55 protein-coding genes and 1 tRNA gene (2 of these 56 cut by a window edge) are annotated in these 55,676 nt (G+C 70.2%); 28 read left to right on the top strand and 28 right to left on the bottom strand.

Annotated elements, in window-relative coordinates; translation table 11 throughout:
• Positions 1-1,007, bottom strand: partial view of a GAF domain-containing protein gene (locus ABZV40_RS08980; protein ID WP_355437738.1) — the 5' portion only. 115 nt of this gene lie to the left of the window's left edge; 1,007 of the gene's 1,122 nt are visible here — the first part of the coding sequence; it begins with the start codon at positions 1,005-1,007; its stop codon lies beyond the left edge, outside the window.
• 115 nt (positions 1,008-1,122) lie between these two features.
• Here ABZV40_RS08980 and ABZV40_RS08975 point away from each other — a divergent pair, with 115 nt between their 5' ends.
• The 3 genes from ABZV40_RS08975 to ABZV40_RS08965 are packed head-to-tail and all read left to right on the top strand — an operon-like array spanning position 1,123 to position 3,869.
• Positions 1,123-2,646 (top strand): aldehyde dehydrogenase family protein, encoded by a 1,524-nt coding sequence (locus ABZV40_RS08975; protein WP_355437736.1) that lies wholly within the window; start codon positions 1,123-1,125, stop codon positions 2,644-2,646.
• Positions 2,646-2,996 (top strand): DUF779 domain-containing protein, encoded by a 351-nt coding sequence (locus tag ABZV40_RS08970; RefSeq protein ID WP_355437734.1) that lies wholly within the window; start codon positions 2,646-2,648, stop codon positions 2,994-2,996. The genes ABZV40_RS08975 and ABZV40_RS08970 overlap by 1 nt, the downstream gene beginning before the upstream one ends.
• A 9-nt stretch (positions 2,997-3,005) precedes the next feature.
• Positions 3,006-3,869, top strand: a complete 864-nt coding sequence (locus tag ABZV40_RS08965) for a hypothetical protein (RefSeq protein ID WP_355437732.1) — start codon at positions 3,006-3,008, stop codon at positions 3,867-3,869.
• Here ABZV40_RS08965 and ABZV40_RS08960 read toward each other — a convergent pair.
• Entirely contained in the window at positions 3,857-4,438 is a 582-nt protein-coding gene (locus ABZV40_RS08960; RefSeq protein WP_355437730.1) for an acetoacetate decarboxylase family protein, read from the bottom strand. The two genes, ABZV40_RS08965 and ABZV40_RS08960, sit on opposite strands and share 13 nt — an antisense overlap.
• A 117-nt stretch (positions 4,439-4,555) precedes the next feature.
• Between ABZV40_RS08960 and ABZV40_RS08955 the strand changes: the two genes are divergently transcribed.
• The gene (locus ABZV40_RS08955) at positions 4,556-5,827 is read left to right on the top strand and encodes a hypothetical protein (RefSeq protein WP_355437729.1); all 1,272 of its coding nucleotides are present in this window, start codon (positions 4,556-4,558) and stop codon (positions 5,825-5,827) included.
• Between the two features lie 48 nt (positions 5,828-5,875).
• Here the strand turns inward: ABZV40_RS08955 and ABZV40_RS08950 are convergent, their stop codons facing one another.
• The 3 genes from ABZV40_RS08950 to ABZV40_RS08940 all read right to left on the bottom strand — a co-directional run bounded on the left by ABZV40_RS08950 (position 5,876) and on the right by ABZV40_RS08940 (position 9,710).
• Entirely contained in the window at positions 5,876-6,919 is a 1,044-nt protein-coding gene (locus ABZV40_RS08950; protein WP_355437727.1) for a chitinase, read from the bottom strand.
• A 72-nt stretch (positions 6,920-6,991) separates the two neighbouring features.
• Positions 6,992-7,933 (bottom strand): SDR family NAD(P)-dependent oxidoreductase, encoded by a 942-nt coding sequence (locus ABZV40_RS08945; RefSeq protein WP_355437725.1) that lies wholly within the window; start codon positions 7,931-7,933, stop codon positions 6,992-6,994.
• An 832-nt stretch (positions 7,934-8,765) separates the two neighbouring features.
• Positions 8,766-9,710: an SDR family NAD(P)-dependent oxidoreductase gene (locus ABZV40_RS08940; protein WP_355437723.1), complete on the bottom strand. Its 945-nt coding sequence runs from the start codon at positions 9,708-9,710 to the stop codon at positions 8,766-8,768.
• 108 nt (positions 9,711-9,818) lie between these two features.
• Here ABZV40_RS08940 and ABZV40_RS08935 point away from each other — a divergent pair, with 108 nt between their 5' ends.
• A complete protein-coding gene (locus ABZV40_RS08935; RefSeq protein ID WP_355437721.1) occupies positions 9,819-10,385 on the top strand; it encodes a helix-turn-helix domain-containing protein in 567 nt (188 codons plus the stop codon).
• Here ABZV40_RS08935 and ABZV40_RS08930 read toward each other — a convergent pair.
• Positions 10,333-10,791: a MarR family transcriptional regulator gene (locus ABZV40_RS08930; protein ID WP_355437719.1), complete on the bottom strand. Its 459-nt coding sequence runs from the start codon at positions 10,789-10,791 to the stop codon at positions 10,333-10,335. The two genes, ABZV40_RS08935 and ABZV40_RS08930, sit on opposite strands and share 53 nt — an antisense overlap.
• A 66-nt stretch (positions 10,792-10,857) precedes the next feature.
• Here ABZV40_RS08930 and ABZV40_RS08925 point away from each other — a divergent pair, with 66 nt between their 5' ends.
• From ABZV40_RS08925 to ABZV40_RS08915, 3 genes are read left to right on the top strand one after another with little or no spacing between them, the layout of a single operon-like run.
• Positions 10,858-11,376 carry an NAD(P)-binding protein gene (locus ABZV40_RS08925; protein WP_355437717.1) on the top strand — a complete coding sequence of 173 codons (519 nt, stop codon included), beginning with the start codon at positions 10,858-10,860 and terminating at the stop codon, positions 11,374-11,376.
• Between the two features lie 11 nt (positions 11,377-11,387).
• Positions 11,388-12,902: an alkaline phosphatase D family protein gene (locus tag ABZV40_RS08920; protein ID WP_355437715.1), complete on the top strand. Its 1,515-nt coding sequence runs from the start codon at positions 11,388-11,390 to the stop codon at positions 12,900-12,902.
• Positions 12,899-14,020, top strand: coding sequence for a hypothetical protein (locus tag ABZV40_RS08915; protein WP_355437713.1), 1,122 nt, complete (start codon positions 12,899-12,901; stop codon positions 14,018-14,020). Before ABZV40_RS08920 ends, ABZV40_RS08915 begins: the two co-directional genes overlap by 4 nt.
• A gap of 251 nt (positions 14,021-14,271) precedes the next feature.
• Here the strand turns inward: ABZV40_RS08915 and ABZV40_RS08910 are convergent, their stop codons facing one another.
• Positions 14,272-15,306, bottom strand: coding sequence for an aldo/keto reductase (locus ABZV40_RS08910; RefSeq protein ID WP_355437941.1), 1,035 nt, complete (start codon positions 15,304-15,306; stop codon positions 14,272-14,274).
• 61 nt (positions 15,307-15,367) lie between these two features.
• Between ABZV40_RS08910 and ABZV40_RS08905 the strand changes: the two genes are divergently transcribed.
• Both ABZV40_RS08905 and ABZV40_RS08900 read left to right on the top strand, forming a co-directional pair.
• Positions 15,368-15,757 (top strand): MerR family transcriptional regulator, encoded by a 390-nt coding sequence (locus tag ABZV40_RS08905; RefSeq protein ID WP_355437711.1) that lies wholly within the window; start codon positions 15,368-15,370, stop codon positions 15,755-15,757.
• Between the two features lie 10 nt (positions 15,758-15,767).
• Positions 15,768-16,436 (top strand): MOSC domain-containing protein, encoded by a 669-nt coding sequence (locus tag ABZV40_RS08900; RefSeq protein ID WP_355437709.1) that lies wholly within the window; start codon positions 15,768-15,770, stop codon positions 16,434-16,436.
• A gap of 12 nt (positions 16,437-16,448) precedes the next feature.
• On the opposite strand, the gene ABZV40_RS08895 is transcribed toward ABZV40_RS08900, so the two are convergent.
• A complete protein-coding gene (locus ABZV40_RS08895) occupies positions 16,449-16,880 on the bottom strand; it encodes a protein-tyrosine phosphatase family protein (RefSeq protein ID WP_355437707.1) in 432 nt (143 codons plus the stop codon).
• Positions 16,881-16,980: 100 nt separating this feature from the next.
• On the opposite strand from ABZV40_RS08895, the gene ABZV40_RS08890 reads away from it, so the two are divergent.
• The 5 genes from ABZV40_RS08890 to ABZV40_RS08870 all read left to right on the top strand — a co-directional run bounded on the left by ABZV40_RS08890 (position 16,981) and on the right by ABZV40_RS08870 (position 22,099).
• The gene (locus ABZV40_RS08890; RefSeq protein WP_355437705.1) at positions 16,981-17,190 is read left to right on the top strand and encodes a hypothetical protein; all 210 of its coding nucleotides are present in this window, start codon (positions 16,981-16,983) and stop codon (positions 17,188-17,190) included.
• 6 nt (positions 17,191-17,196) lie between these two features.
• On the top strand, positions 17,197-19,737 hold the full coding sequence (locus ABZV40_RS08885) for an ATP-binding protein (RefSeq protein ID WP_355437703.1): 2,541 nt from the start codon (positions 17,197-17,199) through the stop codon (positions 19,735-19,737).
• Positions 19,734-20,387 (top strand): response regulator transcription factor, encoded by a 654-nt coding sequence (locus tag ABZV40_RS08880; protein WP_355437701.1) that lies wholly within the window; start codon positions 19,734-19,736, stop codon positions 20,385-20,387. Before ABZV40_RS08885 ends, ABZV40_RS08880 begins: the two co-directional genes overlap by 4 nt.
• Before the next feature lie 183 nt (positions 20,388-20,570).
• The gene (locus ABZV40_RS08875; RefSeq protein ID WP_355437699.1) at positions 20,571-20,714 is read left to right on the top strand and encodes a hypothetical protein; all 144 of its coding nucleotides are present in this window, start codon (positions 20,571-20,573) and stop codon (positions 20,712-20,714) included.
• Positions 20,715-20,872: 158 nt separating this feature from the next.
• Complete coding sequence (locus tag ABZV40_RS08870; protein ID WP_355437697.1) at positions 20,873-22,099, top strand: MFS transporter; 1,227 nt, start codon at positions 20,873-20,875, stop codon at positions 22,097-22,099.
• A 101-nt stretch (positions 22,100-22,200) separates the two neighbouring features.
• On the opposite strand, the gene ABZV40_RS08865 is transcribed toward ABZV40_RS08870, so the two are convergent.
• Complete coding sequence (locus ABZV40_RS08865; RefSeq protein ID WP_355437695.1) at positions 22,201-22,590, bottom strand: DUF1304 family protein; 390 nt, start codon at positions 22,588-22,590, stop codon at positions 22,201-22,203.
• The gene (locus tag ABZV40_RS08860; protein WP_355437693.1) at positions 22,587-22,976 is read right to left on the bottom strand and encodes a cupin domain-containing protein; all 390 of its coding nucleotides are present in this window, start codon (positions 22,974-22,976) and stop codon (positions 22,587-22,589) included. The genes ABZV40_RS08865 and ABZV40_RS08860 overlap by 4 nt, the downstream gene beginning before the upstream one ends.
• Positions 22,977-23,064: 88 nt before the next feature.
• On the opposite strand from ABZV40_RS08860, the gene ABZV40_RS08855 reads away from it, so the two are divergent.
• Both ABZV40_RS08855 and ABZV40_RS08850 read left to right on the top strand, forming a co-directional pair.
• Positions 23,065-24,156 (top strand): helix-turn-helix transcriptional regulator, encoded by a 1,092-nt coding sequence (locus tag ABZV40_RS08855; RefSeq protein ID WP_355437691.1) that lies wholly within the window; start codon positions 23,065-23,067, stop codon positions 24,154-24,156.
• Positions 24,157-24,268: 112 nt separating this feature from the next.
• Complete coding sequence (locus ABZV40_RS08850) at positions 24,269-25,627, top strand: FAD-dependent oxidoreductase (RefSeq protein WP_355437689.1); 1,359 nt, start codon at positions 24,269-24,271, stop codon at positions 25,625-25,627.
• Here ABZV40_RS08850 and ABZV40_RS08845 read toward each other — a convergent pair.
• The 4 genes from ABZV40_RS08845 to ABZV40_RS08830 form a co-directional block, all read right to left on the bottom strand.
• Complete coding sequence (locus ABZV40_RS08845; RefSeq protein WP_355437687.1) at positions 25,593-26,063, bottom strand: hypothetical protein; 471 nt, start codon at positions 26,061-26,063, stop codon at positions 25,593-25,595. The genes ABZV40_RS08850 and ABZV40_RS08845 overlap by 35 nt on opposite strands.
• 1 nt (position 26,064) lies before the next feature.
• A complete protein-coding gene (locus ABZV40_RS08840; protein WP_355437685.1) occupies positions 26,065-26,679 on the bottom strand; it encodes a sigma-70 family RNA polymerase sigma factor in 615 nt (204 codons plus the stop codon).
• Between the two features lie 157 nt (positions 26,680-26,836).
• Entirely contained in the window at positions 26,837-27,247 is a 411-nt protein-coding gene (locus tag ABZV40_RS08835; RefSeq protein ID WP_355437683.1) for a response regulator transcription factor, read from the bottom strand.
• 85 nt (positions 27,248-27,332) lie between these two features.
• A complete protein-coding gene (locus tag ABZV40_RS08830; protein WP_355437681.1) occupies positions 27,333-27,758 on the bottom strand; it encodes a VOC family protein in 426 nt (141 codons plus the stop codon).
• Positions 27,759-27,851: 93 nt separating this feature from the next.
• On the opposite strand from ABZV40_RS08830, the gene ABZV40_RS08825 reads away from it, so the two are divergent.
• A complete protein-coding gene (locus ABZV40_RS08825; protein ID WP_355437679.1) occupies positions 27,852-28,820 on the top strand; it encodes a WYL domain-containing protein in 969 nt (322 codons plus the stop codon).
• On the opposite strand, the gene ABZV40_RS08820 is transcribed toward ABZV40_RS08825, so the two are convergent.
• Positions 28,774-29,421, bottom strand: coding sequence for a Clp protease N-terminal domain-containing protein (locus ABZV40_RS08820; protein ID WP_355437677.1), 648 nt, complete (start codon positions 29,419-29,421; stop codon positions 28,774-28,776). The two genes, ABZV40_RS08825 and ABZV40_RS08820, sit on opposite strands and share 47 nt — an antisense overlap.
• Positions 29,422-29,514: 93 nt before the next feature.
• Between ABZV40_RS08820 and ABZV40_RS08815 the strand changes: the two genes are divergently transcribed.
• From ABZV40_RS08815 to ABZV40_RS08800, 4 genes are all read left to right on the top strand, one after another.
• On the top strand, positions 29,515-31,176 hold the full coding sequence (locus tag ABZV40_RS08815; protein ID WP_355437675.1) for a serine/threonine-protein kinase: 1,662 nt from the start codon (positions 29,515-29,517) through the stop codon (positions 31,174-31,176).
• Positions 31,176-31,907, top strand: coding sequence for an SDR family oxidoreductase (locus ABZV40_RS08810; protein ID WP_355437674.1), 732 nt, complete (start codon positions 31,176-31,178; stop codon positions 31,905-31,907). The genes ABZV40_RS08815 and ABZV40_RS08810 overlap by 1 nt, the downstream gene beginning before the upstream one ends.
• A 115-nt stretch (positions 31,908-32,022) precedes the next feature.
• Entirely contained in the window at positions 32,023-33,348 is a 1,326-nt protein-coding gene (locus ABZV40_RS08805; RefSeq protein WP_355437672.1) for a glycosyl hydrolase family 18 protein, read from the top strand.
• Positions 33,349-33,509: 161 nt separating this feature from the next.
• Complete coding sequence (locus ABZV40_RS08800) at positions 33,510-34,400, top strand: 5'-nucleotidase (protein ID WP_355437670.1); 891 nt, start codon at positions 33,510-33,512, stop codon at positions 34,398-34,400.
• Here ABZV40_RS08800 and ABZV40_RS08795 read toward each other — a convergent pair.
• The 4 genes from ABZV40_RS08795 to ABZV40_RS08780 form a co-directional block, all read right to left on the bottom strand.
• Complete coding sequence (locus tag ABZV40_RS08795; RefSeq protein WP_355437668.1) at positions 34,369-34,839, bottom strand: hypothetical protein; 471 nt, start codon at positions 34,837-34,839, stop codon at positions 34,369-34,371. The genes ABZV40_RS08800 and ABZV40_RS08795 overlap by 32 nt on opposite strands.
• Positions 34,840-34,899: 60 nt before the next feature.
• Positions 34,900-40,368, bottom strand: coding sequence for a carboxyl transferase domain-containing protein (locus ABZV40_RS08790; RefSeq protein WP_355437666.1), 5,469 nt, complete (start codon positions 40,366-40,368; stop codon positions 34,900-34,902).
• A 267-nt stretch (positions 40,369-40,635) separates the two neighbouring features.
• Positions 40,636-41,127 carry a Gmad2 immunoglobulin-like domain-containing protein gene (locus ABZV40_RS08785; protein ID WP_355437664.1) on the bottom strand — a complete coding sequence of 164 codons (492 nt, stop codon included), beginning with the start codon at positions 41,125-41,127 and terminating at the stop codon, positions 40,636-40,638.
• Between the two features lie 80 nt (positions 41,128-41,207).
• Positions 41,208-41,288 (bottom strand) — tRNA-Tyr (locus ABZV40_RS08780).
• Between the two features lie 123 nt (positions 41,289-41,411).
• Between ABZV40_RS08780 and ABZV40_RS08775 the strand changes: the two genes are divergently transcribed.
• The 3 genes from ABZV40_RS08775 to ABZV40_RS08765 are packed head-to-tail and all read left to right on the top strand — an operon-like array spanning position 41,412 to position 44,756.
• Complete coding sequence (locus ABZV40_RS08775; RefSeq protein WP_355437662.1) at positions 41,412-44,000, top strand: AAA family ATPase; 2,589 nt, start codon at positions 41,412-41,414, stop codon at positions 43,998-44,000.
• 33 nt (positions 44,001-44,033) lie between these two features.
• Positions 44,034-44,318 carry a hypothetical protein gene (locus tag ABZV40_RS08770; protein WP_355437660.1) on the top strand — a complete coding sequence of 95 codons (285 nt, stop codon included), beginning with the start codon at positions 44,034-44,036 and terminating at the stop codon, positions 44,316-44,318.
• A 9-nt stretch (positions 44,319-44,327) separates the two neighbouring features.
• Positions 44,328-44,756: a DUF4383 domain-containing protein gene (locus ABZV40_RS08765; RefSeq protein ID WP_355437658.1), complete on the top strand. Its 429-nt coding sequence runs from the start codon at positions 44,328-44,330 to the stop codon at positions 44,754-44,756.
• On the opposite strand, the gene ABZV40_RS08760 is transcribed toward ABZV40_RS08765, so the two are convergent.
• The 6 genes from ABZV40_RS08760 to lnt all read right to left on the bottom strand — a co-directional run bounded on the left by ABZV40_RS08760 (position 44,749) and on the right by lnt (position 49,861).
• Positions 44,749-45,225: a TspO/MBR family protein gene (locus ABZV40_RS08760; protein WP_355437656.1), complete on the bottom strand. Its 477-nt coding sequence runs from the start codon at positions 45,223-45,225 to the stop codon at positions 44,749-44,751. The two genes, ABZV40_RS08765 and ABZV40_RS08760, sit on opposite strands and share 8 nt — an antisense overlap.
• Positions 45,222-45,518 (bottom strand): hypothetical protein, encoded by a 297-nt coding sequence (locus ABZV40_RS08755; protein WP_355437654.1) that lies wholly within the window; start codon positions 45,516-45,518, stop codon positions 45,222-45,224. The genes ABZV40_RS08760 and ABZV40_RS08755 overlap by 4 nt, the downstream gene beginning before the upstream one ends.
• A 10-nt stretch (positions 45,519-45,528) precedes the next feature.
• Positions 45,529-46,317 (bottom strand): MerR family transcriptional regulator, encoded by a 789-nt coding sequence (locus tag ABZV40_RS08750; protein ID WP_355437652.1) that lies wholly within the window; start codon positions 46,315-46,317, stop codon positions 45,529-45,531.
• A gap of 218 nt (positions 46,318-46,535) precedes the next feature.
• Positions 46,536-47,501 carry an aldo/keto reductase gene (locus ABZV40_RS08745; RefSeq protein WP_355437650.1) on the bottom strand — a complete coding sequence of 322 codons (966 nt, stop codon included), beginning with the start codon at positions 47,499-47,501 and terminating at the stop codon, positions 46,536-46,538.
• A 61-nt stretch (positions 47,502-47,562) separates the two neighbouring features.
• A complete protein-coding gene (locus tag ABZV40_RS08740; protein ID WP_355437648.1) occupies positions 47,563-48,330 on the bottom strand; it encodes a polyprenol monophosphomannose synthase in 768 nt (255 codons plus the stop codon).
• A complete protein-coding gene (lnt, locus tag ABZV40_RS08735) occupies positions 48,314-49,861 on the bottom strand; it encodes an apolipoprotein N-acyltransferase (RefSeq protein WP_355437646.1) in 1,548 nt (515 codons plus the stop codon). Before lnt ends, ABZV40_RS08740 begins: the two co-directional genes overlap by 17 nt.
• Positions 49,862-49,897: 36 nt before the next feature.
• On the opposite strand from lnt, the gene ABZV40_RS08730 reads away from it, so the two are divergent.
• Positions 49,898-51,277, top strand: a complete 1,380-nt coding sequence (locus ABZV40_RS08730) for an AMP-binding protein (protein WP_355437644.1) — start codon at positions 49,898-49,900, stop codon at positions 51,275-51,277.
• Positions 51,278-51,304: 27 nt separating this feature from the next.
• Positions 51,305-51,910, top strand: coding sequence for a TetR/AcrR family transcriptional regulator (locus ABZV40_RS08725; RefSeq protein ID WP_355437643.1), 606 nt, complete (start codon positions 51,305-51,307; stop codon positions 51,908-51,910).
• Here ABZV40_RS08725 and ABZV40_RS08720 read toward each other — a convergent pair.
• A complete protein-coding gene (locus tag ABZV40_RS08720; RefSeq protein WP_355437641.1) occupies positions 51,814-53,076 on the bottom strand; it encodes a hypothetical protein in 1,263 nt (420 codons plus the stop codon). The two genes, ABZV40_RS08725 and ABZV40_RS08720, sit on opposite strands and share 97 nt — an antisense overlap.
• 134 nt (positions 53,077-53,210) lie before the next feature.
• Between ABZV40_RS08720 and ABZV40_RS08715 the strand changes: the two genes are divergently transcribed.
• Positions 53,211-53,405, top strand: coding sequence for a PspC domain-containing protein (locus ABZV40_RS08715; RefSeq protein WP_355437639.1), 195 nt, complete (start codon positions 53,211-53,213; stop codon positions 53,403-53,405).
• Here the strand turns inward: ABZV40_RS08715 and ABZV40_RS08710 are convergent.
• Both ABZV40_RS08710 and ABZV40_RS08705 read right to left on the bottom strand, forming a co-directional pair.
• A complete protein-coding gene (locus ABZV40_RS08710) occupies positions 53,399-54,604 on the bottom strand; it encodes a VWA-like domain-containing protein (protein ID WP_355437939.1) in 1,206 nt (401 codons plus the stop codon). The genes ABZV40_RS08715 and ABZV40_RS08710 overlap by 7 nt on opposite strands.
• Before the next feature lie 2 nt (positions 54,605-54,606).
• Positions 54,607-55,676: the 3' portion of a MoxR family ATPase gene (locus tag ABZV40_RS08705; RefSeq protein ID WP_355437637.1), read on the bottom strand. The gene runs 121 nt beyond the window's last position; only the last 1,070 of its 1,191 coding nucleotides appear in the window; the start codon falls outside the window, past its right edge; the stop codon is at positions 54,607-54,609.

The following is a 55,676-nucleotide window of genomic DNA, read 5'->3' as shown; positions in this document are numbered from 1 at the left end:
GCCAGCAGCGAGCCGACGTCTCCGGCGCTGAGCACGCCCTTGCGCACCGCCGCGGCGAGATCCGCGCGTTCCTCCCGCACGACCGGTGCGTCCGAACGGGGCAGCAGCTCGCCGCCGTAGTGCCGGGTGGCCTGGCCCGCGTCACCCGATCTCAGCGCCGTGCGGACGTCCAGGAAGTCACTGCGCAGCACGGCATCCAGCCGATACGGCCTCGTCAACAGGACATCACCGAGCTGCGCGCGCAGCCTGTGCAGCTCCGCGCGGACCGTGGTCGGGTTCCCGCGTTCACCATAGAGCAACAACGCGAGCTGCTCGGCCGTGAGTCCCTTGGGGTGCAACGCGAGCGCCGTCAGCACCTCCGCGTTGCGCAGCGTGAGCGGTAACGGCCGTCCGTCGAGCTCGGCGTGCAGCCCGCCGAGGAAGTTCAGCGTGAGCACGTGCCGGCGTGGCGCGAACTGCCGCAGGTGGTGCTCGGCCAGCCGGGCGGCGGCCGACACGAGCTGCGCCACGGCCGGGTGCATCGTCTTGAGCGGTCCGCTCACGTCGACCACACCCAGCAGCAGCCCGCTGTGGGGGTCGTGGATCGGGCTCGCCGCGCAGGTCCAGCCGTGGTAGGTCCGCACCAGGTGCTCGCGCGAGTGCACGGTGACGGGTTTGCCGGTGGCGAGCGCCGTGCCCATCGCGTTCGTGCCGATGACGTCCTCGCTCCAGCGCGAGCCCTCGGTGAGGTGGACGCGTTCGGCCTTGTGCCGCACCCCGTTGTCGCCCTCGCACCACAGGATGTCCCCGCGCGTGTCGGTGACGATCATGATCGTCTCGTCCATCGACAGCGTGTGCTTGAGCAGCGGCACGGTCGCCGCCAGCGGGTGCGCGCCGCGCAGGTCCTCGACCTCGTCCGGCGCGTGGACCACCGGCGCCTCGTCCCGGTCGGGGTCGACGCGCGCGGCGAGAGACCGCCGCCACGACTCGGCGATCACCGGCCGCGTTGCTTCGCCGAGGTCCGTCACCCCTCCAGGATGACGGGCCTTCTGCCACAGGCTGTTACTCCTTTCGGATGCAACGTGAGTGAAACGTTGCACCACCTAGCGTCGCGACTCAGTTCGCAACGATGCGGGAGGCGAGATGTCGAAGTACGCAGCTCCTGGGCAGCCCGGCAGCGTGGTGACGTACCGCGACCGGTACGACCACTTCATCGGAGGCGAGTACGTCCCGCCCGCCAAGGGTGAGTACTTCGCCAACCCCACCCCGGTCACCGGCGAGGAGTTCACCGAGATCGCCCGCGGCACCGCCGAGGACGTCGAACGCGCCCTGGACGCGGCCCACGGCGCCGCCCCCGCGTGGGGCAGGACGTCGGTCGCCGACCGGGCCCAGGTGCTCAACAAGATCGCGGACCGCATCGAGGCCAACCTGGAGGCGCTCGCGGTCGCCGAGACGTGGGAGAACGGCAAGCCGATCCGCGAGACCCTGGCCGCCGACCTGCCGCTCGCGGTCGACCACTTCCGCTACTTCGCCGGCGTGATCCGCGCCCAGGAGGGCGGCATCTCGCAGATCGACGAGGACCTGGTCGCCTACCACTTCCAGGAGCCGCTCGGCGTCGTCGGCCAGATCATCCCGTGGAACTTCCCGTTGCTCATGGCGACGTGGAAGCTCGCGCCCGCCCTGGCCGCGGGCAACGCGGTGGTGCTCAAGCCCGCCGAGCAGACCCCGGCGTCGATCCACGTGCTGATGGAGCTGATCGCGGACCTGCTGCCGCCCGGCGTCGTGAACGTGGTCAACGGTTTCGGCGTCGAGGCGGGCAAGCCGCTGGCGTCGTCGCGGCGCGTGGCGAAGGTGGCGTTCACCGGCGAGACGACCACCGGCCGGTTGATCATGCAGTACGCCAGCGAGAACATCATCCCGGTCACGCTGGAGCTCGGCGGGAAGTCGCCGAACGTGTTCTTCGCCGACGTGGCGGCGCAGCGGGACGCCTTCTACGACAAGGCACTCGAAGGCTTCACGATGTTCGCGCTGAACCAGGGCGAGGTCTGCACGTGCCCGTCGCGCGCGCTGATCCAGTCGTCGGTCTACGACCAGTTCCTCGCCGACGCCGTGGAACGGACGAAGGCCGTCAAGCAGGGCCACCCGCTCGACACCGAGACGATGATCGGCGCGCAGGCGTCCAACGACCAGCTCGAGAAGATCCTGTCGTACATCGACATCGGCAAGCAGGAAGGCGCCCGCGTGCTCACCGGCGGCGAGCGCGCGGACCTCGGCGGCGAGCTGTCCGGCGGCTACTACGTGACACCGACGGTCTTCGAGGGCGACAACAAGATGCGGATCTTCCAGGAGGAGATCTTCGGCCCGGTCGTCGCCGTGACGTCGTTCGACTCCTACGACGACGCCATGAAGACCGCCAACGACACCCTCTACGGCCTGGGCGCGGGCGTGTGGTCCCGCGACGGCTCCGTCGCCTACCGCGCGGGCCGCGACATCCAGGCGGGCCGCGTGTGGGTGAACAACTACCACGCCTACCCGGCGCACGCGGCGTTCGGCGGCTACAAGCAGTCCGGCATCGGCCGCGAGAACCACCGCGTGATGCTGGACCACTACCAGCAGACCAAGAACCTGCTCGTCAGCTACTCGCAGAACGCCCAGGGCTTCTTCTGATGCCCCGCGTGGCACTGACCCAGGAGGCGGCGGACGTGCTCCGCCGCCTCCTGGCTTCGCACGGCGACCTGATGTTCCACCAGTCCGGCGGCTGCTGCGACGGCTCCGCCCCGATGTGCTACCCCGCCGGCGAGTTCCGCACCGGCTCGTCCGACGTGCACCTCGGAGACTTGACCGTTGACACGTCCGTCATTCCTGTGTGGATGTCCGCGGCGCAGTTCGAGTACTGGAGCCACACGCACCTGACGATCGACGTGGTGCCCGGCCGTGGGAGCGGGTTCTCCTTGGAAGCACCACTGGGAGTGCGTTTCCTGGTGCGTTCACGTTTGCTGAACGAGGGTGAGTTCTAGCATCTGCGCATGACCGTCCAATGCGGATGCTGCGGAGCCGAGATCGCGTCGACGGGCCGCATCGACTACCGGTTGAACCGCCCGGAGGCCCTGATCGGCCTGCCCAGCGAGCAACTCGGCGCGCCGACCGGAGGACTGCTCGTCGGACCGGACGGCGCCTCCTACATCCGTTGTCTGCTACCGGTTCGGCTGACCGGCGGAACCGAGCTCGTGTTCGGCGCGTGGATGCAGATCAGCAAAGTCGACGCCATGTACGCCCATGCGGTGTGGAACAACGACAGCGAGTACAAGAACCTGCGCGTCTCCGGCAGGTTCGCGAACTTCATCGCGCCGTGGGATCTGCTCGGCACCCATGCCGAGGCCGCCGTCCTCAACGCCGACGAGCTGCCGTACTACACCTCGCACCCGTTGCTGGAGCGCGAATGGGACCGCGACGAGGTGCTGAGCCACATCCCGCACCCGCTGCCGATCCCCGTGCGCGAGACGCTCGCCGACGTCTGGAGCGTCGAGCGCAGCGCTGGCATGCGCTGCACCATCGAGAACCGCACGATGTGCTTCACGAGCCCCGACCGCTGGGTGGGCCTCGACGTCTACGCCGACCGCACCGGCGGCAGCGCGAGCGACTTCCTCGGCGCCGTGCTGGAGGGCTACCCCGCCAGCGCCGAGCACTCCGTCACCCACGACGGCGAGGAGCTGCGGCACGCGTTCTGGCTCAGCGAGGTCATCGACGGCCACGAGGAGCAGGTGTTCCACGGACACGTCGTCCGCCCCGGCACCATGCTGTCCGTGCGCATCGTTCACCGCTTCCCTGCCGACCGCACGTGGGCGCAGCACGTGCTGAACAGCGTGCGGTACATCGGTCAGCGCGCCTGACCGAACGTCAGGCGCATGTCGTTCGCGGCGAGGCTCACCAGCGGGGTGCGACCGGTCAGGTAGCCGAGCGGGCCGCCGGCCGGGAACAGCCACGCGGTCCGGACCAACCGGAACCTTCCGGACATGACGGCGTGAGCGCGCACATCCCCGCCGTCCAGGCGTTGTGCGGTCGGCCCGGCGATCGTCCACCGGCCGGGCAGCGGCACACCGCCGGTCGCCGCGACGCCCGCGATCGACGAGCCCCGACCGAACCGGGCGACCTGCTTCGGGATCGCCCACAGCTCGCGGCCACCCTGCCGCGACGCCTCGCTGTCGACCCAGATCTGCGGCACGGACACGGCGATCCCGGCCCGGTCCCACACGGGCGTGGCGACGAGCAGCTCGTCGTAGGCGAGTACGCCGCCCGGTTCGTACGTCACGAACGCCACCGCCACGAAAGCGCTGCCCGCCACCGTGATCATTCGCGCGCCGGCCGGGAGGTGGTCCGCGGGCACCAGCTCTCGCGGCACCCGGAACACGGAGAGCACGAGGGAACCCCGCAGGTGCCACGGCTCGGCTGGATACTCCACCTTCATGACCGTACCCGCGGCACGGATTCCCGGTACGAAGACCGGAACGTCAGGACAGTCCCAAGTTTGCCGGCGTGATCTGGACCACTCGCCGAGCCGGGCTGACGATTCCCAGCCATGAACGTCCTGCTGGCCTTCGCACTGGCCGCGAGCGTCACGACGCCCGCGCACCTGCCGCCCGCGGCGCCGTGCCCGGAGAACGTCCCCGCCGGCACCACCTGTTACGAGGGCCGGGACGCCAACGGCGCCTACTACACGATCGCCGTGCCGAAGAAGTGGAACAAGACGCTGGTCGTCCACTCGCACGGCGGCCCCGACCTGGGTGACCCCACACCGGAGCGCACGCGTGACGACCTGAACCGCTGGGCCGTCATGGTCAAGGAGGGCTACGCGTGGGCGGGCACCTCGTACCGGCGCGGCGGCTACGGCACGCGGATGGCCGCGGAGGACACCGACAACCTGCGCCGGATGGCCGGCGCGATGCTCAAGCCGCACAAGGTCTACCTCCACGGCCAGTCGTGGGGCGGCAACGTCGCGGCCAAGACCATCGAGCTGTACCGGGGCTACGACGCGGCACTGCTCACCAGCGGCGTCCTGGCCGGCGGCTCGCGCGGCTACGACTACCGCGTCGACCTGCGCGTGGTCTACCAGTACTACTGCGGCAACCACCCGCGGCCGTCCGAGGCGCAGTACCCGTTGTGGCAGGGCCTGCGTCCCGGCTCGACGATGACCACCGCCGGGTTGCGCGGCCGCATCGAGGAATGCCTTGGCACCGCAGGCAGTCGCACGCCCGCACAACAGCAGAAGCTGGACGACGTCCTCGCGGTCACCAAAATCCCCGAGGAAACCCTGAACTCGCACCTGAACTTCGCGACGTTCACGTTCCGCGACATCGTCCACAACCGCCTCGGCGATCGGAACCCGTGGAGCAACACAGGTGTTGTCTACAAGGGCTCGCACGACGACGCGGCGCTGAACGCCGGTGTGGAACGGTTCGCCGCGGACCCGGCGGCACGGGCCGAGCTGGCCTACGACAGCGACCTCACCGGCAAGATCGACATACCGGTGCTGTCGGTGCACGCGATCGGCGACCCGACGGCGTTCGTGGAGCACGAGTCCGCCTACCGCGACACCGTGCGGAAGGCCGGGCGCTCGTACAACCTCGTGCAGACGTTCACGACCGAGGCCACGCACTCGGCGTTCAGCGACTCCGAGTACGCCGCGGCGATGCAGTCGTTGGCGGCGTGGGAGAAGTGGGGGCTGCGGCCCAGCCCCTACCTGATCGCGCGCAGCTGTCCCAGCCACGACAGGAAGTACGGCACGGGCTGCTTCTTCGATCCGCGCTACCGGCCGGACTCCTACGAGTCACGGGTCGCACCCCGAATGTGACCCGCCGCCGGCGATGCCCGGCCGCACCCGCCGGGCATCGCCGGAAACTCAGCGACCCTGCAACGACTTCACCTTGTCGCCGAAGGTCCAGTTCTTCGAGCCGTCCCAGTTGATCGACCAGGTCATGAGCCCCTTGAGCTGACCGCTGAAGCTGTTCCACGCCTGCCCGACCAGGCTCGGGCTCAGGTAACCGCCACCGGCACCGGGCTGCGCGGGCAGACCCGGCACCTGCTTGTCGTACGGCACCTTGACCGTGGTGCCCTGCACGACCAAACCCTTGTTGAGGCACTGGGTCTGGGCGACGAAGCCCTGCACGGTGCCGGCCTGGTAGCTGTCGCCGGAGCAGCCGTACATGGAACCGTTGTAGTACTGCATGTTCAGCCACCAGAGGCGGCCGTTGTCCGCGTACTTCTTGATGATCGGCAGGTACGCGCCCCAGATCGAGCCGTAGACGACGCTGCCACCCGTCACGTACGCGGTCTCCGGCGCCATCGTCAGGCCGAAACCGGACGGCATGGCGGCGAGGACACCGTCGATGATGCGGATCAGGTTGGCCTGGGAGGTGGACAGCTGGCCGATGTTGCCGCTGCCGACCAGACCGGTCTCGATGTCGATGTCGATGCCGTCGAAGTTGAACTTCTTGAGGATCGGCACGACGGTGGCGACGAACCGGTTGGCCACGGCGGTCGAGCTCAGGTCGATGCCCGCCGCCGCGCCACCGATCGACAGCAGGATCGTGGCCCCGGCCGCCTTCGCCGCGCACATCTCGGCGGGCGTGGCGACCTTGACGCCCGCGTCCATGCCGTCCTCCCACAGCACGGTGCCGTCGGAGCGGATGACGGGGAACGCAGCGTTGATCACGTTGTAGCCGTGCTGCTTGACGCGGCTGTCGGTGATCGGCGTCCAGCCGAACGGCGGGTGCACGCCGTTCGACGAGCCGTCCCAGTTCTCCCAGTAGCCCTGCAGGACCTTGCCTGCCGGCCGGGACTTGAGCGCGCACGTGTCGGCCGCCTGCGCGGTGGACGGGACGAGCACGGTGCTCATGAGCAGAAGCAGGGCTGTCAACGCCCTCGACACCAAGCGGGCAGACATTCGCTCACCTCTCACGTTCAGGCGGCGACCCGTCTGTCATTGAAGCACGAAATGGTCCAGACCTCTACCCGATCAGGCGACCTTCAGGGACCACAGGGTCTCCTCCGACACCTTCCACAACCGAGCGGCCGCCTCCGGGTCCTGCGCGTAGGCAGCCACACCGGACAGCAGACCGCCGGTGTTCGGCAACGCCTCGTTGCAGTCCTCGAAGTACTTGCCGGACAAGCCTTCCAGCAGCGGCGACGTGGCCACGACCAACGTCGTCGCGGCACCCTGCGCGGGCGTCTTCACCCGGCGCGTGCCCGCGGCACCGCTGCGCCTGATCCGTTCCTGCAGCTCCTCGGCGGTGAGATGACGCTGCAGGTTCGTGGCGATGCTGCCGGGCATCAGCGCGTTCATGGTGATGCCCTCACCGGCCCAGCGCTTGCCCGCCTCCACCCCGAACAGGATGTTCGCCGTCTTCGACTGCCCGTACGCCTGCCACCGGTCGTACTCGCGGCGCTCGTAGTGGATGTCGTCGAACACGACCTCACTGGCGAGGTGGGCGGACGAGCTGACGTTCACCACCCGCGCACCCTCCGCGCGCAACGAGTTGAACAGCCCGACCGTCAACGCGAAGTGCCCGAGGTGGTTGGTCGCGAACTGCAGCTCCCACCCTTCCGGCGTGCGCGTGAGCGGCGTGGCCATGACACCGGCGTTGTTGACCAGCAGGTGCAACGGCCCGTCCCAGTTGCGCGCGAACGCCTTCACCGACTCCTGCGACGCCAGGTCCAGCCGCGCCGCGGAGATGTACCTGTTGCCCGTCGCCTTGACGAGCGCCGACGCGACCCGCTGACCGGCGTCGACGTCGCGCGCGGCGATCGTGACCTCGGCACCGGCCGCGGCCAGTGCCCGCACCGTCTCGACGCCGATGCCCGACGCGCCGCCGGTGACGACGGCGCGGCGACCGGCGAAGTCGCTCGCGGCGGCCACTTCCATCGCGGTCGTCTCGAACCCGAACCCAGTGGTGATCATGCCTGCACCTTCAGTGTCTTCTCGGGGCTGGAAAGTTGGGGGTGGTGGTCGCCAGGCGACCCGTTTGAGCGGCTGAGCCGCCTGTTGTGCCTCACCGTTCCGGTCACGCCCGTTGTCGATGAAGGGCGCCTTCATCGACGTCAGGTGCAATGCCAGGAACTTGAGCGGCGACGCGTTGCGCCGACCCTCGCGGGCAGGCTCGCCGCAGTCGCCGGGCGCACCGGATCCGCCGCACTGCCGTGCACCGTGCGGTCAGGCCTCGCCAGGCGCGTGGTGACGTGGATGAAGGCGCCCTTCATCCACCCCAGGTGGAACAAAGAGCCCTTCATCCACCAATCGACCAGCGGCCGGAATCGCACCGCCGGCGTTGTCGGCACGCCGATTCGGGCTGCTGCCTCAGGGTGAAAAAGCCTCACTACTGAACCGCTTGCCGCGACAGCGCGTTCAGCAATACCGAGCATCGGACCGTCGAGCGGCGGCCGCCAAAGTGACCCGTTCGCGCGACAGAACCACCTGCCGCGGCTACGCGTTCAGCGTTCGCCGGGACGCGTTGGACGGTCGCTGCGGGATCGCAGCGGGTGGAAGGCTTGGCCGTCAGTGCTTCTTCGGGCGCGCCTTCGGCAGTTGGACAGTCGCCACCGAGCCGCCTGGAGCGGCCAGGCCGCTTCTTCAGTTGTCGGGGCGACTGGACAGCGGCACTGCCATGAAGCCCGGACTGGCCGCGTGGAGCCGGCTGCCATGGCTCGGCTGTTGCGCTATCGCCACCAGCCTTGGCCGCACCTTCGGCGCGAATACGCAAGCCTCCCTGCGGCTGGTCGCCGGTGCTGAGCGGTCATGCGGGCAGCTTCAGCGTTTCCTCGGAGAGCTCCCACAGGTGGGCCGCGGCTTCCGGGTCCAGGGCGTAGGGCGCTACGCCGCCTCGCATGTCGCCGGCGTTCCGGAGCGCCTCGTTGCAGTCCTCGAAGTAGAGGCCCGAGCGGCCCTCGACCAGCGGGGAGACGGCCAGCACCAGGGTGGTGGCGGCACCCTGTTCCGGGGTCTTGAGCTGCAAGGGCTTGCCGCCGCCGCGGAGTCGGAGGCGCTCCTCCAGCTCTTCCGGGGTGATGTGGCGCTGCAGGGCCGTGAGGATGCCGCCGGGCATCAGGGCGTTCATCGTGATGCCCTCACCGGCCCAGCGCTTGCCGGCCTCCACACCGAACAGGATGTTCGCGGTCTTGGACTGGCCGTAAGCCTGCCAGCGGTCGTACTCGCGGCGCTCGAAGTGGATGTCGTCGAACACCACCGGGCTGGCGAGGTGGCCCGCCGAGCTGACGTTCACCACGCGGGCACCCTCGGCGCGCAGCGCGTCGAACAGGCCCAGGGTGAGGGCGAAGTGGCCGAAGTGGTTCGTGGCGAACTGGAGCTCCCAGCCCTCCTGGGTGCGGGTGAGGGGTGTGGCCATGACGCCCGCGTTGTTGATCAGTAAGTGCAGCGGGCCGGACCAGGAGCGGACGAACTCCTTCACCGAGTCCTGCGAGGCCAGCTCCAGCGGAGCGACGAAGATGCTCTTGTTGCCGGTCGCCTCCGCCAGGGACGCGGCCACGCGCTGACCGGCCTCGACGTCGCGGGCGGCGATGGTGACCTCGGCACCCGCGGCGGCCAGGGCCCGGACGGTCTCGACGCCGATGCCCGACGCCCCACCGGTGACCACGGCGCGACGGCCGGAGAGGTCGACGCCCTCGACGACCTCGAGAGCGGTCGTCTCGAAGCCGAACGGGGTGGTGATGCGTTCACTCATCTGATTTCCCCAACCTTGTCGTACACTGAAACGGAGGTTCCTCCGGTTCGGCTTCCACCTTAACCGGAGGGTCCTCCGTTTAGCAAGTTACCCACAGGAGTGAACGAAGTGCGTGCTGACGCTGTCCGCAACCGCGGGTTGCTGCTCGAGGTGGCGCTGGACGCCTTCACCCACGGCAAGGACGTGACGCTCGGCGCCATCGCCAAGAAGGCGGGCGTCGGGATCGGCACGCTGTACCGGCACTTCCCCACCCGCGAGGCCCTGATCGAGGCCGTCTACCGCACGGAGCTGGAGAAGCTCTGCGACGCGGCCCCCGAGCTGCTCAAGACCCACGAGCCCGAGGCGGCGCTGCGGGCGTGGATGGACCGCTTCATCGCTTACCTGGCCACGAAACGCGACCTCAAGGACGCGCTGCAGGCCGTCATCGCGCTGGGCGTGAACCCGTTCGAGCACAGCCGCGCCAAGATGACCGAGGCCCTGCAGCTGCTGCTGGCACCGCTGGGCGCGACGGCCGAGCCGATGGACGTCATGGCCATGCTCGTCGCCGTCGGCCAGAACGGCGACCCGGATCAGGCCAAGCGGATGCTCGACCTGATCGTGGACGGGATCAAGTACGGCGCGGTCACGAGGAACGCTGCCGCTCGAACCGCTCCACCAGCGCCGGAACCTCGTTGAGCAGGAAGGCGTAGAAGTCGCGCATGTAGGTCAGCCGGTCGTGCGCGGCCCCCGGCCCCACCACCTCGACACCCCTCTGCACGGCGTTCAGCACGTCGTCGACGACCGAGTGCTGCCGCGAGTACAGCGTGGTCCAGACGTTGTCGCGCATCCGGAAGTGCTCGCGCCGGCTGCCCGCCACGAAGCTCCGCTCGATCACACCCATCTGCGCCAGCATCTTGATCGCACCCGACACCGAGCCCGCGCTCACACCCAGCTCGTCGGCGAGATCGCCCGCGGTCAGCGACTCCTTGTCGGAGAACAGGAAGGCGGCCAGCGCACGCGCCCCCATCCGCTGCATCCCGGCACCGACCAGCGTGAGTGCAAGGTGCTCGGCCGCATCCTTGCGATCTGTCTCGCCCGTCACACGGCCCCTGCCTTCAGAAATTTCTGAACGTTCGCTAGCCTCGATCCTAGGGGGAAGGGGCAGGCCATGGCCACTGCACTCGTCGTCGGAGCCGGAGTCGCCGGCCTCGCGACCGCGCTCCGGCTGACTCGCAGCACGTGGGACGTCGTCGTGCTCGACCACGGCAGGCACCACGACCGGGTGCCGCTGCGAGGTCCTGATCTGCACGCCGCGCGCAGGCTCGCCGCCCTGCCGTGCCCGCTGCACTACGAGACCCGCCACAGCACGGTCACCGCGCTGCACCCGGACCGGTTCGGCGTCACGGTCGCGTTCAACGACCACGAGGACGAGTGGTTCGACATCGTCGTGTGCGCCCAGTCCTGCTGCGAGGCCGAACGATTACCCGGCCTGCGCCTCGAATCCTGGTCCCGCGACCACGTGGCACTGCTCCACCGAGCCGTGCGGGACACCGGGATCCCGCTGTGCGCCGCCGAACTGCTCGCGGACGCGCTCGACATCTACACCGACGACCACGCCGCGTTCTCCTGGTGGGAAACCACTTTGAAGCCGCACACCGTTAGGCGGGCCTTTACCCGCGTTCGGTAAGCCTGCGGGTCATGACCACGTTACGGAGACGCACCTTCATCGTGGGCGGCCTCGCGGGAGCGAGTGCCGGAGTCCTCGCCCCCGGTCCGGCCAACGCCATCGGCTACCCCTTCACCCTCGGGGTGGCGTCCGGCGAACCAGCGGCGGACGGGTTCGTGATCTGGACCCGCCTCGCCCCCAACCCCCTCAACGCGGACGGCCTCGGCGGCATGCCGAGCACCGGCGCCACCGTCGACTGGCAGGTCGCCACCGACGAACGCTTCACGAGCCTCGCCCGCACCGGCACCGGCACCACCCAGGCGGCAGGTGCTCACTCCGTGCACGTCACCCTCACCGGCCTCGAACCCGGCCGCGAGTACTGGTACCGCTTCCGCACCGGCGGCCACATCTCCCCCGCCGGCCGCGCCCTCACCGCACCGGCCGTCGGCACCTCACCCGAGCTGACCATGCTCTTCGCCTCGTGCTCGCACTACGAGGAGGGCTACTTCACCGCCTACCGCCGGATGGCCGAGGAACACCCCGACCTGATCCTGCACCTCGGCGACTACATCTACGAAGGCGCCGCCAGCACCACGCGCGTCCGCAAGTTCACGCCCAGCGCGGAGATCAGCACGCTGGCCGACTACCGGGTCCGCCACGCCCAGTACAAGACCGACCCCGACCTGCAGGCCGCGCACGCCACCGCACCGTGGCTGGTGGTCTGGGACGATCACGAGGTAGAGAACAACTACGCCAACCTCGTCCGCAACGACAACAGCCCGGCCGGCGACTTCAGGGCCCGCCGCGCCGCCGCCTACAAGGCGTACTACGAGCACATGCCGCTCAGGAGCGCCCAGGCGCCCGCAGCCGAGAACATGCTGCTGCACCGCAGGGTTCGCTGGGGCAGCCTCGCCACGTTCCACATGCTCGACACCCGCCAGTACCGCGACGACCAGGCGTGCGGCGACGGCACGAAGGTCTGCCCCGCCGCCGACGACCCCGCGCGCACGATCACCGGTACCGCGCAGGAGACCTGGCTGATCGACGGCCTGCGCCAGAAGCTCGGCACGTGGGACTTCCTGGGCCAGCAGGTGTTCTTCGCGCAACGCCTCGCCAGTGCGGACGGTGCGAAGAGCATGGACGCGTGGGACGGCTACACCGCCAACCGAACCCGGATCCAGAACGCGTGGGACGCCAGCGGCAACAAGGGCACGGTCGTCCTCACCGGCGACGTGCACCGCAGCTGGGCGGCCGACCTGATGCAGGACTACGGCTCGCAGAACCGCGTCATCGGCACCGAGCTCGTCACCACCTCGATCACGTCCGGCGGTGACGGCAACGCGGCCGAGAACGGCCTCAACCCGACGCTGAACCCGCACGTGAAGTACTTCAAGAACCTGCGCGGCTACGTGAAGACCCGCACGACGACCACCGAGATGCACGTCGACTTCCGCGCCGTGGACAAGGTCACCGTCCGCGACTACCCGGTGAAGACCGTCGGCAGCTACGTCGTCGAGGCGAACAACCCCGGATTGCAGGCGCCGTGAAAACACTGCTGATCGCCTCACTCCTGCTGGCACCCGCGCCGATGACGTGGTCCACGGTCAACAGCGACTCGACCGGCGACCAGGACAACGCGGCGGTCTCCGCCACCCGCAACGGCTACACCGCCGTCGTGTGGGAGGACGACCGCGACACCACGGCGCCGGCGGACCCGGTCCACTCCGACGTCTGGATCCGCCTCTACAAGGACGGCACGTCCCTTTACGAGAAGAAGCTGAGCACCGGTGGCACCGGCGACTGGCGCCACTGGCAGCCCGACGTCGCACTGCACGAGGACGGCACCGCGGTCGTCGTGTGGTCGGAAGACCCGGACGGCAACGGCTTCTACAACATCGCGGTCCGCTCGGTCAGCCCCTCCGGCGCCGTCTCCGGTTCGGGCACGGCCAACGCCAGCTCCGACGGCCAGCAGTACTTCCCGAGCGTCGCGGCCGACCCGGACACCGGCGGCTTCGCGGTGGCGTGGGAGGACAAGCAGGGCACCAACCCGCCCACCGTGCGCGTGAGCGGGTTCGCGTCCATCTCGTCCAAGACCTACGAGACCCAGGTCGACAACGCGGGCGGCACGCACGCCAAACCACAGGTCGCGATGGGTGCGGCGGGCAACGCGATCGTGGTGTGGGAGGCGGACGCGAACATCGCCCGCAAGATCCTCAGCCCGTCCGGCGCCGTGAAGCTGCCGCAAACCACTACAGGGCAAGGAAAACACCCCGACGTGGCCGCCAACTTCAACGGCGACTTCGCGGTCGCCTGGGAGCAGTCCGGCGTGAAGACGCAGTCCTTCACCGCGGCCGGTGCCGCTCGTGGTGCCGTGGCGAGCACCACCGGTGCCGACCCGCAGATCGGCATCGACGACCAGCTCGGCGTCGCGGTGACCACGGAGGAGGCGCAGGACGTCTACACGGTGGTCTACAACCCCGACGGGACGACGACCGGACGGCCCGCGCGGCAGCTCACGGTCTCGAACGCCACGGGCAAGCAGGACGAGCCCGCGGTCGGGGTGGACCCGTGGGGCCAGATCACCGTCGTGTACACCGACGACAACGACGGCAACGGGTACGACCAGGTCTACCTGGGCACGGGTTTGACGACCCAGGCCTGGTAGCGGCGAACGGGGTGGTGTGGCGTTGCGGCCGCACCACCCTGGCTCTGGTGGACACTCGCGGATGGTGCGGACGCCTGCCGCACCACCCGCACCCCTGGTAGGCGCTCGCAGGTGCTGGCGAACGCGTGCCGCACCAGCCCCGATGGACGCGCACAGATGATGGCGAGCGGGCGCAGGGCCACACGGCATGCGGTGTTGCCGGGGTGCGGCCGGGCGCCTGGCGGGTGCTCGTCAGGCGCCCGGCCGTGGGCTCAGCGCTGGTCGAACGGGCGGCGTCGGCGGTGGACGTCCAGCAGTGACGCGGGCTTCCAGACGCCGTGCACGTCGTAGGTGTCCTCGCCGGGCGCCACGATCTCGTCGATGCGGTCCAGCACGTCGTCGGTCAGCACCAGCGACGCGCCCTCCAGCAACGACTCCAGCTGCTCCATCGTGCGCGGCCCGGTGATGGCCGACGTCACCGCCGGGTGCGTCGTCACGAACGCGATCGCGAGTGCCGGCAGCGACACCCCCATCTCGTCCGCCAGTTTCGCGAACTGCTCCACGGCGTCGAACTTCGCGGCGTTGCGCGGCAGCGTCTCGTCGAACCGGTCCGGGGTCAGCGTGGCCCGGAACGCCTCGGCGTTCGTGCCCCGCCGGTGCCTGCCGGACAGGAACCCGCTCGCCAGCGGGCTCCACACCAGCACGCCCATCCCCAGCCGCTGACAGGTCGGCAGCACCGAGCGCTCGATCCCGCGCGCCAGCAACGAGTACGGCGGCTGCTCGGTCCGGAACCGCAGGAAGCCCCGGTTCATCGCCACGTGGTGGGCCTCGACGATCTCCGCGGCGGGGAAGGTCGAACACCCGAACGCCCGGATCTTCCCGGCCCGCACCAGGTCCGTCAGCACCGACAGCGTTTCCTCGACGTCGGTCGTGTAGTCCGGCCGGTGCACCTGGTACAGGTCGATCCAGTCGGTGCCGAGCCGCCGCAGGCTGTCCTCCACCGCGCGCACGATGTGACGGCGCGAGTTGCCGCTGCGGTTGCGGCCCTCACCCAGCGGGAAGTGCACCTTCGTCGCCAGCACCACGTCGTCGCGACGGCCCGCCAGCGCCTTGCCGACGATCTCCTCCGACTCCCCCGCCGAGTACATGTCGGCGGTGTCGACGAAGTTGATCCCCGCGTCGAGAGCGCGGTGGATGATCCGCACGCCCTCGTCGTGGTCGGTGTTGCCGACCGAGCCGAACATCATGGCGCCGAGGCAGTGGTGGCTGACCTCGATGCCGGTTCCCCCAAGTACGCGATAACGCATCGTCATGCGGAGAACCTAGGAGCTGGAGTCGCCTCTAGGTCAAGAACCTATGCTCGGATCCATGAGCTTGAGCATCGGGCAGGTGGCCGAACGCACCGGGCTGAGCGTGCACGCGCTTCGCTTCTACGAGAAGGAAGGCATCCTCGCCAACCAGGTCCACAGAGGACCGGGCGGGCGCCGGGTGTACACGCAGCAGGACGTCGACTGGCTGCGCATGTGCATCATGCTGCGGATGTCCGGGATGCCGGTGCCGGAGATCCGCCGCTACACCGAGCTCGTGCGCCAGGGCGACGGCAACGAGCTGCAGCGGCTCGAGATCCTCAAGGAGCACCAGGAACGCGTCCGTCAGCAGATGGCGCAGCTGCAGGACTGCATGGACCTCATCACCCACAAGGTCGGCGTTTATCAGGACTACGTCAATTCCATCGCCGCCAAGGCGGTCGGCCAATAGGCTCACGCCCATGCCCGTCGTGCTCTCGCTGAACATCGCCCAGAAGACCGTTCCGGTGGATTACGCCCAGAAGGGCCTCACCGCGATCGACAAGCGCCCGGTCGAGGGACCGCTGCAGGTGAGCCCGCCGGGACCGAAAGGCAGCGGCGGCAGCGGTGTCCAGGGCGACATGATCGGTGACTGGGCCAGCCACGGCGGCGACCACCAGGCCGTCTACGGCTACGCCCGCGAGGACCTCGACCACTGGCAGGACGAACTGGGGCTCGACCTGCACAACGGCCAGTTCGGCGAGAACATCACCACGCAGGGCATCGACCAGACCAACGCCCTCATCGGCGAACGGTGGCGCGTCGGCACCGCGCTGCTGGAGGTCACCGCCCCGCGCATCCCGTGCCGGACGTTCGCGGGCCATCTCGGCCTGAGCGGCTGGGTGAAGCGGTTCACGCAGGCCAACCGGCCCGGCGCGTACTTCCGCGTGCTGGAGGCGGGCCTGATCGCGCCCGGCGACGAGATCACCGTGGTGCACCGGCCGGACCACGACGTCACGGTCGAGCTGTTCTTCCGGGCGATGCTCACCGAACCCGAGCTGCTCCCCCGCCTGCTGGAGGCGGGGGACGCGGTGCCACCAGGGGTGATCGAACTCGTGCACAAGCGCACGGCGGTCGAGCTCGATTCCTGACGACGCTAATTCCTACTGGGCGGGAAAACGCCTGACCCAGCGCTTTTGCCACGGCGTTTCGACCGCGCGCGGATGGTAATTCGCGCGCGTCCACGCCACGGCTTCCCCGGCAGCGACACCAGCCAGTACGGCCAAGCACGAAATGACCGTCCCGGTCCGCCCGACACCGCCGCTGCACGCCACCTCGACGCGTTCCCCGGCCAACGCACGTGCGTGCAACGCGCGAATCAACCTGATCGCGGCGTCGTGATCACGCGGAAGGCGGAAGTCCGGCCAGTCGATCCAGTCGTGCGGCCACGGCACGTCGACAGGTCGTGGCTGCAGATAAACCCCGTACTGCGGGTGCGGCTCCACGATCTTGCCGTCCCGCAGGCCACGCCCCGTGACCACGGCCCCGTCGGGCAGTTCCACCGTCCTCACGACGATTCCCCCAAACAGTCGCATTGCGCGAATAGTGTGAAATTCTGTCACGTCCGCTTCGCCGAATTCCCGCCATTCGTACTACGCTCCCGAATCGACCTGGAAGTAATGAGGGCGGTGACGGGTGCGACGAGGCGCCGGGGATGACGGACGGTTCACCGGGCTGACCGTCCTCGCGGCGGCAGCCGGGTTCGTCCTCTTCTTACCGCCACTGCTCACCGTCGCGGACGGCGGGGGCACCGTCGCGGGCGTGCCGGCGGTCGCCGCCTACCTCTTCGGCGCCTGGCTCGCGGTCATCGCGCTGGTCGCCGTGCTCGTCCGCCGGTCGGGATGATCCGACGTGCTCGGGACGTGGTTGGTCATCGGTGTGTCCGTCGCCTACCTCGGCGTGCTGTTCGCGATCGCGTTCTACGGTGACCGCCGCGCCGACGAAGGCCGCAGCATCATCGGCCGCGGCACGATCTACGCCCTCTCCCTGGCCGTCTACGCCACGTCGTGGACCTACTACGGCAGCGTCGGCCGCGCGGCGTCGAGCGGCGTCGGTTACCTGTCGATCTACCTCGGCCCGACGATCATGCTCGCGCTCGGGTGGCTGGTGCTGCGCCGGATCATCCACATCAGCCACCGGCACCGCATCACGAGCCTCGCCGACTTCGTGTCCGCCCGCTACGGCAAGAGCGTGCGGCTGGGCGGCCTGATCGCGGTGATCGCCGTGGTCGGTGTCGTGCCGTACATCGCCCTGCAGCTCAAGGCGGTCTCCACCACCTTCGAGATCATCCGCCGCGCCCCGCGGATCACGCCGTCGTCCGCGCTGGACCAGGTGCCGTTGTTCCAGGACACCGCGCTCTACGTGGCGTTGCTGCTCGCGGGCTTCACGATCCTCTTCGGCACCCGGCATCTCGACGCCGCCGAACGTCACGAGGGCATGGTCACCGCCATCGCGTTCGAGTCGGTGGTGAAGCTGGTGGCGTTCGTGGCGGCGGGCATCACGGTGACGTGGGGCCTCTACCACGGCTTCGGCGACCTGTTCGGCCAGGCCGCGCAAGCCGGGCACAGCTCGTTGTTCACCCTCGGCGACTCCACCGGCACCTGGGTGTGGCTCAACGTGCTGTCGCTCTTCGCGATCGTGCTGCTGCCCCGGCAGTGGCAGGTCGGCGTGGTGGAGAACGTCGACGAGCGGCACGTCCGGCAGGCCATGTGGATGACACCGCTGTACATGCTGCTGATCAGCGTGTTCGTGCTGCCGATCGCCGCGGCGGGCCTGCTGCGGTTCGGTTCCGGCGCCGAGGCCGACACGTTCGTGCTGACCGTCCCGATGGCCGCGGGCCTGGACGCGGTGGCGCTGCTGGTGTTCGTCGGCGGCCTGAGCGCGGCGACCGGCATGATCATCGTGGAGACCGTCGCGCTGTCCACGATGGTGTCGAACTCGATCGTCGTCCCGATGCTGCTGCGCCGCGGCTACTCCGGCAGGCTCGCGAAGCTGATCCTGCTGGCCCGCCGCCTGTCGATCGTGGCGATCATGCTGCTCGGCTACGCCTACTTCCGCCTCGCCGGGGAGAGCGCGGCCCTGGTGTCGATGGGCCTGATCTCGTTCGCGGCCGTCGCGCAGTTCGCACCCGCGGTCATCGGCGGCCTGTTCTGGAAGGGCGGCACCCGCGACGGCGTCATGACCGGCCTCGCCGGCGGGTTCGCGGTGTGGACGTACACGTTGCTGCTGCCCAACTTCGCCGCCACCGGCTGGGTGCCGCGCGGGTTCCTCGACCACGGACCGTTCGGCGTCGGGGCACTGCGCCCGGAACACCTGCTCGGCATCACCGGCATGGACAACATCAGCCACGGGATGTTCTGGAGCATGCTCGTCAACGTCGGCTGCTACGTCGGTGTGTCGCTGCTGAGCCGACCGCAGTCCCGCGAACAGGCCCAGGCCGTGCTCTTCGTAGACGCCCTGCACGACCCGTCGCGGCCCCGGTTGTGGCGCGACAGGGTGTCCGTGCAGGCACTCCACGAGGTCCTGGTCCGCTCGATGGGCCACCGGGCAGCGGCGAAAGCACTCGAAGGCGTCGACCTCCAGTCCGGAAAGGACGCTGACGCGGACCTCGTGCACCACGTGGAAACCGTGCTGGCCGGTGCGGTCGGCGCAGCGTCCGCGCGGATGATGCTCACCTCCGTCGCCGGCGAGGAGCAGCTCGGGGTCGAGGAGGTCATGGAGATGCTCGACGAGGCCTCCCAGGTGGCGGCGCTGGAGGAACGCCACCGCCTGGCCCGCGAGCTGCACGACTCGGTCTCCCAGGCGTTGTTCTCGATGACCCTGCACACCCGAGCCGTGGAACTGGCGCTGCAGAAGCAGGGCGGCGACCCCGACGGCCCGGTCGCGCGCGGCATCACCGAACTGCGCGGCCTCACCCAGGACGCGCTCGCCGAGATGCGCGCCTCGCTGTTCCAGCTGCGCCCCGACGCGTTGCGCGAGGACGGCCTGGCCGAGGCGATCCGCAAGCAGTCGGCCGCCATCGCCTCCCGCGAAGGCGTGGTCATCGCCGTCGACGCCCCCGGCTACCGGCTGTCCCTCGACGACCGCGCAGAGGAAGAGCTCTTCCGCGTCGTGCAGGAAGCCGTGCACAACGCCATCAAGCACGCCGGCCCCAGCCGCATCGACATCACGCTCGCGGACGAAGACGGCGTCACCGTCGAAGTGGCCGACGACGGCACCGGGTTCGACCCCGCGGCGGTCTCCTCCAGCGGTATGGGCCTGGTGAGCATGCGGGAACGGATGAAACGGATCGGCGGCGGCCTCGTCATCACGAGCACCCCGGCCGGATCCACCACGATCCGCGCGGTGCTGCCACCGGAAACCGGAACTGCGCAGGCAGGAGATCAGCGATGAGCACGATCCGGGTGTTCCTCGTCGACGACCACGCGGTGGTGCGACGCGGCATGCGGGCGTTCTTCGAGATGCTCGACGACATCGAGGTGGTGGGCGAGGCGGGCGACGGCCAGGCGGCCCTCGACGAGCTCGCCGTCCGCGCGGCCGCCGAGGACCTGCCCGACGTCGTGCTGATGGACCTCCTGATGCCCCGCCTCGACGGCATCGGCGCCACGAAGGCGATCAAGCAGCTCTACCCGCAGGTCGAGGTGGTGGCGCTGACGTCGTTCTCCGAGGCCGAACGGGTCCACGTCGCCCTGGAGGCGGGCGCCGCGGGCTACCTGCTGAAGGACGCCGAAGCGGACCAGGTCGGCGCCGCCGTGCGCGCGGCGGTGCGCGGCCAGGTGCACCTCGACCCCGCCGTCGCCAGAACGCTGACCCGCTCACTCGTCGCACCGCAGCGAACCGCGACCGCGCTCACCCCACGAGAGCGCGAGATCCTGGTCCTGGTGGCGCACGGGAAGTCCAACCGGGACATCGCCGCCTCCTTGGTGATCTCCGAACGCACCGCGCGCACCCACGTGTCCAACGTGCTGAACAAGCTCGGGCTGGCGTCCCGCACCCAGGCCGCGCTGTGGGCGGTGCGCGAAGGTCTGGTCTCCGGCACCTAGGCCGGTGCCGAAGTCCCGTTCGACGAGAGTCGCGCCCGGAGGTGGTTCCAGTGGCCGCCTCAGGGCCGCTGTCACGAACACCGGCTTCGGCACAGGCCCGGCACTGCGGCCTGACTTCACGACCTGGACGAGCATCAGGTCCGGACCTGGACGCCGTGGTACCGCTGGACCACGTTGGTGTTGGTGGCGCATCTGTTCCTGACCATCACGACCGCCGCTGAGCGTGCCGGCCCGATGCCGGCGGAGATGATCGCGTCGACCCGCAACGAGATCCGGCACTCGTTCATCCGCCCGGCAGTTGTTCCGGCCAGACTTCCCCTGGACTGACGGTGTGGCCGGGGTGGCGCCGACGGCATCAGTACCGGGCCCGACAGGCGCGCTGCCGGCGCCAAGCCGGCCAAGAACGGCGAAAGTCATGATCTGTTGCCGACGTGCCAACGGGAGGAATTCTCGAAGTGCCCACGAAGGAATCTGACAGCGCGAAGGTGAGACTCGGCAGTCGCTTCCACAGACTCTTCGGCGCCACGCTCGTGTCGGCCATCGGTACCGGGATGCACACCGCCGCGTTGCCCCTGCTGGTCCTGCAGAGCACCAGCAGCCCGATGGCGTTGAGCTTCGTCGTGATGGCCGCCGAGATTCCCTGGGTGCTGCTGTCGCTGCACGCCGGTGCCGTTGTGGACCGACTGGACCGCCGGCGGGTGATGGCGTGGGCCGACCTGGGCCGGTTCGCCGTCCTCGTCGCTCTCGCGGTGCTGATCCTGACCGCGCAGGTGAATCTGGTGTGGCTGGTGCTCGCGGCGTTCCTGCTGGGCATCGGTCAGGTCTTCTTCGACATCGCCGCCCAGTCGGCCGTTCCGGACTTCGTGTCCCGGGATCCGCGAAGCCTGGCAACGGCGAACGGGCGGATCCTCGCGGCGGAGAACAACGGTGAGGACTTCGTGGGGCCTCCGCTCGGCTCCGCGCTGTTCGGCGTGTGGAACATCCTGCCGTTCGCCGGCAACGCTCTCTCGTTCGCCGCCAGCAGCCTGTTGATCTTCTCGATCCGGGCGGGCGCCAAGCCGAAGAAGATGTCCGAAGTTCCGCGCACGAGCATGCGGAGCGACATCACCGAGGGCATTCGTTGGTTGTTCGGGAACCGGACCCTGCGAGCGCTGGCCGCGGTTTCCTGTCTCGGCAACGTCGCCGCCACCGCTCAGTTCGCGATGCTCGCGCTGCTGGCCAAGGAGGTCCTCGGACTTCCGGATTTCGGTTTCGGTCTGTTGCTGACGGCCACCGCCGTCGGCGCGACGTTCGGTGGGCCGGCCGCCGCGTCCGCCGGCAAGCGATTCGGCCCCGGCACGGTGATGATCGTGGGCAAAGCCGGCGTGGGCGTGGCCATTCTGGTTCTGGGACTGGTCGCCGATTCGTGGGTTGCGGCCACGATGATGATGGTGACCGGTGCGCTGATGACTGCGGAGAAAGTCGTAGTGAGCACATTGCGCCAGCAGATCGTGCCTGACCAACTCCTGGGGAGGGTGCTCTCGTCGAGCCGACTGGTGGTCATGGTCGGGGGGCCTGTTGGTGCGGCACTCGGCGGCGTTCTCGCCAGTGTGTTCGCCGTCCAGGTCTCGTATGTCGTCGGTGGCGTTTTTCTCATCCTGGTGACGCTGGTTTTCTATCCCGTGCTGAACAACCGCGCCCTGGCAAGCGCGACGGAGGAATCAGCCGGGTGAGCAAGGAAATCCGCGGCCGCGCGAGAGATGCCGCACCGCACTCTCCGAGGCCCCCTCAACAGCCAAGGTTGCGAAGCCGGGCTGGAGCACCAGCACGTGCCCTACGCGAACAAGAGGATCACCAGCGCCGGAAGCCCCTGCGCCGCAACACCTCCCCACGCGCTGTTGCGCGGCCTGCTCATCGCCGACTGGTCGGCGACGGCCAGCACGACGCTGGACAGCGCCATGAACCACGCCGTGTAGAGCACCAGCGTGCGGCCGACCAGCTCGTGACCACTCCACACCGCGATCAGTCCGGCGACCGTTCCGCCCGCCAGGAAGAGGTTGTAGAACCCCACCCCGAACGCCCACAACCGGATCGCGGGCAGGTGCTCGGCGGGCACCCGGAACACCGAGTGGTGCACCCGGTCGAGCAGCAACGCCTCCCAGACGAACACCAGCACGTGCACCAGGACGGCGACGACCGCGGCGACCTGGGCCACGGGACTCACAGGGTCACCCCGTGCCGTTCCAGCGCCTCCAGCCCGTTCGCGGACAGGTCGCGGAAGAACGCGCCCATGACCTCGCCCACCGCGAAAGCCAGGAACTGCGCGGACGTCGTGTGCACGGTGAACGTGTGCGGCGCGCTGGGCGGGATGACGACCGCGTCACCGGGCGACAGGTCGTGCAGCTCGCCGTCGACCAGCACCGCCATGCGTCCGTGCAGCACGTAGTACACCTTCGGCCACGGAGTGCGGTGCGGCGGCGCGGCCTCGCCTCGGGGAGCATCCACCTCGAACAGCTCGTAGGCGCCGTCGGTGTGCTTGCCCGAGATCCGCACGGTGATCTTCGCATCGGGCGCGGTGAGTTCCTCGCCCTCGCCTGCTGTGCTCATCATGCCCCGAAGCGTGCGGGTCACCAGGAGGTGCCGAAATCCCGGGAAACTGGGATCCCGGACCTCCCGTGACCGGCGCATACTGCCAACCATGTGGGAAGGCCGGGCGCAGAGCGTGCGCCGCGACGTGACGGCGCTGGCGTGCGCCGGACTGGACGTCGCGGAACTGCACGCGGCGGCCATCGCGCTGATCGACCGCGTGGTCCCGTGCGAACTCACGTGCTGGGCCTCGATGGACCCCGACTCCGCCGCGATCAGCTCCATGACCAGCGGCGTCAACCGCATTCCGCAGCAGTACGAGCCGGTGCTCGCGAGCTGCGAGTACACGCCCGGTGAGCCGCACACCTTCGCGGCGCTCGCGCAGCGCGGCGACACCGTGGCACGGCTGGAGGACAAGCGGTCCACCCGCCTCAACGAGGTCTGGCGGCCACTGGGCCTGAGCCACGAGCTGCGAGCGCTGTTCCGGGCCGACGGCACCTGCTGGGGCGGGGCGGGCATGGTCCGCACCAGCGACTTCAGCGAGCGCGAACTGGAGTTCATGGCATCGGTCGCACCCGCGCTGGGAGCCGCCACGCGATTCGCAGCTCGCACCGGCGTCATACAAGCAGGTGTCATACAAGCAGGTGTCATACAAGCAGGTGTCATACAAGCAGGTGCCACCCAAAACGGCGCCACACGGACAGGAGCCGAACGGACAGGCGCACCTGCCATCGTCGTCGTGACCAGGGGCGGCACGATCCGGGCCGCCACGGCCGCCGCGGCGCGGTGGCGTGACGAACTGGAGGAGATCGCGCCGGGACGGTTCGCGGTGATGCTGCGGGCAGCGGCCGCGGGCGCGCGGTCCGGGACGTTCAGGGCCAGGGTCCGCGACGCGCACGGCGGCTGGATCCTCCTCGAAGCCAGCGAGCTCGTGAGCGGCGACGGCGGCATCGAGGGGCCGGGCGAGGCCGCCGTGACCATCAGCAGGGCGACCGGTGCCGACCTGACGGGTCTGCTGCTGAAGGCCTACGGCGTGACCGCCCGCGAGCGGGACATCTGTCACGAGGTGCTGGCCGGGCAGTCGACGGCGCAGATCGCGGCACGGCTCGCCATCTCGCCGTACACCGTGCAGGACCACCTCAAGTCGCTCTTCGCCAAGTTCGGGGTGCGCAGCCGGGCGGAACTGGTCGCCAAACTCTCCTGAGCGAACCTCCCGCAGCGAACTTCTCCTGGTCGAACTTCCGGAGACGGGCGAAGGAGCAAAACGATACGGTCGGGGGATCAATCGGGAGCCCGGCTCTGCCAGCATGTCCGCCATGTACTCCGACCGCGCCCTGGTCATCGGCGCCGGCTTCGCGGGGCTGCTGGCGGCCAGGGTGTTGTCCGAGTCGTACGGCGACGTCGTGCTCGTCGAGCGCGACGAGATCGCCGCCGAAACGGAACACCGCGCGGGCATCCCCCAGGCCCATCACCCGCACACGCTGCTCGCACGCGGCGCCGAGGTGCTCGAAGCGCTCTTCCCCCTGTTCGGCGCGGAACTCGCGGCGGCGGGCGCGGTCCGGACCGACCTCGGCAGCGACGTCCTGACCCGCCTCCCGGCCGGGTGGGCACCGCGCGACCCCGCCGGACTGGCCGTACCCTCGGTGACGCGCGTGACCATCGAGCGGATCATCCGGCGACGGGTCCTCAAACTGCCGAACGTGTCCCTCGTGGACGGTGTCACGATCGACGGCCTGCTGCACGATCGCGGCACGGTCACGGGTGTGCACGGCCGCCGCGGGGGCAGGAGCTTCACCGACTACGCCGATCTCGTGGTCGACGCGTCCGGCCGCACCACCAAGCTGGTGTCGTGGCTCGCCGAGCTCGGCGTGCACTGCCCGGCCCCGATGATCGTGAACAGCCACCTCTCCTGCACCTCACGCCTCTACCACGTGAACCGCGACCTGAAGCTCGACTGGAAGCTCGCCCGCGAGGCGACCCACGCGCCCAGCACGAGACGCGGCGGCTCGGTGTCCTCAGTGGACGATGAGCTGTGGTTCGTGACGCTCTTCGGCGCCGGCGGCGACGTGCCCCCGACCGACGAGGACGGTTTCCTCGCCCACGCGGCCAGCCTCGAGTGCCAGGACATCGCCGAGATCATCAAGACCGCGACCCCGGCATCGGAGATCCACCGGGCCGACAACCTGCGCAGCCGCTGGAACCGCTACCACCGGGTCCCGAACTGGCCACGAGGGCTGCTCGCGCTCGGCGACGCGGTCGTCTCGCTCAACCCCCTGTACGGCCACGGCATGACGCTCGCCGCGCTCAACTGCGCGGACCTGCGGGACCTCCTCAAGGACCACGACCTCGCCAAGGAACCCCTCGTGTTCCAACGCGCGGTCGCCAGGACCGCCCAGCTCCCGTGGACCTCCGCCACCACCGCCGACCTGGGCTGGAGCCAGAAGAAGCTGCCGCGCGGCACCCGGTTCAGGCAGTGGTACACCCGCCGCCTGGTCGAGGCGATTCCCGGCAACCCGCAGGTCCACCGGGCGTTCCTCCGCGTCTCGCAGATGCTCGACCACCCGAACACGCTCTACCGCCCGGCGGTGCTGTGGCGAATCACGGGCCGAATCATGAGGCGAACCCCGGGGCGGGTGTTGCTCAGCGGACGGCGTCCTCGGGCCACAGAACGGTGACCGGCACACCCCGCGACCGCGCATAGGCCACCACGTCGGCCGTCCCACCGGGGCCACGACCGGGCAGACCGTCCCACACCGCCAGCAGCGAGTCGGACTCCTCGACCATCCGCTTGCCCGCCTCCATGTAGGCGTCCGGATCAGGCGTGACGAACGGCAGTTGCACCACCTTGCCCGCCCGCGCCAGCAAACGGTCGTAGACCGGCCGGTAGTCCTCCGGCAACGACTCCCGGTACTCCAGGGCGGGCAGCACGGCCACCAGCGCACCGCCGGCGTCCAGCACGGCCTGCGCGAACACCGCGTCCGCCCCGTCCGCCAGGCACGACACCCCGACGAGGTCACCGCCGCGGTCGACAGCGGCGCGGATCATCCGGTCGACCTCCGCCTCCAGCTCGGCGGAGAGGCCGCGATGTCCGGTGATGGCGAGGCGCGTCATCTCAGCAGCATAGGCGGCCGAAGCAAACCAGACAGGCGCATTTCAAGCAGCGACATCTCAAGCAGCGACATCTCAAGCAGCGACATCTCAAGCAGCGAGGCAAAGGTCCGGAACCGCCAGCTGCACCCGCAACGAGCGCAACGCGGAGTGGGCGCGGGACTTCACCGTGCCGACCTATGCCGAGCGCGGCCGAGACCTCCTCGGAACTGCGGCCGTGCAGGTACATCTGCACCACGACCTCGCGCCGGCTCGGGGTCAGCCGTGCCATCGCGTCGGCGAGGGTGATCGAGTCGACGACCCGCGAGATCTCGCACCGCGCCGTCGGCAGGTGGGCCAGGGCGGCCTCACCGGCCTCCTGCGGGCGGCGGTTGCGGAGGCGGACGCGGTCGACCACGAGGTTGCGGGCCACTGTCACGAGCCACGGCCTGGCGGCTTCCGGACAGTGCGCGAGCCGCGGCGTGCGCCAGGCGCGCAGGAACGTCTCCTGCAGGATGTCCTCGGCGAGATGCGCGTCGCCGTTGGTGAGCGTGCGCAGGTACTTGTGCACCGACCGGCCGTGCATGCGGTAGATGTCCGCGAGCACGCGGCTGTCGAGTGTCCCGGTAGTGGTGGTCATGTCGCTCGCCTCCGCGGACGGTGACCTCGGGTGGAGGTCGGGGGTGGTGGTGAGAACTGTGCTCCCGGCCACACCCCGCCCGGATCGGTCGGCCGACCGAACCTGCCCGCGTAGTTGCGGAACCCCCGACCGGGACCGAAGTCCGGTCGCGCCTACGTCATCCGTCCTGCCGGCACGCGGCCAGCAACGCGCTGACCAGGAGTTCCGAGCAGCCGTCCTTGGCCAGGAACGCGCAAGCGCCGGCCGCGATCGCGTTGTCAGCGCAAGCGTTGTTCAAGCTCATTGCCACAACAGGGATTCCACGCTCGGTGAGGACCTTCAGCAACGACAGGCCGTCCCGCTCGGCGGGCATCAACACGTCGACGATCGCAACGCTCGGCGCGGTCTCCTCGGCGATCCGCACGGCGGACGCCGGGCACCCGGCCTCACCGACCACCTGGAACTCCTGGTGTGCCAGCAGAAACGTCCGCATGGCGCTGCGCACGCGCGCGTCGTCGTCGACGATCAGCACGCAGATGGGGCCTCGCCCGCCGACCACCATCAACGGGCCTCCTGCCAACTGCGACATCACAGGCACGGCGTCACCAAGAACACGACGCCACCAAGAAGTAGACGCCCGGCGATGCCGCAGTTGGAGTGGCGAATGACGGTTCTCAGCCGAGACGTTTGTCGCGGTTCTGATCAACAATCGACCTGTAGTGCACGTTCGTCATGATCCCGAGGATGTTGCCGAACGGATCGACCACGGACGCCGTCATGAACCCCTCACCCCGCGACCGCGGTTCGTCGTACACCTTCGCGCCCAGCTCCACCAACCGCGCCAGCGCCGCGTCGAGGTCGTCCACCGCCCAGAACAGGATCGCCCCGCCAGGACCGCCGGACGGCGTCACCTCGAACTGCCGCTGCACCAACCCGAACTCGGCCTCGAAGTCCCCGATCCGGAACTCGGCGTACCCCAGGTCACCCTCCGGCGTCCGCCGCTCGAAGTACGCCTCGATCCCGAGGAACTCCGTGTACCAGGCACGCGCCTCAGCCACGTCGTCGGCGTAGAAGACCACGGTGGCCATGCCTCGCAGCATCTTGATCATCCTCCAAGAAGTTTCCGGTGTCGGGATCCACGTTCGGCCGTAAAGTGCTCATCCAGTGAGCACTTTCACCGGAAACCTGGAGACATGCGCGCAGACCGTCTCGTCGCCACGTTGCTGTTGATGCAGGCCAGAGGCCGGGTGACCGCCGCCGAGCTGGCCGGGGAGCTGGAGGTGTCGACCGCCACCGCCCGGCGCGACCTGGAAGCGCTGTCCGCGGCGGGCGTGCCCGTGTACCCCCAACCGGGACGAGGCGGCGGCTGGTCGTTGATCGGCGGCGCCCGCACCGACCTCAGCGGGCTGACCGCGGCGGAGGCCCAGGCGTTGTTCCTCATCGCCGGCCCGGCGGCGTCCGTCGCGCCCCAGGTGAAGTCGGCACTGCGAAAGCTCGTGCGAGCCCTGCCGCAGACGTTCCGCGCGGACGCCGAAGCCGCGGCCTCGGCGGTGGTCGTCGACACCGCAGGCTGGGGTGACGACACCAAAGACCGCCCGGTCCTGGTGTCGTTGCTGCAACAAGCCGTCGTGCAGCAGGTCCAGGTCAGCCTGACCTACCAGAAACGCGGCTCGCCACCGGCCGGGCGCACGGTCGACCCGTGGGGTCTCGTCGACAAGGACGGCGTCTGGTACTTCCTCGCCGGCACGAAGGACGGCCAGCGCACGTTCCGCGTCGACCGCATCCTGGGCGCCACGCTGACCGGCGCCCCGGCGACGAAACCACCCGAATTCGAACTGGCGAGCGCGTGGGACTCGGTGGTCACCGAGGTCGAGCAACGCCGTGCCGAGACCGCCGCGACCATGCTGGTGGCGACGAGGTTTCTCAAGGTGTTCCAGCACATCCACGGCCGGCACTGCACCGTCCTGGAAGACCTGGGCGAGGACACCCGCGTCGAGCTGACCGCCCCGCGCCCGCTCGACATCGCCCGCAACGTCGCAGGCTGGGGCAGCCTGGTCACCGTCGAGTCACCCGCGGAGGTGCGGGACCACCTGGCCCGCATCGGCGCCGAGCTGGTCAGCCGATACCCACCTGCTTCTCCAGCCGGTCCAGTCGAGCCATGATCATCTCCAGGATCTTCGCGGGGTCCGGTGCGGACTGCTGCTTCTTGAGGTGCACGATCCCGGCGAGCGCGGTCTGCACGGCCCGGCGGGTGCCCTTGAGATCCGCGCCCAGCGAGCGCAGCACCTCGCCGCCCTTGCCGTCCGGTTCGGCGATGATGCCCAGCAGCAGGTGCTCGCAGCCCACGTAGTTGTGTCCGAGCGCCACCGCCTCCACCACGGCCAGCTCCAGCGCGTTGACCGCGTCGGAGGCGAACCCGGACCCCTCGGTCTCCCCCGGCTCGAAGTGCAACGTCCGCGGGTCGATGTCGATCGCGCGCAGCACGTCCAGGGCGAGGTTCCCGCCCTCGTCCACGAGCGCCCGCGCCAGCTCCGCGGTCGTGACCACGGGCGACTCGGCGGCGAGCCGGAGCACCGCGCGCATGCGCTGGGTGAGCTGCGAGCCCCGTTCGCCGTCCAGTTCGCCGACCGTGAGCCCGCGCATCGAGGTGATCCGCTTGACCGAGACCTCGAGGGCGCGCTGGCAGATCGCGGAAATCGGAAGGTTGAGCTCCTTGACGGTTTCGGCCAGGTCATCGGGCAGGTACACGTTGATTTTCGGCATAACCCCATATGTACCCCCAGATGGGGTTACAGTCAACGGCGAACGCGGCAACCGTCACACTTGCGGGTGATCAAAGGGAACGGGAGCGCGGGCGTGGAGGAGAAGAGCAGGCTCATCGGGGGCCGCTACCGGTTGAAGGCGAAAGTCGGCCAGGGTGCGATGGGAGTCGTCTGGCAGGCCTACGACGAGCAACTTCACCGTGTGGTCGCGGCGAAGGAGCTGCTCGCCCTCGACGGTCTCGACGACGCCAGGATCGACCGCGCCAAGGCCAGAGCCATGCGCGAGGCCCGCCTGGCCGCCCGTCTCGAACACCCCAACGCCATCCGCGTCTACGACGTCGTGGAGGAGGACGGTCAGCCCTGGCTGATCATGGAGTACCTCCCGTCCCGCAGCCTCGCCGCCGTGATCGCCGAGCAGGGCACGCTGCCGCCGCGCGAGGTCGCCCGGATCGGCTGCTACACCGCCGCCGCACTGGCCGCCGCGCACCGGCACGGCATCCAGCACCGCGACGTGAAGCCCGGCAACGTCCTGATCGGCGACCAGGAAGTCAAGATCACCGACTTCGGCATCTCCCGCGCCACCGACGACGGCACGGCCACCGCGACGGGAACCGTGGGCACGCCCGCGTTCTTCTCCCCCGAGGTCGCCCGCGGCGAGGACGCGGGTTTCGCGTCCGACGTGTTCTCGCTCGGCGCCACGCTCTACAACGCCGTCGAGGGCGGTCCGCCGTTCGGCACCGCCGACAACCACATCGCCATGCTGCACCGCGTGGCCAGCGGGTCGATCATGCCGCCGGCCAACGCCGGTCCGCTGCTGGCGCCGGTGCTGTTCCGCTTGCTGGCCAACGAACCCGAGCGCCGTCCGTCCATGGAGGAGGCCGTGCACCTGCTGGCCGCCGTGGTGAACGAGTCGCCGCAGGGGTCGGAGGCGACCGCGGTCATCCCTGCCACGGTGGAGCTTCCGGCGGAGGCGCAGCCGGAGGAGAAGGCGAAGCAGGAGGCGAGCGCGGCCGCGGCCGGACTGGTGGCGGCTGCCGCTGCCGCCGAGGCCGCCGAGCTGACGGCACCGCCTGCGGCGCCCGAGCCAGAGCCCGAGCCGGTCGAGGAACCGGCTGCGGCGGCACCCACCCCTGCCGCCGCGCTGCAGGAGGTCGTGGCACCCCCACCGGTTCAGCCGGAGGAGGAGAAGCGGCGCAAGTTCCCTCTCGTCCCCATCGCGATCGTGCTCCTCGTGCTGGCTGTGGGCGTCGGCTCGTTCCTGTTGTGGCCCAAGGACAAGGGCCACAACGCCCAGTCCCCCACCACCAGCCCCGTCTCCTCCGGCACGTCGGCCGCGCCCACCACGAGCCAGTCGCAACCTCAGACGCAGACGACGACCCAGACCACGACGGAACCCCCGGCGCAGACGACGACGAACCCGCCGGTCAACCCTCCGAACCCGCCCGCGAGCTCGCAGACCGCCGCGCAGGCGCTCCAGGCCTACTACGCGCTGGTCCCCGGCAACCTCGAGGCCGGCTACGCGACGCTCACGGACTCCTTCAAGGCGGCCATGGTGCCGACTTTTCAGAAGTACCAGTCGTTCTGGAGCCAGTACACCGCCGTGCAGCTGTCGAACGTCACGCAGCAGGGCGACAACGTCGTGTCCGCGACGCTGCAGTACATGCAGGGGTCCGCCGTGGTCACCACCGAGCGCAACACGTACACCCTGGTGCAGCAGAACGGGAAGTGGATGATCGACAAGCAGGTCAGCGGCTGATGCGCGCCCTCGTGACCGGAGCGTCCCGCGGCATCGGCGCCGCCGTCGCGCACGCCCTCGCGAACAACGGCCACCAGGTCGCCGTCCACTACCGCACCGGTGCCACCGAGGCCGCGAAGGTGGCCGAAAGCCTTGCGGGCACTGGACATGTGACCGTTCAAGGCGACCTCGGCGCGGACCAGGCCGGGCAGATCGTCACCGAGACCGCGGACCGCCTCGGCGGCCTCGACGTCCTGGTCAACAACGCGGGCGTCTACTTCCACCACCCGATCGCCACGACCACCTTCGAGGAGTGGCAGCAGGCCTGGCGCCGCACCATCGAGCTCAACCTGTACGGGCCGGCCGACCTCGCGTGGCACGCGGTCCGGCACATGACCGAGGGTGGCCGCATCATCAACATCGGCTCACGCGGCGCCTACCGGGGCGAGCCGGACGCACCGGCGTACGGCGCGGCGAAGGCAGGGCTGCACGCGATGACCCAGTCGCTCGCGCAGTCCCTTGCCCCGCAAGGCATCGCGGTCGCCGGGGTGGCGCCGGGGTTCGTGCGGACCGACATGGTCACGGACTTCCTCGACAGCCCGGAGGGTGATGCGATCCGCGCGCAGAGCCCGTTCAACCGCGTCGGCGAGCCCCAGGAGGTGGCCGCGGCGGTCGCGTGGCTCGCGCAACCGGAAGCCGTGTGGGCCAGCGGGACAATCATCGATGTGAACGGCGCGTCGTACCTGCGCTGATTCCCAGGCGGGCAACCGGAAACAGTTCCGGTTGCCCGTTGATCTTCCAGGCCACCGGTCTAGACCACTAACGTCGTGAGTGGGCGCTCGACGACAGTGGAAGGCAACCCCTGCAATGCGTTCACTCCGCTCACGCCTCGGTGCCGCCGGCCTCGCGCTGGCCGCCGCCGCGGCGACGACCGTCCTGGCGCCTGCCGCGCAGGCCGCCTACCCCCAGGGCTTCAAAAGCGTCGGTTACCTGCCGTCGTGGTCCGGCAGCGCCGGCTCCATCCAGTACGGCAAGCTCACCCACATCAACTACGCCTTCGTGCTGCCGAACGGCAACGGCACGCTCCAGGGCATCCCGGACACCGGCAAACTTCAGCAGCTGGTGAGTCTCGGGCACCAGAACGGGGTCAAGGTCTCGCTCGCGGTCGGCGGCTGGAACGACGGCGACGACTCGGCGTTCGAACAGCTGGCGGGCAGCGCCAGTGCGCGCACCACGTTCGTCAACAGCCTGATCAACGTCGTCGACCAGTACAGCCTCGACGGCATCGACATCGACTGGGAGTACCCGGATCCCGGCCAGTCGGGCACCAACTACGCCGCGCTCATGCAGCAGCTCGGCACCCAGCTGCACCAGCGCGGCAAACTGCTCACGGCCGCGGTCGTCAGTGAAGGCGGCACGGCGGAGGGTGTGCAGACGTCGGTGTTCAACGCGGTCGACTGGCTGAACATCATGGCCTACGACGGCGGCAGCCCGCACGCGAACTACGACTGGTCGATCGCGTCGGTCAACTTCTGGAAGAGCCGCGGTCTCCCGGCGAGCAAGGCGGTGCTCGGCGTGCCGTTCTACAGCCGGCCGACCTACATCGCCTACCGCGACCTCGTCGCGCAGGACCCCGCCAACGCCAACCGCGACTGCTACAACGGCAACTGCTACAACGGCATCCCCACGATCAAGCGCAAGACGTCGTGGGCGCTGTCCAACGCGGGCGGCATCATGAACTGGGAGCTGTCGCAGGACACGAACGACGGCACCAGCCTGCTCAACGCCATCTGGGAGACCGCGTCCGGCGGCACCCCTCCCACCGGCGGCACGATCGTCGGCTACGGCGGCAAGTGCGTGGACGTGGCGGGCGCGAACTCCGCCAACGGCACCGCGGTGCAGCTCTGGACGTGCAACGGCACCAACGCCCAGCAGTGGTCCCGCAACGGCAACGCCCTGCGTGCCCTGGGCAAGTGCCTCGACGCGTCCGGCACGGGCAACGGCGCGGTGACGCAGCTGTGGGACTGCACCGGGGCGGGCAACCAGCAGTGGACCGCCGAGTCCGACGGGCGGCTGCGCAACGCGGCGTCAGGAAGGTGTCTCGACGCCACCGGCCCGAGCTCGGCCGACGGCACCCGGCTCCAGCTCTGGGACTGCGCCGGCACCGCCAACCAGCGCTGGACGTTCTCCTGAAGCATCCGGCCACAAGTCCTGCGCGCGTCCGCCGTCGATGAAGGGACCCTTCCTAAACCTGGGGTCGATGAAGGATCCCTTCATCGACAGCGGGCCCGCGCCGTGTTGATGGTCTGCGCGCCCTCGGGAACCGCAGTGACGCGGTGGCTACGATCTTCCGCATGGCTCCCAGCCTGGAGAACCTGCTGGTCGTAGGCGTCGCGTCGAGCGCCCTGTTCGACCTGTCCGCGTCCGGCGCCGTGTTCGCGTCCGAGGGCGAGCACGCCTACCGCGCCTACCAGGAAGCGCACCTCGACGAGCCGTTCGCGCCCGGCGTCGCGTTCCCGTTCATCCGGCGGCTGCTGCGGCTCAACTCGCTGGGGCCGCTGGTCGAGGTGATCGTGCTGTCGCGCAACTCCCCCGACACGGGCCTGCGCATCCTGCGGTCGGCGGCCCATCACGAACTGGCGATCACGCGCGCCATCTTCACCGAGGGGCGCGCGGCGCACGAGTTCATGCCGGCGCTGAACATGTCACTGTTCTTGTCCGCCAACGAGGAGGACGTGCGCCGGGCCACGTCGGCCGGGCTTCCCGCCGGGCAGGTGCTGAAGTCCTCGTTCCAGGACGACGACGACCCCGCGCTGCGCATCGCGTTCGACTTCGACGGCGTGCTGGCCGACGACGCCGCCGAGCGGATCTACCAGTCCGGCGGGCTCGACCGGTTCCAGCAGCACGAGGCGACCAACGTCGTCACCCCGCTCGATCCGGGGCCGCTGCGGAACTTCCTCGCGGGCGTCAACCGGATCCAGCGCCTCGCCGAGGACAGGATCCGGGTCTCGCTGGTGACGGCCCGGTCCGCGCCGGCGCACGAGCGGGCGATCAACAGCCTCAAGGCGTGGGGGCTGACGGTGAACGACGCGTTCTTCCTCGGCGGGTTGCGGAAGGCGCCGATCCTGGACGTGCTCAGGCCGCACATCTTCTTCGACGACCAGCGCGGGCACCTGATCCAGACCGTGCCGTGCGTGCACGTCCCGTTCGGGATCACGAACGAAGGCGATCGATCTCCGCGGTGAGCTCGGCCCGCAGGTCGTCGTGCTCGGGACCGAGCGCGAAGGCCGGGTCGGACCAGCGTTCGACCGGGTACAGCCACACCGGGCGGCCGACCCGCTCCGGCGGCTCCCAGTCGTAGCGCGGCCAGATGTGCGCGTGCAGGTACGGGTCGGTGTTGCCGAGGATCTCCAGGTTGACCCGGCGGAACCCGGAGTCGCGCCGCGCGCAGACCCGTTCGACGGCTTCGGCGGCCAGTTCCACGTCGGCCAGGTACTCCAGCCGCCGGCGGCGCGGCAGGTCGGTGAGCCGCTCCACGTTCGGCGTGTCGACGAGCAGGACGCAGTAGCCCGGCAGGAACTGCGTGTCGCCGATGGTCGCGAAGCCCGCGTCGAGCCTGCGCAGCACGCCGGGGTTCACGCCGCGCAACGCCGACCCGATCCGGTCCTGCTTCCAGTCCCACATATCCGCCTCCAAGGCGAAGGAGCCCCGGTCACCAAGACCGGGGCTCCGACAATCCAGCGACTACGACCGGGCCAGGCCGTCCTCGATCGCCTTGATGATCGCCGGCCGCAGCTGCGCGGCCGAGATGATCGCGTCGACCGAGCCGACCTCGACCGCGCGCTGCACGCTGTGCACCCGGTCGAACTCGGCGGCCATCTCGTTCAGCTTCTCCGTCCGCACCGACTGACGGGTGGCCACCAGCTCGGCGGTCAGCGCGGCGCGTTCGGCGCCCGAGGCCTCGGCCACCGAGGCCTCCAGCTTCTTCACGCGCGGGTCGTTGGCCGTGCGGCCGTCGACCTCGCGGGCGAACACCACGGCCGCGGCGGGCGCGCCGCCGATGACCGAGGCGAAGGAGCCCTCGACCGCGAGCACGGTCATGGACGGGTTCAGGGCCTTCGAGAAGACCACGAACGCGCCGCCGTGGTAGCGCGAGATCACGGTGAAGACGATCGGGCCGCGGAAGTTCACGATCGCGCGGCCGATCTCCGCGCCGTACTCCAGCTGGAGCTCGCGCATCGACTCCGGGGAGCCGTCGAAGCCGGACAGGTTCGCGAGCACCACGAGCGGCCGGTTGCCCGAGGCCGCGTTGATCGCGCGGGCCGCCTTCTTCGACGACTTCGGGAACAGCGTGCCGGCGGTGTAGGTGTCCGGGCCGTCGGTGGGCGGGAAGCCGGTGCGGGCCACGCCGCGCGACTCGATGCCCAGCAGCGTCACGGGAATGCCGCCGAGGTGGACGTCCTGGACGACCGCGGTGTCGGCCTCGGCCATGCCCGCCCAGCGCTCCAGCACCTCGTGGTCCTGGTCGGACAGCGCGCGCATGACCGTGCGGATGTCGAACGGCTTCTTGCGGTCCGGGTTCGCCTCGATCGAGAAGATCTCGCCGACCGTCTTGAACGGGCTGTCGCCGGCGTGGTGCGGGTAACCGGAGACGTCACGGTCGGACGGGTCCGAAGTGGACACCCGGCGCGGGCCCGACTCGCCCGGCGCGATGTAGCTGTGCTCGTAGTGCGCCAGCAGGACCTCGAAGGCGGACCGCAGGTTCGGCGCCCAGTACTGCGCCTGGCCGTTCGGGCCCATGACGCGGTCGTAGCCGCCGATGCCGTAGTTGTCCTCGGCCGAGACACCGCCGGAGAAGTCGAGCGCCTGCTTGCCGGTCAGCACCATCGCGCTGTCCGGGGTCATGACCAGGATGCCCTTGGTGTGCATGAGCATCGTGGCCTCGGCGTTCCAGTACGGCTGGGCGCCGACGTTGATGCCGTTGACCACCACGTTGATCTCGCCACCGGCCTGGGTGAACTCGACGATCCGCTTCAGCGCGGCCGCGACCCAGTCCATGTTCTCGACACCGGAGCTCATCGAGATCTTCGCGCCGGACGACAGCGAGAACCACTCCAGCGGAACGGACAGCTCCTCGGCCAGGTCCAGCGCGTGGATGACCCGCGAGCACTCCGGTTCGGCCAGCGCGCCCAGCGACTTCGTCGGGTCGCCCAGCAGGACGACGCGCTTCATGCCCTCCGGGTGGGCCGGGGTCGGCGTGGTGACGACACCGACGACGATGCCCGCCTTGTTGCCACCGCGCGGGCGGTCGACCGGCACCAGAGCGCCGTCGACCAGGTCGTGCTCCACGAAGGACCCGCCGTCGCCGACGAGCATGTCGACCAGCTCGTACGGGTAGATCGTGCCGCGCGACTGGGCGCGCAGGACGTTCTGGCGGTAGTCGTCGAGCGGCTGGATCGGCTCGGTCGGCGGCTGCACGAACGAGAACGAGACACCGGCGCCCGCGTCGTTGGCGATCCGCACCCCGATGTCGGTGAGCTCACCGGTGGTGGCGTCCTTGCGCCGCGCCAGGAACAGTACCTCCTCCAGGTCCAGCCCGGTGGTGGTCGGCAGCACGCGGGTGGCGACCGCGTCGAGGTCCTTCGAGGACAGGTCGGTCGGCGGCCACGCGTACAGCACGACCCGGTTGGTCGCGAGGCGAGTCCGGCCACCGGCCTGCGCACGAGCCCGGCGGATGCCGTCCAGGCAGGTCGCGAGCACGTCCTCGGCGGCGGGCAGGGCGACGATCCGGCCGTCGTCGTCGCGCAACGGCGTCAGGTCGCGGACCTGGCCCAGCGCCACCAGACGCTCGTCGGACTTGTTCGCCTTGGCGACCGCGCGGAACAGGTAGACGTCCTCGTCCAGCGACGGCAGGCGGGTGAGGTCGAACTCGCGCAGCCGCTCCAGCTGCATGCGTTCGGCGATGCGCGGGTGCAGCCCGCGCACCAGCCTCTCCTCGGCGAACCCGTTGGACGACGGGCGGAAGGTGAAGTGGTGGTGCATCGACTCGCCACGACGGCCCGCGACCGTGGTGGTGATGCGGGTGATCGTCGGCGGCAGCTGGTGCGCGGCCAGGACGGCACCCAGACCGGCGGCCATCTCGTCCTGGTCGGACGGACCGTCGGCCCAGTTGACGTAGAGGTCCGCGACGACCGCGCTGCCGTTGCCGTGCTTGACGACCTCGCCGACGGCGTCCGACAGCGACGGGAACTCCACCGCCGTCGACACGAGACGGGTCTGCTCCGGCTCGTTCTCCGCGATGAAGAACGCACCCGAGACGCGCGGGTTCGCCAGCGCCTTCTTGGTGTAGTAGCGGCGGGCCAGCACCTCCAGCAACGGCGTGTTGTCCGCGCCGGGCTTGCCGATGCGCTGCCCGAGCAGCCGCACCAGCGGTTCCGCCGACGCCACCATCGCCGCGATCCGCTCCTCGCGGTCGGCCGCCTGGGGCTGCGCGTCGAGGTGGATCAGGTGCCTGCGGACCTCGCTGTGCACGCGGGCGCGGTTGCGGCGCACCAACGGCTGCGCGAACCACGTGAAGACGACGCTGCGGGCGAGATCCGCGACCGCCGGGTAGCGGACCTGCGTCGCGGCGACGATGTGCTCCAGCACCAGGCCGACCTGCACCCGCTCGGCCTCGACCGGCGGCGCCTCCTGCACCCACTGGCGCAGCAGCGTCGTCGCGACGGCCGCGTCGAACACACCGCGGCGCAGCGCCACGAAGATGCGGAAGACGGCCTGCTCCAGCTCCGGCGTGCGGTCGAGCTCGGTGATGCCGTAGTGGCCGATCACGTTGCGCAGGCGGGCGCGGAAGCCCTCCGGCAGTCCGGCGCGGTCGGCGTCGAGCGTCTTCAGGTAGGTGTGGAAGTGCTCGCGCGGAGAGTGGATGTGGTTCTCCGGCTTGGTCTCCTCACCGGCGGGACGGTTGCGGGAGAGGTCGCACAGGTCGGCGAAGATCCCGAGCAGCTGGGCCTCGGCGACGAGCGGCCGCTCCAGCAGGTCGTGCCGCGCGCCCATGTAGTTCGACAGCACGCGCTCGGTGTCGGCGGCGGTGGTGTCGAAGCCCAGCAACAGGTTGCGCAGGTCGTCGAGACCGCGGGCGACGAGCTCCTCCGGTGAGACGTCGGTGCGCGGCGCGGGCAGCTCCAGCTCGACCGGGGGCTCGGACTTCTGCACCTCGACGGCTCCGGAGGCGTCCTCGATCTCCTCCAGCCGCAGCAGCGCCCCACCGGCGGGCACCTGGGTGCCGACGACGACGTTGAGCTCCTTCAGCCGCGCGCGGAACGGCGCGCGCAGCACCGTCTCCATCTTCATGGCTTCGAGCACCAGCACCGGTGCGCCGGCCTCGACCTCGGCGCCGACCTCCAGCGGGGTCGCGACGACCAGGGCGGGCATCGGCGAGCGCAGCACGCCGCCCTCGTCCCGGGTCACGCGGTGGGTGACGCCGTCGACCTCGACCTGGTGGACCGGGCCGGACGTGCCGGTGACGACGCGGAACCGCGTGCCGTTGACGGTGATCGTGCCGACGTGGTGGTCGAACCGCTCGACGTCGACGTCACCGGTCAGGACGTTGTCCGAGTCGGCTGCGGACACCCCCACGCGGTACTTGGCGGCACCGACGCGGGCCACGTTCACGACGTAGGACTGGCCGCGCAGCACGAACTCCAGCTTGCGCGCGCCCTCGTGGTTCGTGCGGGGCTGGCCGCCGCGGGCCGACGCCAGCAGCTGGGTGAGGTTGAGGTGCTCCTCGTCCTCGTAGACCTCGATACCGGCGGCCGCGAGCGCGATCGCGGAGTGGCGGTGCGAGATCAGGCCGCCCTCGGCGCGGACCCGGTCGATCCACGACGTGTCGGCGGAGCCGTCGATCACGGCGGGCTCGTCGAGCAGGTCGAGCACGAAGCTCTTGTTGGTCGTGCCACCCTCGATGATCACGGTCGTCTCGGCCATGGCGCGGCGCAGCTTGCCGAGCGCCTCGTCGCGGTCGCGGCCGTACGCGATGATCTTCGCGATCATCGAGTCGAAGTCGGACGGGATCTGCGAGCCCTCGGCCACACCGGTGTCGACGCGGATGCCGGGGCCGGCGGGCAGCTCCAGCCGAACGATCGTGCCGGGGCACGGCGCGAAGTCGCGGTCCGGGTCCTCGGCGTTCAGGCGGGCCTCGACGGCGTGGCCCTGCTCGACCGGCTTGGGGCCTTCGAGCCTGCCGCCGCCCGCGACGTGCAGCTGGGCCTTGACCAGGTCGAAGCCCGTGGTGATCTCGGTGATCGGGTGCTCGACCTGCAGGCGGGTGTTGACCTCCAGGAACGCGAAGAGCCGCTCACCGGGGTGGTAGAGGAACTCGACGGTGCACGCGCCGCGGTAGCCGACCGCGTTGGCGAGCCGTTCCGCGGACGCCTTGAGGTCCTCGACCTGCTGCGGTTCGAGCACGCAGGAGGCGGACTCCTCGATGATCTTCTGGTTGCGCCGCTGCACCGAGCAGTCGCGCACGCCCAGCGCCCACGCCGTGCCCTGCCCGTCGGCGATGACCTGCACCTCGACGTGGCGGGCGCCGGTGACCAGGCGCTCCAGGAACATCACGCCGGAACCGAACGCGCGCTCGGCCTCCAGGCTGGTGCGCTCGAACGCCTCCTCCAGCTCCTCCGGCGAGGTGATCTTGCGGATACCGCGGCCGCCACCGCCTGCTGTCGCCTTGAGCATCAACGGGTAGGTGACCTCCTCGGCCACCTTCAGCGCGTGCTCCAGGTTCTCGACGGCACCGCGCGACCACGGCGCGACGGGAACGCCGACCTCCTCGGCGATCAGCTTCGAGCCGATCTTGTCACCGAGCTTGCGCATGGCCTCGGCGGACGGGCCGACGAACGTGACGCCGACCTGCTCGCACAGCTCGGCGAACTCGGGGATCTCGGCGACGAAGCCCCAGCCGACCCACGCGGCGTCGGCCTTCGTCTCGACGAGCGCCTGCTCCAGCACCTTCAGGTTGAGGTACGGGCGGTCAGCCGCCAGGCCGAGGTTGTAGGCGAGGTCGGCTTCCCGGACGAAAGGCGCGGACTTGTCGACATCGGTGTACAGGGCGACGGTCTCGATCCGTTCCCCTGACTCGGCGGCGAGCTCACGGACGGCGTGGATCAGCCGCATTGCGGCTTCCCCGCGGTTGACGATCGCTACACGACTGAACAACGACTTGACTCCTCGCGGACGCACAAACCTCAGCGGCAGTCGCCGCCCAATCGATGTACACACTCTCGTCTACTACCCGGTAGGAAAACCGCTAGATCGAAGCGAGTTGAGCAGCGTGGTTTGTATGAAACCAACAAGCAACCAGGTCCTCGGCACAGGATCACTTGAGCCCGTGGCCCAACTCACGGCCAGGTTCGCCCGACCTGCGACCAGCCGGTCGCGGAGGCGACCACGAGCGGTAGCGCCGTGATCACCACCGCGGACACGTCATGCCTGTGGAACGCGGAGCACGGTGCCGGGCTGGATCACGTTGGGGTCAGTGATGACGTGCGGGTTCGCCCGGACCAGCCGGGTGTAGAGGTTGCCGTTGCCGTAGAAGTGCGCGGCGATGGACCACAGCGTGTCACCCGGCTGGACCACGTACTCCAGGTAGACGCGGTAGCCGGGCACGATCCGCGGCCCGTACACCACCGGCACGATGACCTTGTCGAGCTCGGCACCGTCCTTCGGTGACGCCCAGAAGACCTCCACGTAGAGCCGGTCGAGCGCGAACGACGCGCCGGAGGTGTCCACGCTCACCTGGAACTGGCCGTGGCCACCCCCGCCGTCGCCGGCCGTGAACCCGCCGGTGACCTCGTCGTGCCCTTCGTGGATCCGGTAGCTGAACTGCGCCTCGAACGCCCCGCCCGCGGTGCCGCCGATCAGGATGTGGCTGCCGACGAGACCGAGCGCGCGGGGTTGCTGAACATCGATGGACATGGCGTCCCCCTTCCACCCGTGTAGTCGTGGGGCGGGACGGGGCCGTTGCCCCGGGTCACCCCGGTGGCGCAACGCCCGAGTGGTGGAGGACGGAGTCGAACCGCCTTTGCGCGTGGCTCCCGTTTTACAGACGGGCGGGGCTCCGCAGCCCCATCTCCACCATTGTGCGAATTCCGTTTTTCAGGCCGCTGATCTGCGGTGATGCGACAACCTTGGGGGTTCTCGAGGCCTGGGCTCAACCGATTATTCGAAACGCGGCCCGGGGCGCGGGCGATATCTCGGACGTGAAGGTGGTGGGGCGGGGCCGCGAGCTCGCGATGCTGCGGTCGTGGCTGGCGGCGGACGCGGGCAGGCTGGTGCTGTGCGGCGGCGAGCCCGGCATCGGCAAGACGAGGCTCGCCCAGGAGCTGGCCGGGCACGCGCTCGCGCTGAGCCGCGAGGTCGTGTGGGGGCACTGCGTCGAGACGTCGGGGGCACCGGCGTTCTGGCCGTGGCGGCAGGTGCTCAGGGCCGCGGGCGCCGACCCGGACGCGGTGCTGGCCCACGACGCCGAGGTGCCGCAGGACAGGTTCCGGGTGTTCGACGCGGTCGCGTCCGCGCTGGACCGCGACGGGCTGGTGATCGTGGTCGAGGACGTGCACTGGGCCGACGAGGCGTCGTTGCTCGTGCTCGCACACCTCGCCACCCAGCTGCGGAACGTGCTGATCTTCGCGACGTTCCGCGACCCGTGCCCGGCGGTCGCGGACCTCATGCGCTCGGCGGTCCGCATCGACCTGCACGGGCTGTCCGCGGACGAGGTGGCGGAGCTGACCGGACCGGAGCACGCCGCCACGATCACGGACCTGACCGGCGGGAACCCGTTGTTCGTCACGGAGATCGCCCGCGCGGTGCAGGACGGCACGTGGCGCCCGGACCAGCCGCCGCGCAGCGTCCGCGACATCGTCACGGCACGGCTGGGCCGGCTCGGTGCCGACGCCCGCGCGCTGATCACGACGGCGGCGCTGATCGGCCGCGACTTCGACGCCGACCTCGCCGCGGCGGCGTCCGGCGTGCCGATCAGCGCGCTGGACGAGGCCACGACGTTGATCGACGCGACGGGCCACCGGTTCGTGCACGCGCTGACCCGTGACGCCGTGGAGGCCTCGATCGGCACCGCCGAGCGCCGCGCGATCCACCGCCGGATCGCCGAGGCGATGACCGGGAGCCGGCACTACGCCGAAGTCGCCCGGCACTGGACCGCTTGTGGCGAACCGGGAAAGGCGCGGGACTGGACGATCCGCGCGGCCCAGGACGCGGTGCGGCGGCTGGCCTACGAGGAGGGCGCACGGCTCTACCGAACTGCATCGTCCATTGAGGACAGTTGCGAGGTGCAGGTCGCGCTGGGCCGGGCCGCCTACTTCGCGGGGGACCTCGCCGGGTGCGTGCGGGCCGCCCAGCGCGCCGCCGAGCTGGCGCGGACCCCGGAGCAGGTCGCGGAGGCCGCGCTGGTGCTCGAAGCCGCCCCCGGTGCCGGGGTGAACGCGGTGGCGACCCCGTTGTGCGACAACGCACTCCGCCTGCCCGTCAGCCCCGCCACCCGTGCCCGGCTGCTCGCCCAGCGCAGCCACCTCGCGTTCTACCGCGGCGAGCAGCACCGCCTCGACGAGCTCAGCGGCGAGGCGCTCGACCTGGCCCGGCGCAGCGGCGACGACCGCGCGCTCGCCGAGGCCCTGCACGCCCGGCAGGAGGCCTGCCCCGGTCCGGCCGGTCGCGCGGAACGGCTCGGGCTCGCCACCGAGATGATCGGCCTGGCGCACCGCACGCGCAGCCCGCGCGGTGCCATGTGGGGGTCGCTGTGGCGGATCCACGCGTTGATCGAGAGCGGCGAACTCGCGGCCGCGCAAGAGGAACTGCCCGCGTTGCGGCTGGCGTGCGAACGCGTCGGCGGCGAGGTGCCGCGGTGGCACCTGGAGGTCGTGACGGCGTGCCTGGCCCAGGCGCAGGGCCGGTTCGCCGAGGCGCGCGAGGTCGGCCGCAGCGCCTACGACCGCATGCGGGTGATCGAGCGCGAACCGGCGTCCGGTGCGTACTTCGCGTTGCAGTGCGGGCTCGCGTGCCACCTCGGCCCCACCGAGGACGGCCTGGCGCTCGCGCGGCACTTCCACGACCCGCCACCGCGGTTCCGGTTGATGTCGAAGCTGACGCGGGCGTTCCTGTTGCTGCGCGCGGGTTTCCGCGACGAGGCACTGGAGTGGTACCGCCGTTGCGGCCCCATCGGCGAGTGGGACCTGCCGGCGTTCTTCGTGGTGCCGGGCCTGGTCGACGCCGTGCTCGTCACGTCCGGTCTGGGGCTGCTCGACGACCTCGCGGAGATCCTGCCCAGGCTGGAGGTGTTCCGCGGTGAGCACGCGGCCGGCAACGGCGTCGCGTACATGGGTCCGGTCTCGCTCGCGCTGGGCCGCGGCCACCTGGCGCTCGGGAAGCTCGACCTGGCCGTCGCCGACCTCACCACCGCGGTCGACGAGGCGGCACGCGCGGGCGCGGCGGCGTTCGCGGCCGAGGCCCGCTGGCACCTGGCGTCCGCGTTGCGTGGTTTGGGCGAGGATGCCGATGCCGTGCAGCGCGCCGCCGACCGCGCGATCCGTGCGTTGGGCATGACCGGCTTCACGACGGTCGACCTGAGCAGTCGCGAGCACGAGGTCGCGAGCCTCGTCACCGAGGGCCTGACCAACCGGCAGATCGCGCAGCGCCTGGTGATCTCGGAGCGGACCGCGCAGAACCACGTCCAGCACATCCTCACCAAGCTCGGCTTCAGCACGCGCAGCCAGATCGCGGCGTGGATGAGTACCCACCCGAGTACTCCGGCGGATGGCCCACCAGCGCGAACTCCCTAGTTTTCTGAGCCACACGACCCCAGGAGGAATACCATGTGGCTCACCATCGCTACCCCGCCCGTGCACTCGCTCGACAAGCTCGACAAGGTCATGGGCTCGGTCACCCCGGACGGCCTGCGCGCCCGCTACGCCTGCCAGACCGACGGCAAGTTCCAGATCATCGCCGTGTGGGACTCGGAGGAGCACGCCGAGCGGTTCTTCCACGAGACCCTCGGCCCGGTGCTGGCACGCGTCCTCGGCCCGGAGCCCTCGGGGGCGGGCGGCTTCCACCGCGGCATGGAGGTGCTGCGGGAGTTCATCCCGGCCAACGCCGGGTAACCGGCTCGCATGCGACCAGTACAACGAGCTTCGGCGGTGGTCGGCGCGGCGTTCCTGCTCGTCGGGGTGCTCGGGTTCGTCCCCGGGATCACCACGCACTACGACGAGCTGCGCTTCGCCGGCCACTCCGGTGCCCTGCTCCTCGGCCTCTTCGCGGTGTCCGTGCTGCACAACCTCGTGCACCTGCTGTTCGGGATCCTCGGCCTGCTCGCCGTGAGGCTGCCCGGCACGGCACGGCTGTTCCTGATGGCGGGCGGCGGCCTCTACGTGCTCCTGTGGGTGTACGGCTCGGCGATCGGCGAGCACACCCGCGCGAACTTCCTGCCGGTCAACACCTCCGACAACTGGCTGCACCTGGGCCTCGGCGCCGCGATGATCCTGCTGGGCATCGCCGTGACCGCGGCCGAACGCGCGCGCAGCGACTCCCCCGTCAATTGAGCGTCGCGATCGAGATGTTCAGCGCGCCCGCGAAGCTCACCCACGCCAGGTAAGGCACCAACAGCATCGCGGAGACCCTGCTGCGCCACGAGAACACGGCGATCAACGCGACGATCGTCAGCCACAGCAGCACGATCTCCGCGAACGCGGCCTCGTACCAGCCGAGGCCGAAGAACAACGGCGTCCACAGCGCGTTCAGCACCAGCTGCACGCCGAACAACGCCAGCTCCGGCCGGGTCGCCCCGCGCCGCCACGCCAGCCAGCCGGACACCGCGATCAGCCCGTACAGCACCGTCCACACCGGACCGAAGAGCCAGGCGGGCGGCGCCCAGTCCGGCCGCCGCAGCGCCAGGTACTCCGCGCCCGCGGAGAGCGAGAACAGCGACCCGACCGCGGCGGTCACGACCACCGCGGCGAGGAAGACGAACAGCACGCGCACGGGGTGGTGGCGCAACGGCAACGCGGTCATGAGGTACTCCCGGCAGGCAGGGCGCGGACGATGGCGAGCACCGTGGCACGGCTGGGGGCCGCCCGTTCGGCGTCGTCGAGCAGGGACAGTTCGTCGGCCAGCACGGCCTCGCGGATCGCGTCGAACCGGCCGGGCAGCTCCCGCCGCAACGCCTCCACCAGCCGGCCCCGCAGGGCACGTCCGGCGGGGTCGTCGGAGGGCAGCACCCGCCAGTGCGCACGCAGAACGCGCTCGGCCACGTCGTCGCCACCGACCGCCCACAGCAGGCGGATCATCCGGTCGGCGAGGCTCACACCGAGCAGTCTAGATTCGATTCAAAATCGTTTCAACGGCGGTGGTGAGCGCGTCCACCCGCTGGACCTCGCCCGGGAGCGGCACCGCGTCCCAGCCCGGCCCCGCGACCAGCACCGGAGTGCCCTCGAGCCGGTCCAGCGGCACCTGCTCCGCATACACCCGATCGTGGGCCCACACGAACACCACGCGCGGCTTCAGCCGGCTCGCCGCGCTGACCAGCGCCGCGGCGGGCACGCGGGCACCGAGGTTGCGTGACGCGTGCCCCCGCTCGGCGAGCGCGGCCGCCAGCACGTCCAACGGCAGGCTGTGCTGCTCGTCCGGCGCACACGCCAGCAGCACCGCGGGCTCCCCCAGCGCCACCCCGGACACCCGCATCGCGTCGGAGATGCTGCCGCTCGCGACGTGCTCGACCTCGACCCCGCAGGAGGCCGACGAGACCCGCTCGCCCAGCTCGACGAGGAACGGCATCAGCACCGCGTCCCACGTGTGCACGACACCGTGGCGGGCGATCAGGCTCACGGCCACCCTGCGCATCCGTGCCGCGTCGAGCTGGTCGGCGGCCGCCCAGAAGTCGGGGTCACCGGCCGGGGTCAGAGACGCCGCCGCCGACGCGGGCGCGACACCGGACTCGGTCAGCTCGACCATGCGCTTGAGCCGCGCGACGTCGTCCTCGTTGTAGCGGCGGTGCTTGCCCTCGTGCCGCGTGCTGGGCCCCAGGCCGTAACGGCGGTCCCACGTGCGCAGGGTCGTCGGCGAGATGCCGAGCATCCGCGCGACCGCTCCGGCACTCCACTCCACCCGCTCACCTCCGCTGCAACGATCCTGAATCGTAATGCGCGCCGCCGCTGAGTACGCGGGGAGCTTTCGTTCACTCCTAGCGCACGCAAGGACCCCACGTACCTCAGCTCACCGCCACCGATCACTGCCCCAACCCGCCCAACCCCGAACGCACGCGGGGAGCTTTCGTTCACTCCTTGCGCACGAAAGGGCCCCGCGTGCGGCAAAGAAGGCGGGGGTCAGGCGGTGTTCAGGCGGCGGCGCTGGTCTGCGTCCAGGGGTAGGTCGAGGGCGGCCAGGCACTCGTCGAGCTGGGTGACCGAGCTGACGCCCAGTACCGGCAGGACCGGCGGGTCACCGCCCAGCAGCCACGCCAGCACGACCTGGTTCGGCGTCGCGCCCAGCTCGTCGGCCACGTCGTTCAGGACTGCCAGCCGCCGCCTGCTGTCCTCGTGGTCGTACTGCTCGGGCAACGGCCGGTCGGACCGCGTGTACGCGCCGGAGAGCAGCACCGAGTAGCCGAGCACCGTCAGGTCCGGTTCCGAGCGCGCGTAGTCGAGCATCTCGTCGCTGATGTGCGGGTTGGCACCGAACTCGGCACCGGGGCGCGGCCGCAGGTAGGTGTGGCGCTGCTGGACGCAGGTGAACCCCGGCAGCCCCTGCGCGTGAGCGATCTCCCTGGCCTGCGCGACCCGCCACGCCGCGTGGTTGCTGCACCCCGTCACGCGGACCAGGCCGTCGGTGACCAGCGAGGCGAAGGTGGCGACCGTGTCGGGCAACGGTGTGCGGCGGTCCTCGATGTGGGCGTAGTACACGTCGACGTGGTCGGTGCCGAGGCGGCGCAGGCTGGCCTCGGCCTGCGCGCGCACGACCTCGTGGGAGAGGCCCTCCGCGTGTTCGGGCCAGGCGGCACCCGGCGGGTCGGGCAGCGCGCCGACCTTGGTGGCGAGCACGACCCGGTCGCGGGCCTTGCGGGACGCCAGCCAGCGGCCCAGCAGTTCCTCGCTCTCGACCCCGGTTCCGCCGGGCACCCAGAACGAGTACGTGTTCGCCGTGTCGATGAACGTGCCACCGGCGTCGAGGAACCGGTCGAGGACGGCGAACGCGCGTTCCTCGTCGACCGTCGTGCCGAAGTACATGGTGCCCAGGCACAGCGCGCTCACGCCGAGCCCGGAGCCGCCATCGGACAGCATCCGGGTTTCCACGTCTTCTTCCCCCAGGAAAAAGCCTCGGACCGTCCGGATCGGACGGTCCGAGGTGGACGAACTACTTCTTCTTGCCGGAGAACAACTCCTTGAGCTGCGTGCCGCGCCGGCGCAGGCCCCACTTCGTCACGCGGATCAGCGCCTCGCGGACGATGTTGCCGCTCATCTTCGACTCGCCGAACTCGCGCTCCTGGAACGTGATCGGCACCTCGCGCACGCGGAACCCGAGCTCCAGCGTCCGCCACAGCAGGTCGATCTGGAAGCAGTAGCCGGCGGAGGCGACCGAGGCGAGGTTCAGCTTGCGCAGGGTGTCCGCGCGGAACGCCCGGTAGCCGCCCGTCATGTCGCGGATGTTCGCGCCCAGCGCCAGTCGCGAGTAGAGCGAGCCGCCCAGCGACAGCAGCTTGCGCTGCGTCGGCCAGTTCACGACCTCGCCGCCGGGCACCCAGCGCGAGCCGAGCACGAGGTCCGCGGACGGCAGCGCGTCGAGCAACCGGTGCAGCTGCTCCGGCGCGTGCGAGCCGTCGGCGTCCATTTCGCACACGACGCCGTAGTCGCGTGCGAGCGCCCACTGGAAGCCCGCGACGTACGCGGCGCCCAGGCCGGCCTTCTCGGTGCGGTGCATCACGTGGACGCGCTCGTCGGCGGCGGCCATCTCGTCGGCCAGCTGGCCGGTGCCATCGGGGCTGCCGTCGTCGACCACCAGCACGTGCACGTCGGGCAGTGCCGTGTGCAGTCTCTTGACGATCTTTCCGATGTTGTCCCGCTCGTTGTAGGTCGGGATCACCACCAGCACCTGCCCGAGATCGTGGTCAGGCTGCTGCGCCATTCGAGTCCTTCCGTCGTCGGATGAGGCCGAGCGCCAACGCGGCCAGGCCCGCAGCGGTCAGCACCCACTCGGGCCAGGCACCCAGCCAGGTCGCCAGCGTAGTCTGTGACCGCAGCGGCAGTGTCGCGACCAGGGCTCCCGGTTCGAAAAGCCCAGTCTTCTGAGTGACGGAACCGTCGGGCTGCACGATCGCGCTCACCCCCGACGTGGCCGCCACGACCACGGCCCGGCCGTGCTCCACGGCACGCACGCGCGACATGGAAAGCTGCTGGTAGGTCATCTCCGTGTAGCCGAACGTGGCGTTGTTCGTCGGGATCGCGATGATCGTCGCGCCGGCCTTCACGGAGTCGCGGACGACTGAGTCGAACGCCACTTCGTAACACGTGTCCAGCGCGACCTTCGCGGGCCCCATGACGAAACCGTCCGGGTCCGAACCGGGCTGGAAGACGCCCGCGCGGTCCACGGTGGACGTGAACAGCCGGAAGAACGACCGCATCGGCATCGTCTCGCCGAACGGCTGGAGCTTGCGCTTGGTGTAGGTGTCGGTGGGCCCCTTCTCGGGGTCCCACAGCACCATCTGGTTGCGCGGCAGCCCGTCGCGCCGGTCGATCACCACGGCGCCCACCGCGATCGGTGCCTTGATCGCCTTCGCGGCCGTGTCGATCACCGCGGCGGCGTCGGCGTTGCGGAACGGGTCGATGTCGGACGAGTTCTCCGGCCAGATCACGACGTCCGGCTGCGTCACCTTGCCCGCGGCGACGTCCGCCGCGAGTTCGATCGTCCGCTTGGCGTGGTTGTCGAGCACCGCGCGGCGCTGGGCGTTGAAGTCGAGCCCGGCGCGCGGCACGTTGCCCTGGATGGCGGCGACCGTGACGGTCCCGGCGGAGGCGTCGGCCCCGACCGGCACCACGAACCCGACCAGCAGCGGCACCACGACCAGCGGCAGGCCCAGCTTCCAGTTCCTGACCGACCAGAACAGCCCGAACCCGGTCAGCACCACCGCGAACGACACCAGCGGCGCGCCACCGAGCGACGCGAGCGGCAGGTACCAGCCCTCCGGCTGCCCGAACGCGATCTTGCCCCAGGTGAAGCCACCGAACGGGAACACGCCGCGCAGCGCCTCGTCCGCCACCCACAGGCACGCCGCCCACAGCGGCCACCCCGGCACCCGCGAGACCGCCGCCATCGCCGTCGTGCCGATGGAGATCATCAGCGCGCACGCCAGCGCCAGCGGCAGCCACGCGATCAGCCCGACGAACTCACCGGTCCACCGCAGCAACGGCACCATGAACCCGAGCCCGAACAACAGCCCGTAGCCGAACCCGGCCCGCGCCTTGCGGCCGTGGAGCGTCCACGCCAGCAACGCGAACCCGACCGGCGCCAGGAACCACAGCGGACGCGGCGGGAAGCTCAGGTAGATCAACGCGCCGCCGCCGACGGCGAGTGCGGCGCGCAACAGCACCGGGCTGCTCAACCGTCGTCGGCGAGCGGGCAATTCCGGCGATTCCGGCGCGATGGGGGGTGCTACCACCCGATCAGCCTACGAGGCCAGGAGTACACAGGACGTATGACCTACGTGGATCTTGTCCTCGAAAAGCTTTCCACGGATGGCGATCGCGAGGCGCTGGTCGGCGGCGACACCCGCCTCACCCGTTCCCAGGCCCGCGACCTGCTGTTTCGACTCGCCGACGGGCTTGTCCGGCGCGGGGTGAGGCCCGGCGACGGTGTGGCGGTGTACGTCGGCAACACCCCCGAGGCCGTCCTGCTCAACCTCGCCGTCCACCTGCTCGGAGGGCGGCTGGTGTACGTGCCGCCGGAGCCCGGTACCGCCGAGCTGAAGGCCCTGATCGAGCGCGCGGACGTCGCCGCGGTGGTGGTCGACCCGTCGTTCGGCACGCAGGTCGACGGCTGGCACCTCCAGGACCTCCCCGGCAACCCGGTCGAACGCGACCCCGCGCCGGAGTTCGCGACGGTCTTCTACACGGGCGGCACGACCGGCCTGCCGAAGCTCGCGGTGCACCCGTCCCGCAAGACGGGGCTGTGGGAGACGCGCGCGAGCCTGCCCCCGATGAACCTGCTCTCCAACACCCTCATCACCCACGGCAGCGGTGCCGGCGCGACGATGACCGCGTTGCTCACCGGGTCGAAGCTCGTGCTGGGCCCGTCGACGTTCGACGCGGACACGTTCGTGCGCCTGGCCCGCGACGAGCAGATCAACATGACGATCTTCGTGCCGCCGATGATGTACGAGGTGCTCGACCACCCGGACTGCCCCGGCCCGCAGTTCCACGTGATGGTCGGCGGGTCGCCGCTCGCCCCGAAGCGCCTGCGGCAGGCGATCGAGAAGTGGGGCCCGGTCGTCAACCAGGGCTACGGCATGACCGAGGCCCACGCCATCACGATGATGCCCGCCTCCGAGGTCGACCTCGACCGTCCGGACACCCTGCGCACGGTCGGCAAGCGCAACCCCCTCACCGAGGTCGAGATCCGCGACGGCGACGTGTGGGTGCGCGGTCCGTTCGTCATGGAGGGCTACTGGGGTGAGCCGCCGTTGAGCGAGACCAGCGACGGCTGGTTCAACACCGGCGACATGGGCTACTTCGACGACGAGGGCTACCTCTACCTCAACGACCGCAGCAAGGACGTCATCGTCACGGGCCGGACGTCGGACAACGTCTACTCACGGCTGCTTGACGACTTCGTGGTCACGCTTCCCGGTGTCCGCCAGGCGGCGGCGGTCGCGCAGCCGGATGACGCACTCGGCGAGGTGGTCCACCTGTTCCTGGTCACCGACGGCTCGGATGTCGATGTCGACAGGATTCGTGCTTCGGTTGTCGCCGAACTGGGCGAGCTTTACCAGCCCAGGGGCGTGACGATCGTCGATCAGCTGCCTCTGACGAAGGTGGGAAAGGTCGACAAGCGCAAGCTTCGTTCCCAGTTTCGGTAAGGTTCAGGGCAAACCAGGAGGTGACGGATGCCCCGTCCAAGCGTGGAAGCCGAACGCAAGGCGCAGATCCTCGCGTCCACCTGCAAGGTGATCGCGGCCACCGGCTTCCGTCATCTCCGGGTGTCCGACGTCGCCAAGGACGCGGGCGTCTCCGGCGGCACGGTGCACTACTACTTCGAGACCAAGCGCGAGCTGACCGACGCCGCGTTCGAGCACTGCTTCGAGCAGTCGGTCAGCCGCCGCCGCTGGATCCTCGAGTCCGACGAACCGCCGTTGTCGCGCCTGCGCATGGTCGTCGAGTCGTACCTGCCGGAGGGTGCGGAAACGGTCGAGGCGTGGAAGGTCTGGGCCGAGCTGTGGGTCGAGGCCATCCGCAACCCCGAGCTGCAGGAGCTCAACGAGCGCTTCTACGGCGAGTGGCGCGACATCGTGGCGAGCATCTTCCGCGACGGCCAGGCTTCCGGCGACATCCACAACTCCGGTGACCCGGTCGAGCTGGCGAACATGATGGTCAGCATGCTCGACGGCCTGGCGCTTCAGGTCTTGGCGGGCTCGAAGGCCATGACCGTGGACGCCATGCGCACCACCTGCCTGAGGTTCGTCGACCAGCTCTCCACGGCGCCGGTCGGGTAGCCGAGCCCGCTCGTCAGCAGGCACAGCACGATCAGCAACGCCACCGGCGTGCGCGTGAAACCCAGGAACAGCAAGCCTTTCGGCACCGGCACGGTCTCCGCGAACCGCTGCGCCTCGCTCAGCAGCAACCCGGCGAACATCAGGAACACCACCGCGAGCGGCAACGTCCGGCCGATCGCGGCCACCACGACGAGCGACCCGCTCGCGACGAGCACGAGCGCCGCCGTGAACCACCAGTGGTGCGGCGAGTGCCACGGCCCTTTGGCCGATCGCGCCATCAGCCAGTCGCCGAACAGGATCGCGATGGTCGTGAGCACCAGCACCCGCATCGCGGTCAGCACGCCCTGGCCGTCGGGTTCGTAGGCCATCGGCACGTAGGCGACTCCGAGCGCGACGAGCGGCGTGACCGCGAGCCCGCGCGCCACCCGCAGCACCGCCGGCCGCTGCCGCGCGTCGGGCCGCATCGCGACCCTGGCCCTGGCCCGCTCGGCCTCCCCGATCTTGGACCGCGCGGCCTCCGCGTCACCCTGCTCCCACACCACCCACACCAGCCCGAGCGCCACGACCACGCCGAGCACCACCGCGTACCCGGTCAGCTGCCGCGGCCCGTAGACCCAGCCGACGGCCCCGACCAGCACGCACAACCCGAGCCGGATCAACGACCCCAGCTCCGGCCGCGCGCTGCGCCAGGTCTTCTGCGGCCACGACGTGAGCACCAGCCGCCGCATGACGAACCAGACGCTCGCGCCCAGCGCCACGGCCGCCGTCCACATCGCGAGCCCGACCCCGGGCTGCCGCAACGACCTCGTGTCCCCGAACAGCAGCACGGCCGTCACGATCGCGACGACGGTGGCCGGAATCCTGAGGCGCCCCAACGCCCACAGGTGCTCGCGCACCCACCGGTCGCGGTTGCGCCAGGCCGACTCGGCGGCGATCAGCGCCAGCAGCCCGAGCGCCCCGCAGCCCACCGGGCTGCCCGCGAGCTGCGACAGCGCCAGCACGGCGATCGGCACCGCCCGCGGCACCGGGCTGTCCGCGAGCGTGAGGCTGCGCAACGGCGACGGCTGCGCTGTTCGTTCCTTGGTCCTGAGCCACTGCCAAGCACGCCAGAGCAGTGGGACGTACACCGCCATGAAGACCACGTCGACAAGGAGATTGACGTTCATCTCGGCTCCCCAAGGTTCGGGACAACCGTGACGTCGCAGGTCAGAGCCTCGGGGTTACCTGCTGTAACACGTCCGGGTGAAATCAGGGTTCGTCCCCGATGCAACACGTGGACCAACAGGCGCATTGTGGGTATATGACCACGACAGTCGCATTGAGCAGGCCCAGGACCAACCGGATGATCGCGGGTGTGTGCGCGGGACTCGCCCAGCGCTGGGGCATGAAGGCGGGCACCGTGCGCCTGCTGTTCCTGCTGTCCTGCCTGCTGCCGGGACCGCAGTTCGTCGTCTACCTCGTGCTCTGGGTGATGATCCCCGACCGCGGCTACTGACCGATCACCACCACCCGCGCCCAGTCGGGCGGTGAGTCCGGAACGTAGTCGGGATCGTCCTCGTTCGCCTGGCTTTCTCGCGGGAACAGCCCCACGACCGTCCGGCACGACGGTCTCGTGTCAGGCCAAGGGGTTTGCCCGTCGGTCAGGGCGACCACGACGTCCGGTCTCGTGCGCAGCGCCTTGGCGAAACCGGCGCGGAGATCCGTGCCGCCACCGCCCACCAGCGGGATCCCTTCCGCACGGCACAACGGATGGGTCACGTGGGCGGCGGCGTCGCACGACAGCACCGAGACCAGGTCGCGCCGTCCGCCGACCGCGCGGACGATCGCGGCGATCTCCAGCAGCGCACTGCCCAGTTCGGCGTCGCTCACCGACCCGGAGGTGTCGACGATGACGACGACGCGGGGCGGCCGCCGCCGCAGGCTCGGCAGCACGACTCCGGGCAGGGCGGCGGACCGGCGTGAGGGCCGGCGGTAGGTGTAGTCCTCCCCCGCGCCGGGAGCGGAGACGGCGGACCGGACCGCGGCGCCCAGCAGGTCCCGCCACGGTTGCGGCGGGTGGAACGCTTCTTCCGCCCACCGCTTCCAGCCCTTGGGGACGCTGCCGGGAAAGGCCGTGATCCCCTGCGCCACCCGGAACCGGACGGCGTCGCGTTCGGAGTCGCTGAGCCCGTGCGCGCCGTCCGGTCCGAGGTCCCAGTCCCGTTCCAGCCCGTCGGCGCCGCTGCCGCAGTCCAGCCAGGTGAACGCGTTGGTGTGCGGGCCGAGCCGGAACTGGCGCAGGTAGTCCTCCATCAGCTCACCCGGCCGCAACCTGAGCAGATCCGGCAGGACGGCACCCTCCGGGCAGGCCAGCCCGTCACCGAACACGTCGTCGTTGATCTCGCAGTCGGCGGCGATGTTCATCCGCAGCCGCTCACCCGGCCCGCTCAGCTCGTGCGCGACGGCGAACCGGTCGCCGCGCCCGTGGTGGTCGCGCAGCAGGTGGGAGACCTCGTGCACCCACACCCCGGCGAGCTCCTCCACCGGCGTGCGGTCCACGAACCCCGGCGAGACGTAGCAGCGCCAGTGCCGGTCCACGGCCATCGTCGGGACCTGCCGCGACTCCACCACGTGCAGCGCGAACAACGCCGTCGCCAGGTAGGGACGGCACCGGACCGCGTGCAGCCGCGCGGCGAACAGCTTCTCGGTGTCCATGATCACGCGGCCACCACGCGACCGGCCCGCTGCCCCACCGAGATCGCCCCGGCCAGCTGCTCGATCTGCTCGGGCACCTGCCAGTCGTCCCGGCGCAGCGCGGCGAGCGTGGCCGCGGGAACGACCACGAGGTCAGGTGCCCCGGTCTGCAGTGCCAGCACCAGCAGTGACCACGCCGCGTTCCAGCGCGCCTCCTCCGGCCGCTTCCGCACCGCCTCCACGACCCCGTCGAGCACCACCTGACGCAGGTCGCCGCGCTCGGGCAGCACAGCGTCCGCCGGGTTCGCCAGCAGCACCTCCGGGTCCGGCAGGTCCATCCGGTCGAGGCTCGCCAGCAGCTCCAGGCCGGGACCGTCCCCCACCGCGCCCCGCACCAGCACCGACAGCACCTCCCGTTCGGTGCCCGCCGCGGTCGCGAACGCGATCAGCCGCAGCGCCACGTCCCAGCTGCGCGGCGACGGCCAGGCGCCACCCCGGCGCACCTCGTTCTTCGGCAGCTGGTGCACGAGTCCCGGCCGCGCGGCCAGCAGCCCGCACACCGCCCGCCGGGCGAACGCGACGGAGTCCGGCAGTCGTTCCGGATCCAACCGCGGCAGCTCCGCCTTCGGCCACGTGCCGCCGAGGCCCCGCACCACCACGTCGTGGTCGTGCTTCCACTGCAGATGCACGAACCGGTTGGCCAGCGGCGGGCTCAGCTCCCAGCCGTCGGCGGCGGACGACCGAGGGTTGGCGGCGGCCACGATCCGGACACCGGGCGGGAGCTTCAGGGCACCGATCCGGCGTTCCAGCACCACGCGCAGCAGCGCGGCCTGCACGGCGGGCGGCGCGGTGGACAGCTCGTCCAGGAACAGCAGCCCGTGGCCGGCTTCGACCAGGCGCACGGCCCAGTCGGGCGGGGCCATCGCCACGCCCTGCGTCGCGGGATCGTCGCCGACCACGGGCAGACCGGCGAAGTCGGAGGGTTCGTGCACGCTGGCGATCACCGTGGTCAGCGGCAGTTCGAGCGCGTCGGCGAGCTGGGTGAGGGCCGCGGTCTTGCCGATGCCCGGCTCGCCCCACAGCAGCACGGGCA

It is taken from the genome of Lentzea sp. NPDC004782, from assembly GCF_040609115.1.
GTDB lineage: Bacteria > Actinomycetota > Actinomycetes > Mycobacteriales > Pseudonocardiaceae > Lentzea.
This window is presented reverse-complemented; position numbering and strand designations above follow the sequence as displayed.

What these genes read in the sequence shown, in the direction of transcription:
- ABZV40_RS08975 (WP_355437736.1), top strand. Translation starts at nt 1,123, where the DNA reads ATGTCGAAGTACGCAGCTCCTGGGCAGCCCGGCAGCGTGGTGACGTAC.
- ABZV40_RS08970 (WP_355437734.1), top strand. Translation starts at nt 2,646, where the DNA reads ATGCCCCGCGTGGCACTGACCCAGGAGGCGGCGGACGTGCTCCGCCGC.
- ABZV40_RS08965 (WP_355437732.1), top strand. Translation starts at nt 3,006, where the DNA reads ATGACCGTCCAATGCGGATGCTGCGGAGCCGAGATCGCGTCGACGGGC.
- ABZV40_RS08955 (WP_355437729.1), top strand. Translation starts at nt 4,556, where the DNA reads ATGAACGTCCTGCTGGCCTTCGCACTGGCCGCGAGCGTCACGACGCCC.
- ABZV40_RS08950 (WP_355437727.1), bottom strand. Translation starts at nt 6,919, where the DNA reads ATGTCTGCCCGCTTGGTGTCGAGGGCGTTGACAGCCCTGCTTCTGCTC.
- ABZV40_RS08945 (WP_355437725.1), bottom strand. Translation starts at nt 7,933, where the DNA reads ATGATCACCACTGGGTTCGGGTTCGAGACGACCGCGATGGAAGTGGCC.
- ABZV40_RS08940 (WP_355437723.1), bottom strand. Translation starts at nt 9,710, where the DNA reads ATGAGTGAACGCATCACCACCCCGTTCGGCTTCGAGACGACCGCTCTC.
- ABZV40_RS08925 (WP_355437717.1), top strand. Translation starts at nt 10,858, where the DNA reads ATGGCCACTGCACTCGTCGTCGGAGCCGGAGTCGCCGGCCTCGCGACC.
- ABZV40_RS08920 (WP_355437715.1), top strand. Translation starts at nt 11,388, where the DNA reads ATGACCACGTTACGGAGACGCACCTTCATCGTGGGCGGCCTCGCGGGA.
- ABZV40_RS08910 (WP_355437941.1), bottom strand. Translation starts at nt 15,306, where the DNA reads ATGCGTTATCGCGTACTTGGGGGAACCGGCATCGAGGTCAGCCACCAC.
- ABZV40_RS08905 (WP_355437711.1), top strand. Translation starts at nt 15,368, where the DNA reads ATGAGCTTGAGCATCGGGCAGGTGGCCGAACGCACCGGGCTGAGCGTG.
- ABZV40_RS08900 (WP_355437709.1), top strand. Translation starts at nt 15,768, where the DNA reads ATGCCCGTCGTGCTCTCGCTGAACATCGCCCAGAAGACCGTTCCGGTG.
- ABZV40_RS08895 (WP_355437707.1), bottom strand. Translation starts at nt 16,880, where the DNA reads ATGCGACTGTTTGGGGGAATCGTCGTGAGGACGGTGGAACTGCCCGAC.
- ABZV40_RS08880 (WP_355437701.1), top strand. Translation starts at nt 19,734, where the DNA reads ATGAGCACGATCCGGGTGTTCCTCGTCGACGACCACGCGGTGGTGCGA.
- ABZV40_RS08860 (WP_355437693.1), bottom strand. Translation starts at nt 22,976, where the DNA reads ATGATGAGCACAGCAGGCGAGGGCGAGGAACTCACCGCGCCCGATGCG.
- ABZV40_RS08855 (WP_355437691.1), top strand. Translation starts at nt 23,065, where the DNA reads ATGTGGGAAGGCCGGGCGCAGAGCGTGCGCCGCGACGTGACGGCGCTG.
- ABZV40_RS08850 (WP_355437689.1), top strand. Translation starts at nt 24,269, where the DNA reads ATGTACTCCGACCGCGCCCTGGTCATCGGCGCCGGCTTCGCGGGGCTG.
- ABZV40_RS08845 (WP_355437687.1), bottom strand. Translation starts at nt 26,063, where the DNA reads ATGACGCGCCTCGCCATCACCGGACATCGCGGCCTCTCCGCCGAGCTG.
- ABZV40_RS08840 (WP_355437685.1), bottom strand. Translation starts at nt 26,679, where the DNA reads ATGACCACCACTACCGGGACACTCGACAGCCGCGTGCTCGCGGACATC.
- ABZV40_RS08835 (WP_355437683.1), bottom strand. Translation starts at nt 27,247, where the DNA reads ATGTCGCAGTTGGCAGGAGGCCCGTTGATGGTGGTCGGCGGGCGAGGC.
- ABZV40_RS08830 (WP_355437681.1), bottom strand. Translation starts at nt 27,758, where the DNA reads ATGCTGCGAGGCATGGCCACCGTGGTCTTCTACGCCGACGACGTGGCT.
- ABZV40_RS08825 (WP_355437679.1), top strand. Translation starts at nt 27,852, where the DNA reads ATGCGCGCAGACCGTCTCGTCGCCACGTTGCTGTTGATGCAGGCCAGA.
- ABZV40_RS08820 (WP_355437677.1), bottom strand. Translation starts at nt 29,421, where the DNA reads ATGCCGAAAATCAACGTGTACCTGCCCGATGACCTGGCCGAAACCGTC.
- ABZV40_RS08810 (WP_355437674.1), top strand. Translation starts at nt 31,176, where the DNA reads ATGCGCGCCCTCGTGACCGGAGCGTCCCGCGGCATCGGCGCCGCCGTC.
- ABZV40_RS08805 (WP_355437672.1), top strand. Translation starts at nt 32,023, where the DNA reads ATGCGTTCACTCCGCTCACGCCTCGGTGCCGCCGGCCTCGCGCTGGCC.
- ABZV40_RS08800 (WP_355437670.1), top strand. Translation starts at nt 33,510, where the DNA reads ATGGCTCCCAGCCTGGAGAACCTGCTGGTCGTAGGCGTCGCGTCGAGC.
- ABZV40_RS08795 (WP_355437668.1), bottom strand. Translation starts at nt 34,839, where the DNA reads ATGTGGGACTGGAAGCAGGACCGGATCGGGTCGGCGTTGCGCGGCGTG.
- ABZV40_RS08785 (WP_355437664.1), bottom strand. Translation starts at nt 41,127, where the DNA reads ATGTCCATCGATGTTCAGCAACCCCGCGCGCTCGGTCTCGTCGGCAGC.
- ABZV40_RS08770 (WP_355437660.1), top strand. Translation starts at nt 44,034, where the DNA reads ATGTGGCTCACCATCGCTACCCCGCCCGTGCACTCGCTCGACAAGCTC.
- ABZV40_RS08765 (WP_355437658.1), top strand. Translation starts at nt 44,328, where the DNA reads ATGCGACCAGTACAACGAGCTTCGGCGGTGGTCGGCGCGGCGTTCCTG.
- ABZV40_RS08760 (WP_355437656.1), bottom strand. Translation starts at nt 45,225, where the DNA reads ATGACCGCGTTGCCGTTGCGCCACCACCCCGTGCGCGTGCTGTTCGTC.
- ABZV40_RS08740 (WP_355437648.1), bottom strand. Translation starts at nt 48,330, where the DNA reads ATGGCGCAGCAGCCTGACCACGATCTCGGGCAGGTGCTGGTGGTGATC.
- ABZV40_RS08730 (WP_355437644.1), top strand. Translation starts at nt 49,898, where the DNA reads ATGACCTACGTGGATCTTGTCCTCGAAAAGCTTTCCACGGATGGCGAT.
- ABZV40_RS08725 (WP_355437643.1), top strand. Translation starts at nt 51,305, where the DNA reads ATGCCCCGTCCAAGCGTGGAAGCCGAACGCAAGGCGCAGATCCTCGCG.
- ABZV40_RS08720 (WP_355437641.1), bottom strand. Translation starts at nt 53,076, where the DNA reads ATGAACGTCAATCTCCTTGTCGACGTGGTCTTCATGGCGGTGTACGTC.
- ABZV40_RS08715 (WP_355437639.1), top strand. Translation starts at nt 53,211, where the DNA reads ATGACCACGACAGTCGCATTGAGCAGGCCCAGGACCAACCGGATGATC.
- ABZV40_RS08710 (WP_355437939.1), bottom strand. Translation starts at nt 54,604, where the DNA reads ATGGACACCGAGAAGCTGTTCGCCGCGCGGCTGCACGCGGTCCGGTGC.